Origin of the sequence: Cognatiluteimonas profundi, assembly GCF_009792795.1 — a bacterium.
In the GTDB taxonomy this organism is placed as follows: domain Bacteria; phylum Pseudomonadota; class Gammaproteobacteria; order Xanthomonadales; family Xanthomonadaceae; genus Cognatiluteimonas; species Cognatiluteimonas profundi.
Window position 1 is genome coordinate 1 of the sequence record NZ_VKHQ01000002.1, and the last position, 56,422, is coordinate 56,422.

The 56,422-nt window shown below is 65.5% G+C and carries 55 protein-coding genes and 1 pseudogene (1 of these 56 cut by a window edge); 13 read left to right on the forward strand and 43 right to left on the reverse strand.

The annotated features are described in order from the left end of the window. Positions 1-279 precede the first annotated feature (279 nt). The 15 genes from GST15_RS00800 to putP form a co-directional block, all read right to left on the reverse strand. On the reverse strand, positions 280-1,173 hold the full coding sequence (locus tag GST15_RS00800) for a pseudouridine synthase (protein ID WP_159015358.1): 894 nt from the start codon (positions 1,171-1,173) through the stop codon (positions 280-282). A gap of 4 nt (positions 1,174-1,177) precedes the next feature. After that, positions 1,178-1,735 (reverse strand): NADPH-dependent FMN reductase, encoded by a 558-nt coding sequence (locus GST15_RS00805; RefSeq protein WP_233263005.1) that lies wholly within the window; start codon positions 1,733-1,735, stop codon positions 1,178-1,180. A gap of 55 nt (positions 1,736-1,790) precedes the next feature. Beyond that, positions 1,791-2,681 (reverse strand): pirin family protein, encoded by an 891-nt coding sequence (locus GST15_RS00810; RefSeq protein ID WP_159015359.1) that lies wholly within the window; start codon positions 2,679-2,681, stop codon positions 1,791-1,793. 184 nt (positions 2,682-2,865) lie between these two features. Beyond that, a complete protein-coding gene (locus GST15_RS00815; protein ID WP_159015360.1) occupies positions 2,866-3,186 on the reverse strand; it encodes a hypothetical protein in 321 nt (106 codons plus the stop codon). 78 nt (positions 3,187-3,264) lie between these two features. After that, complete coding sequence (ligD, locus tag GST15_RS00820) at positions 3,265-5,835, reverse strand: DNA ligase D (protein ID WP_159015361.1); 2,571 nt, start codon at positions 5,833-5,835, stop codon at positions 3,265-3,267. 100 nt (positions 5,836-5,935) lie between these two features. Beyond that, positions 5,936-7,318 carry a peptidoglycan-binding domain-containing protein gene (locus GST15_RS00825; protein WP_159015362.1) on the reverse strand — a complete coding sequence of 461 codons (1,383 nt, stop codon included), beginning with the start codon at positions 7,316-7,318 and terminating at the stop codon, positions 5,936-5,938. 50 nt (positions 7,319-7,368) lie between these two features. Continuing rightward, complete coding sequence (locus GST15_RS00830; RefSeq protein WP_159015363.1) at positions 7,369-7,857, reverse strand: lysozyme inhibitor LprI family protein; 489 nt, start codon at positions 7,855-7,857, stop codon at positions 7,369-7,371. A 172-nt stretch (positions 7,858-8,029) separates the two neighbouring features. Continuing rightward, positions 8,030-9,322, reverse strand: coding sequence for an adenylosuccinate synthase (locus GST15_RS00835; RefSeq protein WP_159015364.1), 1,293 nt, complete (start codon positions 9,320-9,322; stop codon positions 8,030-8,032). Positions 9,323-9,626: 304 nt separating this feature from the next. Beyond that, positions 9,627-9,815 carry a DUF2065 domain-containing protein gene (locus GST15_RS00840; protein ID WP_159015365.1) on the reverse strand — a complete coding sequence of 63 codons (189 nt, stop codon included), beginning with the start codon at positions 9,813-9,815 and terminating at the stop codon, positions 9,627-9,629. A 2-nt stretch (positions 9,816-9,817) separates the two neighbouring features. Next, positions 9,818-10,681: a protease modulator HflC gene (gene hflC, locus GST15_RS00845; RefSeq protein ID WP_159015366.1), complete on the reverse strand. Its 864-nt coding sequence runs from the start codon at positions 10,679-10,681 to the stop codon at positions 9,818-9,820. Further along, positions 10,678-11,763, reverse strand: a complete 1,086-nt coding sequence (gene hflK / locus GST15_RS00850; protein ID WP_159015367.1) for an FtsH protease activity modulator HflK — start codon at positions 11,761-11,763, stop codon at positions 10,678-10,680. Before hflK ends, hflC begins: the two co-directional genes overlap by 4 nt. A 99-nt stretch (positions 11,764-11,862) precedes the next feature. Next, a complete protein-coding gene (hflX, locus tag GST15_RS00855; protein WP_159015368.1) occupies positions 11,863-13,179 on the reverse strand; it encodes a ribosome rescue GTPase HflX in 1,317 nt (438 codons plus the stop codon). Between the two features lie 95 nt (positions 13,180-13,274). Then, positions 13,275-13,559, reverse strand: coding sequence for an RNA chaperone Hfq (hfq, locus tag GST15_RS00860; protein WP_159015369.1), 285 nt, complete (start codon positions 13,557-13,559; stop codon positions 13,275-13,277). A gap of 166 nt (positions 13,560-13,725) precedes the next feature. Continuing rightward, the gene (gene miaA / locus GST15_RS00865; RefSeq protein WP_159015370.1) at positions 13,726-14,697 is read right to left on the reverse strand and encodes a tRNA (adenosine(37)-N6)-dimethylallyltransferase MiaA; all 972 of its coding nucleotides are present in this window, start codon (positions 14,695-14,697) and stop codon (positions 13,726-13,728) included. Beyond that, positions 14,697-16,184 carry a sodium/proline symporter PutP gene (gene putP, locus GST15_RS00870; RefSeq protein ID WP_159015371.1) on the reverse strand — a complete coding sequence of 496 codons (1,488 nt, stop codon included), beginning with the start codon at positions 16,182-16,184 and terminating at the stop codon, positions 14,697-14,699. The genes miaA and putP overlap by 1 nt, the downstream gene beginning before the upstream one ends. A 99-nt stretch (positions 16,185-16,283) precedes the next feature. Here putP and GST15_RS00875 point away from each other — a divergent pair, with 99 nt between their 5' ends. Beyond that, positions 16,284-16,727, forward strand: a complete 444-nt coding sequence (locus GST15_RS00875) for a GFA family protein (protein ID WP_159015372.1) — start codon at positions 16,284-16,286, stop codon at positions 16,725-16,727. Position 16,728: 1 nt separating this feature from the next. Here GST15_RS00875 and folP read toward each other — a convergent pair whose 3' ends face one another. The 4 genes from folP to rlmE all read right to left on the reverse strand — a co-directional run bounded on the left by folP (position 16,729) and on the right by rlmE (position 22,036). Beyond that, positions 16,729-17,628, reverse strand: coding sequence for a dihydropteroate synthase (gene folP, locus GST15_RS00880; RefSeq protein ID WP_159015373.1), 900 nt, complete (start codon positions 17,626-17,628; stop codon positions 16,729-16,731). A 101-nt stretch (positions 17,629-17,729) separates the two neighbouring features. Next, entirely contained in the window at positions 17,730-19,313 is a 1,584-nt protein-coding gene (locus GST15_RS00885; RefSeq protein WP_159015374.1) for a TPR end-of-group domain-containing protein, read from the reverse strand. A 156-nt stretch (positions 19,314-19,469) separates the two neighbouring features. Further along, positions 19,470-21,359 carry an ATP-dependent zinc metalloprotease FtsH gene (ftsH, locus tag GST15_RS00890; protein ID WP_159015375.1) on the reverse strand — a complete coding sequence of 630 codons (1,890 nt, stop codon included), beginning with the start codon at positions 21,357-21,359 and terminating at the stop codon, positions 19,470-19,472. Continuing rightward, on the reverse strand, positions 21,356-22,036 hold the full coding sequence (gene rlmE, locus GST15_RS00895) for a 23S rRNA (uridine(2552)-2'-O)-methyltransferase RlmE (RefSeq protein ID WP_159015574.1): 681 nt from the start codon (positions 22,034-22,036) through the stop codon (positions 21,356-21,358). Before rlmE ends, ftsH begins: the two co-directional genes overlap by 4 nt. Positions 22,037-22,101: 65 nt before the next feature. Between rlmE and yhbY the strand changes: the two genes are divergently transcribed. Next, positions 22,102-22,407, forward strand: coding sequence for a ribosome assembly RNA-binding protein YhbY (yhbY, locus tag GST15_RS00900; RefSeq protein ID WP_159015376.1), 306 nt, complete (start codon positions 22,102-22,104; stop codon positions 22,405-22,407). Positions 22,408-22,478: 71 nt separating this feature from the next. Then, on the forward strand, positions 22,479-22,862 hold the full coding sequence (locus GST15_RS00905; protein WP_159015377.1) for an Mth938-like domain-containing protein: 384 nt from the start codon (positions 22,479-22,481) through the stop codon (positions 22,860-22,862). Between the two features lie 104 nt (positions 22,863-22,966). Here the strand turns inward: GST15_RS00905 and GST15_RS00910 are convergent, their stop codons facing one another. Genes GST15_RS00910 through surE form a run of 4 tightly spaced genes read right to left on the reverse strand, consistent with a single transcriptional unit; the run spans position 22,967 to position 25,905 of the window. Beyond that, positions 22,967-23,776 carry a peptidoglycan DD-metalloendopeptidase family protein gene (locus tag GST15_RS00910; RefSeq protein WP_159015575.1) on the reverse strand — a complete coding sequence of 270 codons (810 nt, stop codon included), beginning with the start codon at positions 23,774-23,776 and terminating at the stop codon, positions 22,967-22,969. 23 nt (positions 23,777-23,799) lie between these two features. Then, complete coding sequence (locus GST15_RS00915) at positions 23,800-24,414, reverse strand: YqaA family protein (RefSeq protein ID WP_159015378.1); 615 nt, start codon at positions 24,412-24,414, stop codon at positions 23,800-23,802. A gap of 13 nt (positions 24,415-24,427) precedes the next feature. Continuing rightward, positions 24,428-25,129 carry a protein-L-isoaspartate(D-aspartate) O-methyltransferase gene (locus tag GST15_RS00920; RefSeq protein WP_159015379.1) on the reverse strand — a complete coding sequence of 234 codons (702 nt, stop codon included), beginning with the start codon at positions 25,127-25,129 and terminating at the stop codon, positions 24,428-24,430. Next, entirely contained in the window at positions 25,126-25,905 is a 780-nt protein-coding gene (gene surE, locus GST15_RS00925; RefSeq protein ID WP_159015380.1) for a 5'/3'-nucleotidase SurE, read from the reverse strand. The genes GST15_RS00920 and surE overlap by 4 nt, the downstream gene beginning before the upstream one ends. A 93-nt stretch (positions 25,906-25,998) precedes the next feature. On the opposite strand from surE, the gene GST15_RS00930 reads away from it, so the two are divergent. Then, the gene (locus GST15_RS00930) at positions 25,999-26,568 is read left to right on the forward strand and encodes a Smr/MutS family protein (RefSeq protein ID WP_159015381.1); all 570 of its coding nucleotides are present in this window, start codon (positions 25,999-26,001) and stop codon (positions 26,566-26,568) included. Between the two features lie 3 nt (positions 26,569-26,571). On the opposite strand, the gene GST15_RS00935 is transcribed toward GST15_RS00930, so the two are convergent. The 8 genes from GST15_RS00935 to pyrG all read right to left on the reverse strand — a co-directional run bounded on the left by GST15_RS00935 (position 26,572) and on the right by pyrG (position 33,302). Beyond that, positions 26,572-26,781 (reverse strand): hypothetical protein, encoded by a 210-nt coding sequence (locus GST15_RS00935; RefSeq protein ID WP_159015382.1) that lies wholly within the window; start codon positions 26,779-26,781, stop codon positions 26,572-26,574. An 84-nt stretch (positions 26,782-26,865) separates the two neighbouring features. After that, on the reverse strand, positions 26,866-27,918 hold the full coding sequence (gene truD, locus GST15_RS00940; RefSeq protein ID WP_159015383.1) for a tRNA pseudouridine(13) synthase TruD: 1,053 nt from the start codon (positions 27,916-27,918) through the stop codon (positions 26,866-26,868). Next, positions 27,915-28,397, reverse strand: a complete 483-nt coding sequence (ispF, locus tag GST15_RS00945) for a 2-C-methyl-D-erythritol 2,4-cyclodiphosphate synthase (protein WP_159015384.1) — start codon at positions 28,395-28,397, stop codon at positions 27,915-27,917. The genes truD and ispF overlap by 4 nt, the downstream gene beginning before the upstream one ends. After that, positions 28,394-29,077 carry a 2-C-methyl-D-erythritol 4-phosphate cytidylyltransferase gene (gene ispD / locus GST15_RS00950; protein WP_159015385.1) on the reverse strand — a complete coding sequence of 228 codons (684 nt, stop codon included), beginning with the start codon at positions 29,075-29,077 and terminating at the stop codon, positions 28,394-28,396. The genes ispF and ispD overlap by 4 nt, the downstream gene beginning before the upstream one ends. Beyond that, entirely contained in the window at positions 29,074-29,403 is a 330-nt protein-coding gene (ftsB, locus tag GST15_RS00955; protein WP_159015386.1) for a cell division protein FtsB, read from the reverse strand. Before ftsB ends, ispD begins: the two co-directional genes overlap by 4 nt. Positions 29,404-29,425: 22 nt before the next feature. After that, complete coding sequence (gene eno / locus GST15_RS00960) at positions 29,426-30,712, reverse strand: phosphopyruvate hydratase (protein ID WP_159015387.1); 1,287 nt, start codon at positions 30,710-30,712, stop codon at positions 29,426-29,428. A gap of 77 nt (positions 30,713-30,789) precedes the next feature. Further along, a complete protein-coding gene (kdsA, locus tag GST15_RS00965) occupies positions 30,790-31,620 on the reverse strand; it encodes a 3-deoxy-8-phosphooctulonate synthase (protein ID WP_159015388.1) in 831 nt (276 codons plus the stop codon). Further along, positions 31,617-33,302, reverse strand: coding sequence for a CTP synthase (pyrG, locus tag GST15_RS00970; RefSeq protein WP_159015389.1), 1,686 nt, complete (start codon positions 33,300-33,302; stop codon positions 31,617-31,619). Before pyrG ends, kdsA begins: the two co-directional genes overlap by 4 nt. Before the next feature lie 192 nt (positions 33,303-33,494). Between pyrG and parE the strand changes: the two genes are divergently transcribed. Next, a complete protein-coding gene (parE, locus tag GST15_RS00975) occupies positions 33,495-35,384 on the forward strand; it encodes a DNA topoisomerase IV subunit B (protein ID WP_159015390.1) in 1,890 nt (629 codons plus the stop codon). A gap of 58 nt (positions 35,385-35,442) precedes the next feature. On the opposite strand, the gene hutG is transcribed toward parE, so the two are convergent. From hutG to GST15_RS00990, 3 genes are read right to left on the reverse strand one after another with little or no spacing between them, the layout of a single operon-like run. Further along, on the reverse strand, positions 35,443-36,222 hold the full coding sequence (gene hutG / locus GST15_RS00980; RefSeq protein ID WP_159015391.1) for an N-formylglutamate deformylase: 780 nt from the start codon (positions 36,220-36,222) through the stop codon (positions 35,443-35,445). Then, entirely contained in the window at positions 36,219-37,574 is a 1,356-nt protein-coding gene (gene gorA, locus GST15_RS00985) for a glutathione-disulfide reductase (protein WP_159015392.1), read from the reverse strand. Before gorA ends, hutG begins: the two co-directional genes overlap by 4 nt. Further along, complete coding sequence (locus GST15_RS00990) at positions 37,571-38,824, reverse strand: NAD(P)/FAD-dependent oxidoreductase (RefSeq protein WP_425482173.1); 1,254 nt, start codon at positions 38,822-38,824, stop codon at positions 37,571-37,573. The genes gorA and GST15_RS00990 overlap by 4 nt, the downstream gene beginning before the upstream one ends. A 518-nt stretch (positions 38,825-39,342) precedes the next feature. Between GST15_RS00990 and GST15_RS00995 the strand changes: the two genes are divergently transcribed. Beyond that, a complete protein-coding gene (locus tag GST15_RS00995; RefSeq protein WP_159015576.1) occupies positions 39,343-40,941 on the forward strand; it encodes a M4 family metallopeptidase in 1,599 nt (532 codons plus the stop codon). Between the two features lie 71 nt (positions 40,942-41,012). On the opposite strand, the gene GST15_RS01000 is transcribed toward GST15_RS00995, so the two are convergent. Continuing rightward, on the reverse strand, positions 41,013-41,492 hold the full coding sequence (locus GST15_RS01000) for an FKBP-type peptidyl-prolyl cis-trans isomerase (protein WP_159015394.1): 480 nt from the start codon (positions 41,490-41,492) through the stop codon (positions 41,013-41,015). Positions 41,493-41,711: 219 nt separating this feature from the next. Between GST15_RS01000 and GST15_RS01005 the strand changes: the two genes are divergently transcribed. Then, entirely contained in the window at positions 41,712-42,224 is a 513-nt protein-coding gene (locus GST15_RS01005; protein ID WP_159015395.1) for a C40 family peptidase, read from the forward strand. Positions 42,225-42,384: 160 nt separating this feature from the next. After that, complete coding sequence (locus GST15_RS01010; protein ID WP_425482180.1) at positions 42,385-43,026, forward strand: C40 family peptidase; 642 nt, start codon at positions 42,385-42,387, stop codon at positions 43,024-43,026. Positions 43,027-43,062: 36 nt separating this feature from the next. Here GST15_RS01010 and GST15_RS01015 read toward each other — a convergent pair whose 3' ends face one another. Beyond that, positions 43,063-43,572 carry an acyl-CoA thioesterase gene (locus tag GST15_RS01015; protein WP_159015397.1) on the reverse strand — a complete coding sequence of 170 codons (510 nt, stop codon included), beginning with the start codon at positions 43,570-43,572 and terminating at the stop codon, positions 43,063-43,065. Between the two features lie 17 nt (positions 43,573-43,589). Here GST15_RS01015 and GST15_RS01020 point away from each other — a divergent pair, with 17 nt between their 5' ends. Next, entirely contained in the window at positions 43,590-43,934 is a 345-nt protein-coding gene (locus tag GST15_RS01020) for a hypothetical protein (RefSeq protein ID WP_159015398.1), read from the forward strand. 55 nt (positions 43,935-43,989) lie between these two features. Here the strand turns inward: GST15_RS01020 and GST15_RS01025 are convergent, their stop codons facing one another. The 4 genes from GST15_RS01025 to GST15_RS01040 all read right to left on the reverse strand — a co-directional run bounded on the left by GST15_RS01025 (position 43,990) and on the right by GST15_RS01040 (position 50,604). Continuing rightward, a complete protein-coding gene (locus GST15_RS01025) occupies positions 43,990-44,481 on the reverse strand; it encodes a hypothetical protein (protein ID WP_159015399.1) in 492 nt (163 codons plus the stop codon). Position 44,482: 1 nt separating this feature from the next. Beyond that, positions 44,483-48,832 (reverse strand): DUF6531 domain-containing protein, encoded by a 4,350-nt coding sequence (locus tag GST15_RS01030; protein WP_159015400.1) that lies wholly within the window; start codon positions 48,830-48,832, stop codon positions 44,483-44,485. Between the two features lie 1,016 nt (positions 48,833-49,848). After that, the gene (locus GST15_RS01035; protein WP_159015401.1) at positions 49,849-50,271 is read right to left on the reverse strand and encodes a CopD family protein; all 423 of its coding nucleotides are present in this window, start codon (positions 50,269-50,271) and stop codon (positions 49,849-49,851) included. Between the two features lie 72 nt (positions 50,272-50,343). Further along, positions 50,344-50,604: a hypothetical protein gene (locus tag GST15_RS01040; RefSeq protein ID WP_159015402.1), complete on the reverse strand. Its 261-nt coding sequence runs from the start codon at positions 50,602-50,604 to the stop codon at positions 50,344-50,346. Between the two features lie 73 nt (positions 50,605-50,677). On the opposite strand from GST15_RS01040, the gene GST15_RS01045 reads away from it, so the two are divergent. Both GST15_RS01045 and GST15_RS01050 read left to right on the forward strand, forming a co-directional pair. Beyond that, positions 50,678-51,289, forward strand: a complete 612-nt coding sequence (locus GST15_RS01045; RefSeq protein ID WP_159015403.1) for a class I SAM-dependent DNA methyltransferase — start codon at positions 50,678-50,680, stop codon at positions 51,287-51,289. An 86-nt stretch (positions 51,290-51,375) separates the two neighbouring features. After that, positions 51,376-52,659, forward strand: coding sequence for a polyhydroxyalkanoate depolymerase (locus GST15_RS01050; protein ID WP_159015577.1), 1,284 nt, complete (start codon positions 51,376-51,378; stop codon positions 52,657-52,659). Positions 52,660-52,672: 13 nt separating this feature from the next. On the opposite strand, the gene GST15_RS01055 is transcribed toward GST15_RS01050, so the two are convergent. Next, on the reverse strand, positions 52,673-53,593 hold the full coding sequence (locus tag GST15_RS01055; RefSeq protein ID WP_159015404.1) for a sensor domain-containing protein: 921 nt from the start codon (positions 53,591-53,593) through the stop codon (positions 52,673-52,675). After that, positions 53,590-53,973, reverse strand: a complete 384-nt coding sequence (locus GST15_RS01060) for a PadR family transcriptional regulator (protein WP_425482174.1) — start codon at positions 53,971-53,973, stop codon at positions 53,590-53,592. Before GST15_RS01060 ends, GST15_RS01055 begins: the two co-directional genes overlap by 4 nt. A 161-nt stretch (positions 53,974-54,134) precedes the next feature. Between GST15_RS01060 and GST15_RS01065 the strand changes: the two are divergent. Together GST15_RS01065 and GST15_RS01070 are read left to right on the forward strand one after the other, a co-directional pair. Further along, positions 54,135-54,305, forward strand: a pseudogene (locus GST15_RS01065) (HupB); the annotation flags it as partial. 90 nt (positions 54,306-54,395) lie between these two features. After that, positions 54,396-55,298 carry a peptidylprolyl isomerase gene (locus GST15_RS01070; protein WP_159015406.1) on the forward strand — a complete coding sequence of 301 codons (903 nt, stop codon included), beginning with the start codon at positions 54,396-54,398 and terminating at the stop codon, positions 55,296-55,298. A gap of 63 nt (positions 55,299-55,361) precedes the next feature. On the opposite strand, the gene GST15_RS01075 is transcribed toward GST15_RS01070, so the two are convergent. After that, on the reverse strand, positions 55,362-56,422 hold the end of the coding sequence (locus GST15_RS01075; RefSeq protein WP_159015407.1) for a TonB-dependent receptor. The gene runs 1,369 nt beyond the window's last position; the window shows 1,061 of its 2,430 coding nt (coding positions 1,370-2,430); its start codon lies off the right edge, out of view; its stop codon occupies positions 55,362-55,364.

Consider the following 56,422-nt stretch of genomic DNA (forward strand, 5'->3'; position numbering starts at 1 on the left):
TGGTGGCGACGGACCAGCCCCTCGCCCGCTTGTGTGATGGGGCGGCGACCACCGGGACCTACGCCTGGGTGTACGCTCGTTCCCTACACGACGCACTTGCGATCTGGGCACCTTCTCCCGCAAGCGGGCGAAGGGAAAGGCGGTGCTGCGGTGATTGATTTGGGGGACTGCTGCTGGCCTGCCCTCATCCGCCTTCGGCACGTTCTCCCGCAAGCGGGAGAAGTGAGTTGCCCAGGTGCTAGCGCCGGCATCCGCCGCAAGAGCTGCGTCGGGACAGGGTCAATCGGCTTGCAGGGTGAAGCGGGTTTCGAAGTGGCGTTGGCTGCCCGTCAGCGGATCGATGAAGTCCAGCGATCGCGCGAGCAGCTGCAATGGCCGCGCATGGCCTTCGATCGGCGTGAGGTGCGGATAGCTCGGGTCGTCGTGGATCGGTGCGCCCAGGGCGGCCATGTGCACGCGCAACTGGTGCTTGCGACCGGTGACGGGTTCCAGCGCGTAGCGCCAGAGCGCATCGTCGCGACTGATGACGTCGATGCGGGTTTCGCTGTTGGGGGCGCCCTCGACCTCCTGCATGCGGAAGAAGGGTTCGCCGGGCACGATGCGGGAGGCGCGGGTGATCGGGAATGCCAGTGCGGGAAGCGCGGGTGCGATGGCTTCGTAGCGCTTGCGGATCCGGTGCGCGCGGAACAGCGACTGGTACGCGTCGCGGGTGGCGGGGTTGGCGGAGAACAGCACGACGCCGGCGGTGTCGCGGTCGATGCGGTGCAGCGGGACGAGATCGGGATTGCCGAGTCGGCGGACAAGGCGCGACAGCAGCGTTTCGCGCACGTGGCGGCCCGCGGGCGTAACGGGGAGGAAGTGCGGCTTGTCGGCGACCACGAGGTCGGCGTCGACGTGCAGGACGGATTCCTCGAATGGAATGCGTGGTTCATCGACCACTTCGCGGAAGTAGCGGATCTCCGCGCCGAGTCGGTATGCGGCGTCGACGTGCAAGGCAGTGCCGGTCGCATCCAGCACGCGACCGCGTGCGAAGCGGTCGATCCAGGTGTCGCGCGGGATCGCCGGGAATCGTTCGCACAGGCAATCGAGCACGGTGGTCCACGACCCGGGCGGCAGCTGCAGGCGACTGGCGGCCAGGCCATCGGTCGTGGGGTTCGACGATGTCGTGCGCAAGCGGTCAACGCCCCTTGATGTGGTCGACGAAGCCTTGCAGGAACGTGCGCAGCGCGTCGTTGATGCGCGCGTCGACGATGTGCCCGTCGGCGTCGAAGACCTTGGCGGCGCCCGAGACCATCAAGCGTCCACCGGTCCACAATTCGGCGCCGAGCGTGCGCAGCACCGGCAGCCAGGCGTTCTGCGACAGGATCGTGCCGAATCCGCCCGGCGATGCGCCGATCAGCGCGACCGGCTTGCCACCGAACACGCGTGCGATGTCGGCGGGCGGGCGACTCAGCCAGTCGACGGCGTTCTTGGTGACGCCCGGAATGCTGTGGTTGTACTCCGGCGTCGCGATCAACAAGCCGTCGGCGGCCGCGATCGCATCCTTGAGTGCCGTCACCGCGTCGGGAATGCCGTGCGCGGCCTCGTCATCGGCGTTGTACAGCGGAAACGCCTGGATGGATGCGGAATCGAGTCGGCTGTCATCCGGCATCATGGCCGCCGCTGCGCGCAGCAGGCTGGCGTTGTAGGAGCCCTTGCGCAGGCTTCCGGAAAATCCAGCGATGGTGATGGTCACGGTGGATGCCTCCTTGCAGTCGGCCCGCAATGGCGAGTAGCCCGTGCCGCGTGCATCAGGACATCGGATTCGGCACGGCGGGCTCGGGCGGCAGCGGAATGAACTCGTGATGGTCCAGATCGGGCAGCTTCATGCGGCCGGCGGCCCAGTCGGCCTTGGCCTGCTGGATGCGCTCCTTGCGGGAGGAGACGAAGTTCCACTCGATGTAGCGTTCGCCGATGTGCTCCCCGCCCAGCAGCATCAGCGTGGCCGGGCCCAACGCGACCACGAGGCCGGGACGACCACGGGTGAAGACGATCATCTGCCCCGGGCCGAAGGTCTGGTTGCCGATATCGACGGTGCCGCTGGCAATGTAGACCGCGCGCTCGGGGTAATGCACGGGGATCGGCAGCTTTGCGCCCGCCTGCATCCGGCAATGCGCGTAGACCAGCGGCGAATGGGTCCGCACCGGCGAGCGCAATCCCCAGCATTCGCCGGCGATCAGGCGCATCCACATGCCATCGACGGTGAATTCGGGCAGCGCTTCGGACCCGTGGTGCGCGAACGCGGGCTCGATTTCCTCGTCCTCGACCGGCAATGCGATCCAGGCCTGGATGCCGTCCATGCGTCCGCCAATCGCGCGGGCCTTCTCGAAGCGCTCGGAGTGCGTGATGCCGCGTCCGGCCGTCATCCAGTTGACTTCGCCCGGACGGATCGGCTGCTCGGAGCCCACGCTGTCGCGATGCATGATCTCGCCGTCGAACAGGTAGGTGACGGTCGACAGGCCGATGTGCGGGTGTGGTCGGACGTCGACGCTGCGCGGGATGCCCGGCGCGAATTCGACCGGGCCCATGTGGTCGAAGAAGATGAAGGGCCCGACCATGCGGTGCGGCGCATACGGCAGCACGCGCCCGACCTCGAAGCCGCCGAGATCGCGGCGACGCTGGTCAATGACGAGGTCGATCATGTGGCTCGCTCCTGCCGGTGACACCCCCACAGAATGCGACGATCTGCGCGTAATGCAACCCGCCGTCGCCAGCAGGCCGGGCGGACCAGCCGGGCGGAGCGGTTTCGACAGGGCATGAAGCCGCGCTGCGTGGCTGTTGTTGCTGCAATCCCGCTGCCTGGAAACCTCCCCCGACAGCCGCACCCTACTCTTCCGACTCCGAGGCCAGGCTGTCGAGGATCTCGCTGATCATCCGCACCTGGGCCTCGGTCTGCTCGGCGCGGATCTCCATGGCGGCATCGTCGGGCGGGCGGATCTGGGAGCTGGCGACGATCATCGACGAGATGCGGCGCCATTCCTCGCGCAGCGCCGCCGGATCCGGATGCGTGGCGGCCATGGCGCTGAGCAGCGCGTGGTGCGCATCGGTGATCGCTTCGAGCTGGATGGTCCGGGCGAGTGCGATGTCGATGCGGTCACTGGCGTATTGCAGGGCTTCCTGCAGTGACTCGAAATGCATCTCGGACATGTGCTTCTCCCACTGGAGATCGACCGTATTACGGCGAATGTTCGGGTACCGCGAAACCGGCCGTTCACGCTCCATGGCTCATCCGGACCAGCGCGACAGGTCCTGCGCGACCTTGTCGATTCCGGCCCACGGATCCCTGCGGCGGCGCTTGAGCAGGCCGGGCACGTCCTTCAGGGTGAAGGCATCGCCGCGCTTGAGCGCCTTGAGTTGCGACCAGGCGATCGGCATCGCCACCGGCGCGCGGTCGCGGGCGCGCAGCGAGTACGAGGCCACCGCCGTGGCGCCACGTCCGTTGCGCAGGTAGTCGACGAAGATCTTGTTGGGTCGCAGCTTGAGCGTCGAGACCGCGAGGAATCGCTGGGGCTCCGATGCGGCCAGCGCGTCGGCGAATCCCTTCGCGAATCGCTTGACGACGTCCCAGCCGCAACCGGGATTGAGCGGCACCACGACATGCAGGCCCTTGCCACCCGTGGTGCGCAGGAACGCCCGCAGCCCCGCCTGCTTGAGCAGGTCGCGCACGTGCAGCGCCGCGGCCTTGACCTCCGACCACGGCACGTTGGGTCCGGGATCGAGGTCGAAGATCACGCGGTCCGCGATATCGGGACTGTCGGCGTGCGATCCCCACGGGTGGAACTCCAGCGCGTTGAGTTGCACCAGCTCCATGATGCCCGCGGCGTCATACGCGACCAGGTAATTGGCGGCGTTGCCGGCTTCTTCCTTCAGCCGCACCAAGCTGACGTGTTCCAGGCCGGGCGTGTGGTGCTTCTGGAAGAAGCAGGGTTTGCCGGCGCCGTCCGGGCAACGGATGATCGATAGCGGACGTCCGGCGATCTCCGGCAGCAGCTGATCCATCACCGCCAGGTAGTAGTCGGCGACATCCTGCTTGGTGATGTGGCTGTCGGGATAGATGAGCTTGGTCGGGCTGGTGAGCCGCATCGGTGCCGGGGACTTCTCCGCGATGCCGTGCTGGCCTGCGCGCGTGGTCTTGGCGGCCTTTGTCGCGGTCTTGCTGCTGCGCTTCGCGGTCTTCAGCGTCGCGGCTGTGGGCTTTGCACGATCCGAATCCGCAAGGTCGGCGATGCCCTTGTCCAGGCGGATCGCCTTCAGCGATGGCTGTCGCAACAGCCCCGATGTGCCGATGCCGCGCACGTAGGCCTCGACCACGAACATCGGCGGAAACCACAGCGCACCCTTGAGGTCCTTGCGCGCGGCATCGCTGACGTGGACGGTCGGCCTGGGCGTGCCGGCGTCGCCGATGCGTCTGGTGAGATCGCGCAACTGGCCGTTGTTGAAACCGGAGCCGACGCGGCCGGCGTATGCCCAGTCGTCGCCGTCCGGCCTCGCGAGCAGCAGCGAGCCGAACCCACTGCGGCTGCCTTTCGGGTGCGTGTAACCGACGACCGCGAACTCATCCGAATCCAGGCACTTGGTCTTGCGCCAGTCGTCGCCGCGACCCGGCCGATAGGGATGATCGGCGCGCTTGGAAATGATGCCCTCGAATCTGCGCTCACTCGCCAGCGCATACGCGGCGTCGCCATCGCCGAGGATGTGCGTGCTCAGCGCGAGATGCGGCGGGGGATCGTCCAGGATCTCCGCGAGCAGGTGCTTGCGCTGGACCAGCGGCGCCGCGTCGATGGCGATGCCGTTGACATGCAGCAGGTCGAACAGCACATAGACCAGCGCACCCGACTGCTCGCCGGACAGGGTCGCCTGCAACAGGTTGAAGTCCTGCTGGGTGCCGCTGCCGGCGATCAGTTCGCCGTCGAGCGCGGCACTCCTCAGGCCGAGCTGTTCGATCGCCGATGCGATCTCCGGCACCTTCGCCGTCCATTCGATGGCATTACGCGACCAGATCCGCACCTTGCCGTCGACGACGGTGGTCACCAGCCGGTAACCATCCCACTTGAGTTCGTGCAGCCACTGCGGGCCTTCGGGCGGCTTGTCACCGAGCTTGGCCAGCTGCGGCGCGAAGGCTTCGTTCTTCAGCGTGGCCTTCCTGGATTTGTCGAGCCTGGCGGCCTTTTTCGCCCAGTCGGTCCTGCGTGGCTTGCGTGTCGCGGTGACGGTCGCCTTGGATTGCTTGTCGGCCTTGCCGCTGCCCGCGCGCTTCGCGTCCGCGGCCGGCGGTGGTGTCACGTCGGCGAGGAGATCATCGGCCTCGACCGCGGCCGCGTATTGGTCAGCCTCCTTGAACAGTAACCATTGCGGCTGCTTTGCCGGCTTGCCGCTGCGCACGAGGTGCCAGCCACCCTTGAGCTTCCTGCCGAAGAGCTCGAATCGCAGGTGGCCCTTGGCCAGTTGCGCCTCGGCGTCATGCGGTGTCGACCAGACACCGGTGTCGAACAGCGCCACGTGTCCGCCGCCGTACTGGCCCCTGGGGATTTCGCCTTCGAACGTCGCGTAGTCGACTGGGTGATCCTCGACCTCCACCGCCATGCGCTTGACCGAGGGATCGTAGCTCGGCCCCTTCGGCACTGCCCATGACTTAAGCGCGTCGCCGACCTGCAGGCGGAAGTCGTAATGGCGGCGCGACGCGTGATGCAGCTGCACGACGAAGATCGCGCGCCTGCCCTCCGGCAGCGACTTGCCGGGCGCAGGTTCCCGCGTCCTGTCGAACTGGCGCTTGCGCTGGTACTGCAGCAGGCTCATGCGATCGATGCGTCGGGCGAGTCGACCTCGCCCAGCCATGCTCGACAGCAGCGCATGAAAGAAGCGCGAACGCCGGCGAAAAGCCGCGTTCGACGCCAGGTCAGGGCATGCCTGGCGTCACGTCGCGATGGGTGATCCCGGCCTGTGCAGCCACGAAGGCATGCGCGCGGGCGGGCTCGGGCGCCATGGCCGGCTTCTGCATCGCGAGCGTGGCGTGCTCGATCGTCTGCGTCACCGCCTGCATGCGATCGACATGCGCGCGGCGATGCGCCGGATCATCCATCCGCCCCTGCACCGCGAACAGCCGCACGGCGTCAGTCCCCAGGACGACGTGGTCGATCCTGTGCAAGCCACTGGCATGCGCGGCAACCGTGAGTGTCGCGGCGGCATTATGTTGCGCCCGCGCGCTGCCGAACATCGCCTCGGGCAACCTGCGCACGCCATGCAGCGCCTGCGCGTACAACGCATGCTGCGGATGCGTCGCTTCGGAGAGCAGCGGCGAATGCCGCGCATGCTCGAGCGCGGCAAGCGTGTGCTTTCCGACAACGCCGTCGACGTGGAGATGGTGGGCTTGTTGGAAAGCCATGACCGCGTGCTTGGTGTTGTGGCCGAAGTGTCCGTCAGCAGCCAGGCGATGGCCGTGGGTTCCGTGATAGCCGAGGTGGTTCAGCTGGCGCTGAAGCCCGGAAGTCGATAGAAGGGGTGCTCTGTCAGCGGCTCGCTCTTGGAAATGAGATTTCCTGAGCGAGCTAAATTCCTTAGGGGTCTCGACTGCGGTTTCGCGATCAGGCAAACGACCGCGAGAAACGAGTGAATCTACGATCGGTCCAGCCTTCGCCAACGACTCGGAATCCGCCAACTTTAATAGCGCCTCTTTTTCCGATTTCGCGCGCTTTGCAAGACCGGGCCACAGGCCGGGTGAGCTCCGAAACAACGTGTCGTTGTGATCTTTTTTATAGTCCTGCACCGCCTCGACTATCTGATGGTCCGTCAAAGAAGGTAGGGCAAAGGCACTGCCGAACTTCTCTTTCAATGCACCAGTAAAGATCGCAGGCGTCAGATCGCGGAACTGGACCGAAGTACTCCATACCGCATCTTGCACTGACCTACCACGGCCAGCCATATGCAATCCGACTTCATTCAATCGAACTATCTGCTCGAGATAGTGGCTACGGCCAATAAAGTCATGCTGGTCTAGACCAAACTCGGGGTCGGACCGTGCAATTTCGCGCCATTTCGCATCGAATTCCGCAGAAGCGGGAATTAACCCCTTAAATCTGACGCCATATGCCGACTGAGCCAAATACTCCTGCAGAGTGCCGGACTTGCTCGATAACTGATAGGCGCCATATGAGACCCCGCCATGGTCATTTTTACCGGTAGAGATTGTTTCCGCCCCCATCCCAGATGACTCGAACCTCTGTGATGTTTGGCCTAGATGCCACTGCGCGACAACCTTGCGAGCTATGTCTTCCTTGTCCATTCTTTCCTCCTTGAGCCGACCTCGCCAAGCGCTTCATGCGCGGCGGAACCTCATTTCACGGCGCCAATTCTTCTTTCGAGCTCATTGGCACGTTTTGCAGTGTTTCGCATATTGCAGTACTCCGCCTCCAGTCGCTGCGCCTGCCCCTCATGCTGTGCATCCCATGCACATTCCTTTTCGGTCCTAGATAGCCAGTTCTGCTGCGACAGTTTAATTGGCTTGCGGCTACTTACATCCTCCGATGCAATCAAAGCCCTGTATGCAGCATGCATGCGGTCGTTGTGGAACTGGTACTCCGCCTCCATGCATGCCTGCATTTCTGCCGTAATCCCTTCGGATTTGTCGACACACTTGCTAAAGCTGTGGCGCAATAAGCCAGCATCATTTTCACCAGCTTCCGCCTTAGCAGTCCTTGCCAACGATTTATCCGGCAATGCAGCATTCGATGACGAAGGAGGCTCTGCCGATAGGGATTGATTGCATGCCCCAATCAAACTGCTACATATCAACACCAGCAGATATGTCTTGCCAGTTTTCATAATTCAAACCTCCATGTTTGCTAATAAATTGAATGGGATCGCGACTACGAGCGCTTCCATGCCCGTGGCGACAGGTTGTCCACTTGCCAACCACTGTGTCGCCAGAGAGTAACCGGGACTAGCTGGCGCGCAAAAAGGCCGCCTCGAGGGCGGCCTTTTCTCTAACGGCCAATCAGGCCCAGGGATCCTGCAACACGATGTTCGCGTCGCGGTCCGGCCCGGTGGAGACCATCGCCAGCGGGCAGCCGGAGAGTTCTTCCAGCGCGCGCAGGTAGGCGCGTGCGGCGGCGGGGAGCTTGTCCCACTCGGTGATGCCGTGGGTGCTTTCCTGCCAGCCGGGGAACTCCAGGTAGACCGGCTCGCACTCGTTCCAGCCTTCGGCGTCGAGCGGCGCGTACTCGGTGCGCTTGCCGCGGTACTGGTAGGCGATGCACATCTTCAGCGTCTGCATGCCGTCGAGGATGTCGAGCTTGGTGATGCACAGTCCGTTGATGCCGTTGATGGCGACGGCGCGCTTGAGTGCGACCAGGTCGATCCAGCCGCAGCGGCGCGGACGGCCGGTGGTGGCGCCGAATTCCTGGCCGCGTGCGCGGATGCCTTCGCCGACGTCATCGTCGAGCTCGGTCGGGAACGGGCCGCCGCCGACGCGGGTCGCGTAGGCCTTGGCGATGCCGAGCACATAGTCGATCGCGTCGGCGCCAACGCCGGTGCCGGCAAGCGCACCGCCGATCGTGGTGTTGCTGGATGTGACGTACGGATAGGTGCCATGGTCGATGTCGAGCAGCGAACCCTGCGCGCCCTCGTACAGCACGCGCTTGCCCTGCTTGCGCAGGTCGTGGAGGATCCCGGCGACGTCGGACTTCATCGGCTCGACATACGCACCGAATTCGAGCGCTTCATCGAGCGTCTTCTGGAAGTCGATCGCATCGACGCCGAGGTATTTGGTCAGCACGAAGTTGTGGTAATCCAGCGCAGTGCGCAGGGTTTCCGCAAGCTGGCGCGGGTAATGCAGGTCGGCGACGCGGATGCCGCGACGCGCGACCTTGTCCTCGTATGCCGGGCCGATGCCGCGACCGGTGGTGCCGATCGCCTTGCCGCCGGCGGCTTTCTCGCGGGCCTGATCCAGGGCGATGTGGTACGGCATGATCAGCGGCGTCGCCGGGCTGATCTTCAGGCGCGAGCGCACGTCGATGCCTTCGGCCTCGAGCTCGCCGATCTCCTTCTTCAGCGCTGCGGGCGACAGCACGACGCCGTTGCCGATCAGGCACAGCACGCCCGGATGCAGGATGCCGGACGGAATCAGGTGCAGGACGGTCTTCTTGCCGCCGATGACCAGCGTGTGGCCGGCATTGTGGCCGCCCTGGAAGCGCGCGACGGCGCCGACCTGTTCGGTCAGCAGGTCGACGATCTTGCCCTTGCCTTCATCGCCCCACTGGGCCCCGAGAACGACGACTGACTGACCCATGTGGAACTCCTCAAGCATGTGTAGGAGCGGCTCAAGCCGCGACCGTGGCCGGCCTGGTCGCGGTAAATCCGCTCGTACAGGGGCATTCACGAAAAAAAGCCGGAGGATCGCCCCCCGGCTTTTGCGCATTATCCGGGTTTTGCCGGGGTGGGGCCAGTGCGGTGCCAAAAGCCGCTTTTGTGGGAGCGACGTCAGTCGCGATAACAGCCCCGGGGCTGGTGGGTTCCAATCGCGACTGACGTCGCTCCCATGGGATCCTCAGGAATTCGAGGCCCGCCCGGCGCCTGTCATGGCCCGAACCGCCTTACAGACCGCGGACGAAATACAGCGACAACAGGCCGAGGATGACCACGATGCCGCCCACGGCGCGCAGGCGCTGGTCGGGCATGGCATGCAGTTGTTCCGCGGCGCGCTTCCAGCCACCTGGCGCCGCGAACAGGAACAGGCCTTCGAGCACCGCGACCAGGCACAGTGCCGACAGGAAATCTTGCATGCCTACTTGTCGCTGCGCAGGAATTGCAGGAACGGATCGTTGCGGTCGAGCACGATCACGGCCTTGCCGTCGGCGAACGACCTGCGATAGGCCTCCAGGCTGCGATGGAATGCGTAGAACGACGGATCGCGGCCGTAGGCGGCGGCATAGATCGCCGCGGCCTGTGCATCGCCCTCGCCGCGCAACTTCTGCGCGTCGCGCTCGGCCTCGGCGACGAGCACCTGCTGCTGGCGATCGGCTTCGGCGCGGATCTTCTGCGCCTGTTCGACGCCCTCGGCGCGCAACTGGCTGGCGACCTGCTGGCGTTGCGAGCGCATCTGGTCGTAGACCGACTTGAGCACGTTGCTGTCCTCGGGCAGGTCGACGCGCTTGATGCGGATGTCGATGATCTGCACGCCCAGCGTCGACGCGCCCTTGTTGATGCTGCTCAGCTGGCGCGCGACGACTTCCTCGCGGTTGCCGGACACGACCTGCTGCAGCGTGCGCGAATTGATTTCGCCGGTGAGGGCATTCTTGATGATCGGTGCGAGGCGCTGCACGGCGACTTCCTCGTCGCCACCGGTGGCGCGATAGAAGGCGCGCACGTCCTGGATCTTGCCGATGGCGAAGAAGTCCAGGCTGATGTCCTGCTTGTCCGAGGTCAGGTAGCGCTCGGGATTGGCATCCAGGACCTGCAGGCGGCGATCGTAGATGCGCGCGCTTTCGACGAACGGGATCTTGAAGTGCAGGCCGGGGCCGACGTCGCTGCGCACGAGCCGTCCCAGGTTGAGCACGATGGCGGTCTGGCCTTCGGACACGACATAGACCGAGCCGAACAGCGCCAGCAACGCGGCGATCGCCAATGGAATCCAGGCGGAGAATTTCATCGCGACGGCTCCTCACGTCCCGTCGGTCGCTGGCTGCGGTCCGGACGGGCCTCGGTGGTGGTGGCATTGACCGTTGGCGATGCGACGTCGGCCGGAATCACGGCGGGAGCCGCGGCTTTGTCGTCGCCTGTCGCCGACATCGGCACGTAGATCAGCTGCCTGCCATCGCCGATGATCTTGCGGTTTTCGGTGAGGACCTGCTGCACGGTTTCCAGCCACAGGCGCTTGCGCGTGACTTCGGGAGCGAGCTTGTACTGGTCGAGCAACAGCGAGAAGCGCGTCGCATCGCCGGTGGCGCGATCGATCGATGCGGTCCTGTAGCCTTCGGCCGTGGTGCGCAGGCGCGCCGACTCGCCGCGCGCCTCGGGCACGACCTTCGCCGCGTAGGCCTTGGCCTGGTTGATCGCGGTGGTCTTGTCCGCGTTGGCGCGCTGCGCCTCGTCGAACGCGTCCTTCACTTCATCGGGAAAGCGCGCGTTCTGCAGGTTGAGTTCCGACACGGTCAAGCCGGTGTGGTAGGCGTCCAGCGACGACTGCAGCTGGCGGTTGACGGTGCCGATCAGGCCGCCGCGGGCACCCAGCACGGTATCCAGGTCCGAGCGGCCGACGGTTTCGCGGACGGTGCTCAACGCGGCCTGCTCGAGCACCTTGTTGGCGTTGCGCGTGCCGAACAGGTACAGCTTCGGATCGCTGATGCGGTATTGCACGTTGAGCTCGACGCTGACCATGTTGCCGTCGCGCGTCAGCACCGGCACGGTGTCGTTGAATGCCTGGCTCTGGGTCGCGTTGACCTTCATCACGCGCTCGATCGGCCACGGCCATTTCAGATGTGGCCCCGGCTGCAGCACGCGCGAGAACTGTCCGAACTGCAGGACGACGCCGCGTTGCTGCTCGGTGACCAGCACGAAGCAGTTGAAGACCAGCCACAGCGCGACGAGGATGCCGACCCACCGGGCCATGCCACCCCTGCCGCCGAACAGGCCGCGCAAGGGTTCAAGCCAGCGATCCAACGGTCCGCCGCTGCGCTGGCGGGTGTTGCGACCGTCCTTGCCGGACCCGCCGCCGGGAATGTTCCAGGCCATGCCTGCTCCAAGATTGAAAACGAATGCGCGCGACGCCGCGCCAGCGATACCAGCGGACGACGATGTGGCCGCCGACCGGTCGAATTCTAACCGGACGGGCTAGGCGGGGCTCACCAATGGCTCGGGCAGCAGGGCCTGCAGCGGGGCGCCGTAGGCCAGCGTGGCCAGCCGCACCGCGTCGGCTTCGGCCAGGTCCAGCCGCAGGTTCCAGCCATTCTCGTCGTGGCTCTCCTCGCGGACGGCGCCCAGTTCGTGCAGGCGCGCGCGCAGGCGGCCCGAGGACGCCGGCAACTGCAACTCGCCATGGATGCGGCGCAGCCCGAGGCGTTCGCCGAGGGCCTGGCGCAGCAGCGGCAGGCCTTCGCCGCTTTGCGCCGACAGCCAGACGCGTTCGCGCGCGCCGCCGGTCACGCCGTTGCCGGGACGGTCGTGGCGGGCGATGGCGCCTTCGACACGGTCGATCTTGTTGAACACCAGCAGCTGCTGGATGTCGCCGGCACCGATCTCCTGCAGCACCGAATCGACCTGCGCGATGCGCTCCTCGCGCAGCGGGTCCGCCGCGTCGATCACATGCAGCAGCAGATCGGCTTCGCGCGCTTCGGACAAGGTCGAGCGGAATGCGGCAACCAGTTCATGCGGCAGGTCGCGCACGAAACCAACGGTGTCGGCCAATACCGCGTGGCCGCCGGACAACGCAACGCGCCGCACCGTCGGATCCAGCGTAGCGAACAGGCGGTCGTCGGCGTAGGCATCGGCGCCGGTGAGGGCATTGAACAACGTCGACTTGCCCGCATTCGTGTAGCCGACCAGCGCCACGCGCGGCAGTTCGCTGCGCACGCGTGCACGGCGCATCTGCGTGTGCTGCACTTCGACCTTGTCCAGTCGCTTCTGCAATTGCTCGACGCGCTTCTGCAGCAGCCGGCGGTCGGTTTCCAGCTGGGTTTCACCCGGGCCGCGCAGGCCGATGGAACCGCCACGCTGGCGCTCAAGGTGGGTCCAGCCACGGATCAGGCGCGTGGCCATGTGCTTGAGCTGGGCGAGCTCGACCTGCAGCTTGCCCTCATGGCTGCGTGCGCGCTGGGCGAAGATGTCCAGGATCAAGCCGGTGCGGTCGACCACGCGCCGCTCGAGGAGTTTTTCCAGGTTGCGTTCCTGCCCCGGCGACAGGGGGTGGTTGACCAGCACCAGGTCGGCGCCGGTGGCCTCGCAGGCGGCCTTCACTTCCTCGAGCTTTCCGCTGCCGATCAGCGTCGCCGGATTGGGCTTGTCGATCCGCGCATTGAGCGTGGCGGCGACGGTTGCGCCCGCCGAGCGGGCCAGGTCGGCGAATTCCTCCAGGGCACCCTCGTCCGGCGGACCGCCGGCGTGGGGCTGGATCAACAGGGCGATCTCACCCTTGCGGGAACGTTCGAACAAGGGCGTGTTACTCCATCAGGCAACGGGCATCGCCGCCTTCCCAACCAGATGCGGCCGCCGCCAGCCCTTATCAAGCGTCGCGCAGGAGCAGGCGCTTATTCGGCCTCGTCGTCATCGGGCTCGTCGCCGTCGCCGTCGGCACCGGATTGCATGTGGCCGCCGCCGGGGCCCACGCGGATGTTGCGCGCCGGCACGACGGTGGAAATCGCGTGCTTGTAGACCATCTGGCTGACGGTATTGCGCAGCAGCACCACGAACTGGTCAAAGGATTCGACCGTGCCCTGCAGCTTGATGCCATTGACGAGGTAGATGGAAACCGGAACGCGCTCGCGACGCAGCGCATTCAGGAAAGGATCCTGCAACGATTGCCCCTTGGACATGGTGTATTCCCCACTCGTTTGTTGGTCCGGCCAGTCTGGAGCTGGTTCCGTATCGCCCGACCCGCTCCCCGCGGCGGCGACCGGCCGATGTTTGCACAACCGCGCGCGCGGCGATAGCGACCGGCGTCGCCGTTCATGATCGTCCGTGGCGGCGGCTGCGGCGCCCTCAGCGCATGAACAGATGCAGCGCCTGCCCTATTGCGACCTGATCGGTTGCCGGGTCCAGCCATCGCGCGTCGACCTCACGCCGCAGCCAGGTGAGCTGGCGCTTCGCCAGCTGGCGGGTGGCGAAGATGGCCCGGTCGCGGAATTCGTCGGCCGACGTCATCCCCTCCAGGTGTTCCCAGGCCTGCCGGTAGCCGACCGCGCGCAGCGAAGGCAGGTCCATTGGCGAGGGCTGCGACCGCAGTTCCGGCAGCGAGCGCAGGGCGCGGACTTCGTCGAGGAAGCCGGCGGCGAGCATCGCGTCGAATCGCGCTTCGATGCGCCGGTGCAAGGTCGCGCGATCGGGCGGTGACAGCACCAGCTTGAGCACGCGCAGCGGCAAACGCTGCTGCGCGCTGTCCTGCTGCCATGCGCTGATCGTGCGGCCGCTGCTGCGCCAGACTTCGAGCGCACGCTGGATGCGTTGGGCATCGGTGGCATGGATGCGCGCACCAGCCAGCGGGTCGACCATGGCCAGCTCTGCGTGCAGGGTCGCCCAGCCGCGCTCGCGTGCTTCATCGGCGATGCGCATCCGCAATGCGGGGTCGTTGCCTGGCATCGGCGCCAGGCCCTGCAGCAGCGCGCGGAAATACAGGCCGGTGCCACCCGCGAGGATGGGGACCTTGCCGCGCGCGACGATGTCCTGCAGCGCGCATCGCGCGTCGTCGGCGAATTCCGCGGCCGAATACGGCTGCCACGGATCGCGCACGTCGATCAGGTGGTGGCGGACGCGGGCACGCTCGTCGGTCGTGGGCTTGGCCGCACCGATGTCCAGGCCGCGATAGACGAGCGCGGAATCGACGCTGACGATTTCCCCGCCGATGCGCTCCGCCCATTCCAGCGCAAGCGCCGACTTGCCCGATGCGGTCGGGCCCATGAGCGCGATCGCGCGCGGGCGCGCATCGCCAGCGGCGTGTGCGGATGCCGCCGTCATCAATACCCGGTCGCGTGCAGCGCTTCGCGAACGGAATCGTGTCGCGACTGCATCGCCGGCGATGGCGCGCGGCCAAGGCGGCTGACAACGATGATCGCGACCGACGCGGCGATCACTCCCGGGATCATCTCGTACAGCGCGCTGCCGGTCTGCTTCCACAGGATCACGGTGAGCGCACCGGCCACCATGCCGGCCAGCGCGCCATTGCGGGTCATCCGCTTCCAGGTGAGCGAAAACAGCACGACCGGGCCGAATGCGGCGCCGAAGCCGGCCCAGGCGTAACTCACCAGGCCGAGCACGCGGCTTTCAGGATCGCGCGCGATGAGGATCGCCAGCAGCGCGACCGACAGCACCATGGCGCGGCCGAACCAGACGAGTTCGCGCTGGCTCGCGCGCGGACGCAGGAAGCCGCGATAGAAATCCTCGGTCAACGCGCTGGAACACACCAGCAGCTGGCACGACAGCGTGCTCATGATGGCGGCGAGGATCGCGGACAGCAGCACGCCGGCAACCCACGGATTGAACAACATCGTCGCCAGCGCGATGAACACACGCTCCGGGTTGTCGCGGACCATCGCGCCCTGCTCCGGATGGGCGGCGAAGTAGGCAATGCCGAACAGTCCGACCGACACGGCGCCCAGCAGGCACAGCACCATCCAGGCCATCCCGATGCGGCGCGCCTTTGGAATCGTCTGCAGCGATTCGGCCGCCATGAAGCGCGCGAGGATGTGTGGCTGGCCGAAATAGCCCAGCCCCCAGGCGACGGCCGACACCACGGCGACCACGCCGCCCTTGCCGATCCATTGCAGCCTGGCCGGATCGACCTGCTCGATCAGCCCCATGCTGGTGGAGACGCCACCCACGCTCAGCAACACGATCACCGGTGTCAGCAGCAGCGCGAAGATCATCAAGGTCGCCTGCACGGTGTCGGTCCAGCTCACGGCAAGGAAGCCGCCGACCAGCGTGTACAGGATGGTGGCGGCGGCACCCCACCAGATCGCCTGCGCGTACGGCAGTCCGAACACGCTTTCGAACAGTCGCGCGCCGGCGACGATGCCGCTGGCGCAATACACGGCGAAGAACACCAGGATCACCAGCGCCGACAGGATCCGCAGCAGCTTGCTGCTGTCCTCGAAACGGTTGGTGAAATAATCCGGCAGCGTCAGGGCATTGCCGCTGCGCTCGGTGTACACCCGCAACGGGCCGGCAACGAACTTCCAGTTGCACCAGGCGCCGGCGATCAGGCCGATCGCGATCCAGGCTTCCGAGACGCCGCTTGCATACAACGCACCCGGCAAGCCCAGCAGCAGCCAGCCGCTCATGTCCGATGCGCCGGCGGACATTGCCGTGACGTAACTACCCAGCGAACGCCCGCCGAGGATGTAGTCGTCGAAGGTATTCGTCGATCGCCACGCCATGAACCCGATGGCGACCATCGCCAGCAGGTACAGCGCGAAGGTGACGAGCAGCGGCGTGCTTGCGGTCATGCGTCTGGCTCCCCCACCCCGGGTGTCGGGGCTGCGGCGCCAAGCTTAGCCCGGGCGTGACCGGCTATGCTGCGCAGGCCTGCACCAGGGTAGGTTTCGATGACCGCAATCCTCCATGCCGGCGGTTGCCACTGCGGCGCGCTGCGACTGGAATTCAGCTCCGCGCGGCCGTTGCGTTCCTTCGTTGCACGCGCCTGCGATTGCGACTTCTGCACCCGCCACCGCGCAGCCTGGGTGTCGGACCCGGCGGGGCAGCTGCGAATCCTCGCCGATACCACGCAACTGCAGCGCTATCGCCAAGGCTCCGCACAGGCGGAATTCCTGCTCTGCCGAGAGTGCGGAGTGCTGGTCGCGGTGATGGCCCGCGCCGTCGATGGACGACTGCTCGGCGCGGCCAATCGCAATGCGATCAATGACCGCATGGACCTCATCGAGGAAACCATCGTGTCGCCCCGATTGCTCGCACCCGACAGCAAGCTTGCGCGATGGAGCGAGGTGTGGATGCCGACCGACCTCGTGACCTGCCAGGCCTCTGCAACGTAACTCAGTCGTCGTCGGGCCATCGCAATCCAGCCGCCGCGGGTTTCGCGCGCGGCATCGGTTGCGCCGCGACCGCATTCCAGACTTTCAATGCGTCCACCGTTGCCGCCACGTCGTGGACGCGCAGCAGGATCGCACCGCGCTGCGCGGCGATCAGCGCGGCGGCGACCGAGCCATGGATGCGCTCATGCGGATCGGCATGGCCGGTCAGCTCACCAATCGTCTTCTTGCGCGACAGGCCCGCAAGCAACGGAACGCCGAGTTCGGTGAAACGCTCCAGCTGGGCCAGCAGCAGCAGGTTATGCGCGGAGGTCTTGCCGAAGCCAAACCCCGGATCGACGACCAGCTTCTTCTTGGCGATGCCCGCCATCTCGGCGGCGAAGATCCGCTCGGCCAGGAAGCGGTGCACCTCGGCGACCACGTCGTCGTAGGCCGGCGCGTCCTGCATCGAGCGTGGCTCGCCCTGCATGTGCATCAGCACGACCGGCACGCCGAGCGCCGCGGCAGCGTCGAGCGCACCCTCGCGACGCAGGGCCTGGACGTCGTTGATCATGCCGGCGCCCGCGGCAACGGCCGCACGCATGACCTCGGCCCGCGAGGTATCGATGCTGATCGGCAACGCGGTGGACGCCGCCAGTTGCTCGATGACGGGAATCACGCGACGCAATTCCTCGTCCAGCGGCACTTCCGCGGCACCCGGCCGCGTCGATTGACCGCCGATGTCCAGCATGTCGGCGCCCTCCCCGGCCAGTCGCAAGGCATGTGCCACGGCAGCGTCGGGCCCGGCGTGCTCGCCGCCGTCGGAAAACGAATCGGGGGTGACATTGACGATGCCCATCACGCGCGGGCGATCCAGCTTGAGGATCCGACCAGCGCAATCGAGTTGTGGCGAGAGGTCGAACATCACTGGCTCCGGTGCGTGCGCGTGCAGACCGTGCGGCGCGAACCTGCCGCCGTTGCCTGCCGCTTGATGCGCCGATTATCCGGCAATCCGCCAGGACCCCGCTAACCGTGCGCTGGTTCGTCCAGCCTCGCGACGATCTCCTTGAACCGGGGCAGATTTCGCACCGTGTCGAAGTCGTGGTCGTGGTCGATCCACTCCCGGAATCCTTGCCCGGTGGAGACGGCACGATCGAGCAGGTCCAGCGCCCGGTCGTACTCGCCGACCTGCGCGTAGACACAGGCGGCGTTGTACAGGGTTCCATAGTCGTCCGGACGCATGCGCAACGCTGCTTCGGCATTGCGCTTGCCTGCTTCGGCATCGCCAAGGCGCACCTGCAGTCCGGCCGCGAGGTAGCGGGCACGACCGTTTTCCGGATCGAGTTCCGCCTCGGCCAGCGCGCGCTCGAGCGCCTGTCGCGACAATGCCATCGCGCGGTCGCCATCGCCCATCGAATCCGCAGCGTTGGCTCCAAGCGTCAGCGCCTGGAATTCATCCGGCCGGGCGCGGTGTGCCTTTTCGAACTCCTCGACGGCACGGGCGTACATGCCGTGCGCAAAGCAATGGCGGGCGAAGTAGTAATGCGCCTCGTACAGCTCGCCATTCAATGCGATCGCCCGCTCGAACGCCGCCGTGGCCGCATCCGTCTCGCCCGCCCAGGACAAGGTGTTCGCATGTGCGACGTGTGCCTCGGCGAGGTCGGGCGCAAGGGCCAGCGCGCGCTTGCCGGCGGCAATCGCTTCATCCAGCACTTCCTCCGGCTTCACCAGGCGCCACAGCAGCAGTCCGACCAGGGCATCGGCGAGGCCCGCGTGTGCCTGGGCGTAATCGGGATCCAGCTCGATCGCGCGCCGGAACATCTCCGGGGCGCTGCGCCAGGTGACGGTGCTCTTCAACGCCTGCATCTGGCGACCGCGCAGGTAGAACTCGTAGGCGCGGACGTCGGCCGGGGCGTTGCGACCCATGTCCAGGACGTCCGGCTTCTGCAGCGTGACTCGCAATGCACGCGCGACGCTGCGCGCGATTTCTTCCTGGATGACGAAGATGTCCTCGAGCTTGCGATCGAAATTCTCCGACCACAGGTGGTAGCCGTTGCCGGCATCGACGAGCTGCGCGGTGACGCGGACGTGGTCGCCGGCCTTGCGCACGCTGCCTTCCATGATTGCCGCGACGTTGAGCGCGCGCCCGATGTCGCGCGCGTCGGTGGCGTTGTCGCGGAAGCGGAAGGACGAGGTGCGCGACGCCACCCGCATGCCGCTGATCGACGCCAGCGCGTTGAGGATTTCCTCGGCCAGGCCTTCGCAGAAATAATCCTGGTCATGGCCCTCGCTGAGGTCCGCGAACGGCAGGATGGCCACCGACGCCTCGGGTGCCGCCGCGTCGGCCACGGCCGCTGGCGGGGTGCGCTCGATGCCGCGCGTGGTGAGGTCGTAGGTCCATGCCAGGGCGCAGGCGAGCACGAAGCTGAGCCCCACCAGCACGATCACCAGCTTCACGGTCCAGTCCGGAAGACCGAGCGGGCCGAATGTCGCGCCGGCAACCTGGATCAGCACCCAGCCGACGACCAGGAACACCACCGCCACGCGAAAGACGCGACGGCGCCGCAACTCATCGACGAACGCCTTGAGAGATCCTTCCCAGTCGCGCATGTGTCGACTCCTCCGCGGCACGCGGCCAGACACGCCACAGGGCGATCCTACTCGCGGCCAGATGCAGGCAGTGACTAAAGAAAAAGCCCCCGGGCTTGCCTCCGGGGGCTTGCATCCAGTGCAACGAATTCGACGGCCGGCAGCGGCCGTGGCCGCTCAGGTCTGCGGTGCCGGGCCGCCGATGGTGAACGGCTTTGGAACCTCACGCGCGGGACCACCCTTGGTCCAGTTACCTGGCGGCGGCGGTTCGCGGTTGGTCATCACCGCCTCGATCTGCGGCGCATCGATGGTTTCGTACTGCAGCAGCAGCTTGGCCATCGTGTGCAGCTTGTCGAGGTTCTCGGTCAGCATGGTGCGGGTGCGCTCGTAGGCGCGGTCGAGGATGCCGCGCACGACTTCATCGATCCGGCGCGCGGTTTCGTCCGACACGTTCTTGTGCTGCGTCACCGAGCGGCCGAGGAAGACCTCGTCCTCCTCCTCGCCGTAGGTGATCGGGCCAAGCTCGGACAAACCCCATTTGGTGACCATGTTGCGCGCCATCTTGGTTGCGCGCTCGATGTCGTTGGAAGCACCGGTGGTGACCTTGTCGTCGCCGAAGACGAGCTCCTCCGCCACGCGTCCGCCGTACAGCGAGCACAGCTGGGATTCGATCGCGGTGCGGTTGTAGCTGTACTTGTCGCCCTCGGGCAGGTACATGGTCACGCCCAGCGCGCGGCCGCGCGGGATGATCGTGACCTTGTAGACCGGGTCGTGCTCGGGCATCAGGCGACCGACGATCGCATGGCCGGCTTCGTGGTAGGCGGTGAGCGTCTTTTCCTGCTCGCTCATGGCCATCGAGCGGTTCTCGGTGCCCATCATGATCTTGTCGCGCGCCTTGTCGAAGTGCTCCATGCGCACTTCCTTGCCGTTCTCGCGAGCGGCGAACAGCGCCGCCTCGTTGACGAGGTTGGCCAGGTCCGCGCCGGAGAAACCGGGCGTGCCGCGCGCGATCACCATCGGCACGACGTCGTCGGCCAGCGGCACCTTGCGCATGTGCACCTTGAGGATCTGCTCGCGGCCGCGCACGTCCGGCAGGCCGACCACGACCTGGCGATCGAAGCGACCCGGGCGCAGCAACGCGGGATCGAGCACGTCGGGACGGTTGGTCGCGGCGACCACGATCACGCCTTCGCCACCCTCGAAGCCGTCCATCTCGACCAGCAACTGGTTGAGGGTCTGCTCGCGCTCGTCGTGACCGCCGCCCAGGCCGGCGCCGCGATGGCGGCCGACGGCGTCGATTTCATCGATGAAGATGATGCACGGCGCCTGCTTCTTGGCCTGCTCGAACATGTCGCGCACGCGGCTGGCACCGACGCCGACGAACATCTCGACGAAGTCCGAACCGGAGATCGAGAAGAACGGCACCTTGGCCTCGCCGGCGATCGCCTTGGCGAGCAGCGTCTTGCCGGTGCCGGGCGGGCCGACCATCAGCACGCCGCGCGGGATCTTGCCGCCGAGCTTCTGGAAGCGGCCCGGATCGCGCAGGAACTCGACGAGTTCCGACACTTCTTCCTTGGCCTCGTCGCAACCGGCGACGTCGCCGAAGGTGACCTTGGTCTGGTCTTCGTTGAGCAGCTTGGCGCGCGAACGCCCGAAGCTCATCGCGCCCTTGCCGCCGCCCTGCTGCATCTGCCGCATGAAATACACCCAGATGCCGATGAACAGCAGCCACGGGGCGACGTTGAGGATGATCGCGACCAGTGAAAGCCCGCTCGACGGCGGCGTCTGCACGGTGGTGACGTCATGGTTGATCAGGTCGTTGACCAGGTCCTTGTCGCCCGGGTTGTAGGTCGTGAACTTGGTGCCGTCCTTGCGCTCGCCGGCAATCGTCGTGCGGTCCTCGGCGATGTTGACCTTGGCCACGCGGTTGCCCTGGACCTCCTGCACGAACTGGTCGTAGGTCAGCGCGTCGGCGCCGGCCGTCTTCGGGCTGAAGCTCTGGAACACCACCATCAGCACGACGGCGACGACCACCCACAGCATCAGATTCTTGGCCAGGTCATTCATGTGTATTCAGGGTCCTGCAGGTGACTTCGTGGGCTTGGGTGGGACAGCTTGCCCTGCGCCAGGGCATAGACTTCGGGAGAGCGCTTGCGTGATGCGTCCGGCTTGCGGATGGCCACTTTGGCATACCGCCGCCGCAGTTCCCGCACGTAGTCGTCGAAACCGACGCCCTGGAACAACTTGATCAGGAACGTCCCGTCGATGCGCAAATGGTGGTCGGCGAAGTCCATCGCCAATTCAGCCAGATGCATCATCCGCGGCTGGTCAACGGCATCCATGCCACTTTTATTGGGGGCCATGTCGGACAGAACAAGGTCGACCGGCTGACTGCCGAGCAAAGACTCAAGCGCAGATAAGACCGCATCGTCCCTGAAATCGCCATGAAGGAACTCCACGCCGGCCAGCGTGGGCATTTCCAGGATGTCCAGGGCGACGATCCGGCCCGGGCTGGACGGATACAGCGTGGACAGCGCCTGGCGCAGCCACTGCGACCAGCCGCCAGGGGCAGCGCCAAGATCCACCACCACCATGCCAGGTCGGAGCAGCCGGTCACGCTCGACCAGTTCCTCGAGCTTGTATGCCGCGCGCGACCGCAATCCCTCTGCCTGCGCCTTTTTCACGTAGGGGTCGGAGAAGTGTTCCTTGAGCCAGCGCTGGCTGGACTTGCTGCGGGTGGCCATGCGGCGCCGGGCGATGCGGGCCGCCATGATACCCTGCGCTCCCGTATTCACTCCTTGCGCAGCACATGCCCATCGCCCTGACCAACGCCCAGACCCGCTTCCTTCGTGGTCAGGCGCACGGCCTCAAGGCGATCCTGCAGGTTGGCGGCAAGGGCATCAGCCAGACGCTGGTTGACGAGGTCATCGGCGCGCTCGAACACCACGAGCTGATCAAGGTGAAGATCGCAACGGACGATCGCGACGTCCGCCAGCAACTGGGCGAGGAACTCGCCACGCGCGCCGATGCGGCAGTGGTCCAACGGATCGGGCACATCGTGATCCTGTACCGCCCCAGCGTCGAGCGACGCCAGATCGTCCTGCCGCGCGCCTGAGCTAGTTGGCTCGCCCGCCGCGCGAGCTTGCGGTTGACGCGGCATCCGACCCACGGCGTTAGCATGTCCCCATGCAATTGAACCTCGAACGCCCCGACTACGCCTGGTACCTGCGTGGCGCCGAAGGCGACCATGCCCTTGTCAACGACAGGATCATGCGCGGCAGCTTCGTCATCGCACCGAACACCCTGGTCGAGAACTGGCCCGTCACCGACGCCGCTACCATGCAACCGGCTGACCTGGATGCCCTGCTGGCCCTGGACCCCGAACTGGTGCTGCTGGGAACCGGAGCGACGCAGGTGTTTCCGCCACCAGCGGTGCTGGCGGCCTGCCTGACGCGCCATCTGGGCATCGAGGTCATGACCAATGCCGCCGCCGCCCGCACCTATAGCGTGCTGGCCGGCGAAGGCCGGCGCGTAGTGGCGGGTTTCGTGATTCCACACGCCCAGGCTTGAGTCGACCGGCCTGGCACGGATCGACGATCCAACATCCCGCAGGCGAATTCCAACCACGCGATGCGACGCGATGGCGTCACTCGCAGCGCCTGTCGCCGCGGCGGCTATTTTTTCGGCAGATACGCCAGCGGATCGACCGGCTTGCCGTTGTAGCGGATCTCGAAATGCAGCACGTCTCGCGCGGCGCCGGTGTGCCCCATCTGCGCGATCTGCTGGCCTGCGGTGACGCGCTGGCCCTCGTTGACCAGGCGCGAACGGTTGTGGCCGTAAGCCGACAACCAGGCGTCATTGTGTTTGACGATCACAAGCTCGCCATACCCGACCAGGCCTGAGCCCGAGTACACCACCACGCCGTCCGCGGCGGCGCGCACGGGCTGGCCTTCCTGGCCCGCGATATCGATGCCCTGCTGGGTGGGCTCGCCCGCCACATATCGGCCCGTGATCGATCCATCCGCCGGCCATGTCCACGTGAAGGGGCTCGCGCCGGGGACGAGGATCGGAGCGGCCGGAGTCGAATCCACCGTGGGCGCGCGCACCGAGCCCGATGGCGGCTGCACTGCGGGCGCCCTGGGACGCGGGGCGGACGCAACGGAACGTGCCGCGGCGCGATCGGACGGATACAGGCGCAGGCGTTGCCCGGGATGGATCGTGTAAGGCGGCGGCACCGCGTTCCACATCGCCAGGTCCAGCGGGCTGATGCCGTTGCCGACGGCGATCCGGTACAGGGTGTCGCCCGGATGCACGGTCGCGGTCGCGCCATAACGCGGGGTGGAAATCCGTGCAGTCGATTGATGCATGGTCGGTCCACGCACGATGCGGGTACTGCCGCAACTGGCCGCGACCAGGCAGGCCAGCACACCGACCAAGGCCAGGAGCGGTCGCGCGTGATTTCCGGATCGTCCACCCACACCCATGCCCGTCGTGATGTGCCAACCCCTCATGCGCCGCGCGACCTCCAGACCATGTAGCCAACCCCGACTGCCAGCAGCGCCATCGCGGCCCAGCCGATCGGTTCGATGTAACGCCGCAGGGCGGCTTCGGCGCGCACCCCGCCCAGCCGGATGGCCGTCGCGATCAGGAACACGCGCTTCCCGCGTCCCACTGCCATGCTGGCCATGAACGGAAACAGCGGCACGCCGACGATTCCCGACGCCCAGGTGAAGAACTTCAGCGGAATCGGCGTAAAACCCGCCAGCACCAGGATCCAGAAAGTCTTCCACGGCGACTGCGCCGCGATGCCGCGCAGGTACGCGACCTGCGCATCGATGCGATCCATCCATCCCAGCGATGCCAGGAGCGGCTTGACCAACTCGAAGGCGTAATGCCCCAGCGCGTAGCCCACGACCGCACCGAGCAGCGAACCCACCAGGCTGTAGCCGGCAAACCAGAAGCTGCGCTTCGGCTGCGACAGGCACATCGGCGCGAGCATGACTTCGGGCGGGACCGGCACGATCACCGCCTCGCCGAAGCTCAGCAGGAACAGCAGCAGCGGAGCGCGCGGATGCCGGGCCCACACCAGGGCGCGCTCATACATCGGTCCGAACAATTTCATGCGCCGCCCGCCTTCATCGATCGATCAGGCCCGACAGCAGCGGGACGAACACCACGGGTGCAAGGTTTGTCTCGGTGACCACGCCGTCGGCATCCTTCTGCAAGCGCAGCAGCGACTGCGACGTGCTGCCGCCGACGGGCGCGATGAGGACGCCGCCGGGCGCCAGTTGCGCCGTCAGCGCATCGACCAGCGCAGGCGCGGCGGCCGTCACGATGATCGCGTCGAACGGCGCGCACTCGGGCCAGCCGATGCGGCCGTCGTCATGTTTGCTGCGCACGTTGAAGCCGAGGGTGCGGAAGCGCTTGCGCGCGGTGCGCAGCAGCTCCCCGATGCGCTCGACGGTGTAGACCTCCATCCCCAGTGCCGCGAGGATCGCGCCCTGGTATCCGGAGCCGGTGCCGATCTCCAGGACACGCGCCGGTTGCCCCTCGCGGTGCGGAAGGCCGTCACGGAGCAGCGATTCGGTCATCTTCGCGACCACCCAGGGCTGCGAGATGGTCTGGCCATGGCCGATCGGCAGGGCCGTGTCCTCGTAGGCGCGTGTTGCCAGGGCCTCATCCACGAACAGGTGCCGCGGCACGGTGCGGATGGCGTTGAGCACGCGCTCGTCGATGATGCCGCCAGCGCGCAGGCGGTCGATCAGGCGGTCGCGCACGCGCTGCGATGTCATGCCCAGGCCGATGGCCTCGGGCTGCAGCCGCATGCGTGCCGTCATCGGGCGGTGTCCAGCGATGCGGCCAGCCCGCCAACCCAGCTCGCCACCTGCTCCAGTGCCTGGAAGCGGGTGAGGTCGACATGGATGGGAGTGATCGAGATGCAGCCGCGACGCAGGGCATCGAAATCGGTGCCCGGGCCCGCATCCTGTGCCGCGCCGGCTGCGCCGATCCACCACCAGGTGCGCCCGCGCGGATCCGCCTGCGCCACGCAGGGCTCGGCACGATGGCGATTGCCCAACCGGGTGACCTCGAATCCCTCCACATCCTCCCAGGCGACGTCGGGGACGTTGACGTTGAGGATGGTGTCGGCCGGCAGTGGGTCCGTCGCCAGCCGCGCGATGATCTCGACCGCCGCGCGGGCGGCCGTTTCGTAGTTGCGACCCTGGTGGTCGGCGCTGGCAAGCGACAAGGCGACTGCCGGCAAGCCGAGGAAGCGACCTTCCATCGCCGCGGCGACGGTGCCTGAATAGATCACGTCGTCGCCAAGGTTGGACGTGTTGTTGATGCCCGAGACAACGAGGTCCGGCTCGACATCGAGCATCCCGGTGATGGCGACATGCACGCAGTCCGTGGGCGTGCCGTAGACGCGCCATGTGGTGGCATCGTGCTGGATGACACGGACCGGCATGTCGAGCGTCAGCGAATTGCTGGCGCCGGAGCGATCGCGGTCCGGGGCAACGATCAGCACCTCATGGCCGGCGTTGCGCAACCCTTCGGCGAGTATCCGGATCCCGGGGGCGTCGACGCCGTCGTCGTTGCTGACCAATACGCGCATGAATGCTGGATTGCCCTGTGCGATTTCCCGACATGATAGCGGATGACCGCATCGGGACTTCGCGCATCGGCATGCGCACGCTAGGCTTGCATCATGAACGCAGGTCGCAAGCCGCCGCCCGACCATGGCGATGAAAGCCCGGAAGACGACGCGGCGCTGTTCCGGGCCGCGATCGGCAACGTGCGCGAACTGCCGGCGGCAACGCCTCCTCCGGGGAAACCCAGGCCGCGCCCACTGCCGCGAATGGCCCGGCGTGACGAGGACGAGGCACTCGACACGTTCCGCCAGGCGCTGCAGGCGGATGTGCTGGAGTCGGGCGACGGACTATCGTTCCGGCGCGACCATGTGCCTGCCCGCGTGCTGCAACGGCTGCGACGGGGACATTACGCCGCGCAGGACGAACTCGACCTCCACCATAGCGATGCCGGCCAGGCGGAACTGCTGCTGCGGCGTTTCATGACCGAATCCCGGCAAGCGGGACTGGGATGCGTCTGCATCGTGCATGGCAAGGGCCTGCACTCGGACAGTGGCGTGCCGGTGATGAAAAACCTGGTCGACCGCCTGCTGCGCCAGCGCTCGGACGTACTGGCGTTCCATTCCGCGCCGCCCGCGCAGGGCGGACACGGCGCGGTGCTGGTGCTGTTGGCGCAAAAACGCCGCTGACGCTTACAGCTGGGTATCGACGCGCTTCTTGGGCGGGTTGACCCAGCGCACCATGACGCCGCGATCCATCGCCACGCGTTCGACGCGCGCGATGTACGCCGCGTCATCCACTTCAACCGACTTGGCCATGGTCGACTTGTCCTGCATGCTCGAACAGCCGCTGATGACCACCAGCGACAGGGCGGCGAGGCCCATTGCGATCGTGTGTTTCATGACGTCCTCCTGGGGACGGATCTGGATTGCGACCAGCCATTTCAGGCCGTCATCCAACGCTTATACGCCGCCGTATTGCCCGGGCTAGTGCCGGTCGCCGGTTTCCGACGAGCGGTCTGAAACGGCACCCAACTCGGCCAGCAGGGTGGTCGCGTAGGTGCCCGGCGGCAACACGAACGCCAGCATCAGGGCGCTGCCGTCCAGCCATTCCCACTGCAGTTGTCCCGCCCGCAAACGCGTGGCCCGACGCTCCTGCGCCAGTCCAGCCATCTCCAGTCCGGCACGCAGCGCCAGCGACCGCGGGTCGGCGAGCACGGACGCTTCCAGCGCGAGGGCATCGTCGGCCGAACGCAGGCTTCCGCGCCCCCACAGCGGCGCTGTCGGATGGATGTCGAAGGCCGCCAGTCGCGCCGCCAGTTCATCCGTCCAGGGTTCCGGGCCGAACACGCTGCGCGTGCCGTCCAGCATCCACACCTCTCCCGCCAGGCCGCGATTCCATGAACCGTCGGATACGCGGGCGCCCAGCACCTGGTTGAACAGTTCAGACCGTGCCGCCGACAACAGCAGCGTGCGCTGGTCGCGGCCGAACCGGCGGCCGGCGAACATCGCCAGCGCATTGGCGACGTTGTCGCCGGAACGCCCGAATCGCTGTTCACCGAAATAGTTCGGGACACCCTGCCCGGCGATCGTGGCCAGGCGGGCGTCGATGGCGGATGGCTCGCCCTGGACGGCGCGCAGGACGATTTCGAAACGATTGCCCGCCAGCGCACCACGCGGCAATTTCCGCGAATGCCATTCGCTCTTGAGCACGCGCAGGCCGGGAACCTGGAGGTCCGCCAGGTCGGGTGCGACCCGCTTGGGAAGGTGCACGCTGAAGCGCTGGCGCGTCACCGCGTGGCGATCCTTCAGGCCGGCATAGCTGACGCCCATTGCCGGTATGCCTGCCCAGCGCGCGATTTCCGCCGCGGCGAACGCCGTGTTGGTCCCGCGCTTTTCGACCGTCAGCAGCAGGTGCTCGCCACTGCCTGTCGCCTCGAACCCGTCCAGTTCCTCGACCAGGAAATCCTCCGGCGTGGCGCGTATCCGCGCCGACAGCACGGGCTCGCCGTGCGCACGCGCCAGCGTGGCGTCGTTCATGCGCGTTCGAGCAGGCACACGGCGTGGGCGGCAATGCCCTCGCCGCGACCGGTGAAGCCCAGCCGCTCGGTCGTCGTGGCCTTGATGCTCATCGCATCGATGTCGATCCCGAGGTCGGCGGCGAGCAATGCACGCATGGCTTGGGCATGTGGCCCGATCTTGGGCTGCTCGCAGATCACGGTGATGTCGGCATTGCCCAGCGTCCAGCCGCGATCGCGCAGCAGGCAGCTGCAATGACGCAGGAATGCGCGACTGTCGGCATCCTTCCATTGTGGATCGGACGGCGGGAAGTGCTGGCCGATGTCACCCAGCGCCAGCGCGCCGAGCATCGCGTCGCACAGTGCATGGATCACGACGTCGCCATCGCTGTGGGCGACGACCCCCCTGGCCGACGCGATGCGCACGCCGCCCAGCATGACGTGATCGCCATCGCCGAATGCATGGACGTCGAACCCGTGTCCGATGCGGACGCCGCTCATCGATGCGCGACGATGTAGGCGAACCGATCCACGTCCGCGCCGGTGGTGACCTTGAAGTTGTCCTCGCGACCTTCCACCAGCAGTGGACGCAGCCCTTGCCGCTCCATCGCCATCGACTCGTCGGTGACGGTCTCGCCGGCGTCACGGGCGGATTCCAGCCCGCGGGTCAGCTGCATGCGGCGAAACAGTTGCGGTGTCAGCGCGCGCCACAGGCGCTCGCGCGACTCGGTGCCGTCGATGCCGCCATCGCTTCCGGCGCGCTTGAGCGTGTCGCGGACGGGCGCCGCGAGCACGGCGCCGACCGGATCGTTGCGGCCGCGTTCGAGCAGCTGATCCAGATCGTCGAGCGCGAGGTTGGGGCGTGCGGCGTCATGGACCAGCACGAAATCGTCCGGCCGCACGCTCTCCGGCAGCGCGCCAAGGCCGGCGAGTACCGATTCGGCGCGCGACTCGCCGCCAACGCAGGTCAGCACCGGCTTGCCAGCGATGGTGGTCCAGCCCGGCCATGACGTGTCATCGGGCGCCAGCACCACAACCACCCCTTCCAGCGAGGGATGCACCAGCAGGGCCTGCAGCGTGTAGGCGATCAACGGCGAGCCGCCGATATCCAGGTACTGCTTCGGAACGGTGCCGCCAACGCGCAGTCCACGACCGGCCGCCGGGACGATGGCCCAGGTCATGGCGCGTGATCCGCTGTCGTCGTGTCGGCATCGGCCCCGGCCGCAGGCTGCGTGTCCGGATCGACCACCCGGTAGAAGGTTTCGCCGGGCTTGATCATGCCCAGCTCGCTGCGTGCGCGCTCCTCGGCGGCGGCTTCGCCGGACTTGAGGTCCTCGACTTCGGCGGCGAGTGCTTCGTTGCGCTGCTTGAGGCCGGCGTTGTCTCGCGCCTGCTGCTGCACCTGTGCCTGCAACGCGGCGACCTCACGCTCGCCACCCTCGCCGAACCAGAGCCGGTATTGCAGCCACGCCAGCAGCGCGAGCAGCAGCACCAGCATGATGGCCATGGCGCGCAAGGGTGTGGGTTCGTCAGCGCTTGAGCGAAACGAAGGCATCGCGGCCGGCGTAGCGGGCATCGACGCCCAGCTGCTCTTCGATGCGCAGCAGCTGGTTGTACTTGGCGACGCGATCGCTGCGGCACAACGAGCCGGTCTTGATCTGGGTCGCGGTGGTGGCGACCGCGATGTCGGCGATCGTCGTGTCCTCGGTCTCGCCGGAGCGGTGCGAGATGACCGCCGCGTAATGCGCCGCGTCGGCCATCGCAATGGTTTCCAGGGTCTCGGTGAGCGTCCCGATCTGGTTGACCTTGATCAGGATGGCATTGGCGATGTGCTGGTCGATGCCCTGCCGGAAGATCTTCGGATTGGTGACGAAATTGTCGTCCCCGACCAGCTGCACTTTTGCGCCAAGGCGTTCGGTCAGCAACTTCCAGCCATTGCCGTCGCCTTCGTCCATGCCGTCCTCGATGCTGATGATCGGGTACTGCGCGGCCCAGCTGGCGAGGAAGTCGACGAACTGCTCGCTGGTCAGCCGCTTGCCCTCGCCGACCAGGTGGTACTTGCCGTTGTCGTAGAACTCGCTCGATGCAACGTCGAGCCCGAGCATCACGTCTTCGCCGGCCTTGTAGCCGGCCTTGCCGATCGCTTCGAGGATCGTGTCCAGCGCTTCGGAATTGCTGCGCAGGTCCGGTGCGAAGCCGCCCTCGTCACCAACGGAAGTGCTCAGCCCACGCCCCTTCAGCACCGACTTCAGCGCGTGGAAGATCTCGGTGCCGCAACGCAGGGCTTCGGAGAACGAATCGAAGCCGACCGGCAGCACCATGAATTCCTGCAGGTCGACGTTGTTGTCGGCGTGCGCGCCGCCGTTGATGATGTTCATCATCGGCACCGGCAGCATCGGCGCGCGACCATTCGCCAGGTACTGCCATAGCGGCATGCGCCGCGATGCGGCCGCCGCGTGCACGTTGGCCAGGGAAACACCGAGCAATGCGTTGGCGCCCAGGCGACCCTTGTTCTCGGTGCCGTCCAGGTCGATCAGGCGCCGGTCCAGCGCGGCCTGGTCGGCCGCGTCCATGCCCTGCACCGCCTGCGCGATCGGCCCGTTGACGTTGGCGACCGCCTTGAGCACGCCCTTGCCGCCGTAGCGCGTCTTGTCGCCATCGCGCAGTTCAACTGCCTCACGCGATCCGGTGGATGCGCCGGACGGCACCACCGCGCGGCCGAAACTGCCGTCGGCGAGCGTGACTTCCGCTTCCAGCGTGGGATTGCCACGGCTGTCGAGCACTTCGCGGGCGTGGATCTTGGTGATGGCGGTCATGGCTTCTTTGCTTGGTGTAGGGCGGGTTTCAACCCGCCGTCATTGGCGAACGAAAAAGCGGCGGGTTGAAACCCGCCCTACATGGCTTCCAGGAAACCGTTTTTCTTGGTGATGCGGTCGATCTTCAGCAGCGTTTCCAGCAGGGCACGCATCTTGTCCAGCGGCCAGGCATTCGGGCCGTCGCTGAGCGCCTTGTCCGGATCCGGGTGCGTTTCCATGAAGATGCCGCTGATGCCGACTGCCATCGCGGCGCGCGACAGCACCGGCACGAACTCGCGCTGGCCGCCGGACTTGCCGTCCATGCCGCCGGGCAGTTGCACCGAGTGCGTGGCGTCGAACACGACCGGGCAACCAGTGTCGCGCATCACGCTCAGCGAGCGCATGTCGCTCACCAGGTTGTTGTAGCCGAAGCTCGCGCCGCGCTCGCACACCATGATCTGCGTATTGCCGGTCGCCAAGGCCTTGTCCGCGACGTGTTTCATTTCCCACGGCGACAGGAACTGGCCCTTCTTGATGTTCACCGGCCGCCCTGCGCTGGCCACTTTCTGGATGAAGTCGGTCTGCCGGCACAGGAACGCCGGCGTCTGCAGCACATCGACCACCGCGGCGACTTCGTCCATGGGCGTGTATTCGTGGACGTCGGTCAGCACCGGCACGCCAAGCTGGCGCTTGACCTCGGACAGGACCTTCAGCCCCTCCTCCAGGCCGGGGCCGCGGAAACTGGCGCCCGAGGTGCGATTGGCCTTGTCGAAACTCGACTTGAAGATGAAGGGAATCCCGAGCGACGCGGTGATCTCCTGCAATGCGCCCGCGGTGTCGAGCTGCAGCTGCATCGACTCGATGACGCAGGGCCCGGCGATGAGGAAGAACGGTTTGTCGAGGCCAACCTCGAAACCGCAGAGGTTCATGCGCTGGCTTCCTTGAGCAGGCGCCCGCTGGCGTGGGCCTTGTGCTCGCGCGCGGCGCGGATGAAGCCGACGAACAAGGGATGGCCGTCGCGCGGGGTCGAGAGGAATTCCGGATGCGCCTGGCACGCCAGGAACCACGGGTGCTGCGACTGCGGCAACTCGATCATCTCCACCAGCAGGTCGTCCATCGACTTGGCGCTGATGACGAGACCGGCGTCCTCGAGCTGGCTGCGGTAGCGGTTGTTGAACTCGTAGCGGTGGCGATGACGCTCACCGACGATGTCCTTGCCATACAGCTGGTGTGCCAGCGTGCCGGGCTTGATGCGCTGGTCCTGCAGGCCCAGGCGCATGGTGCCGCCCATGTCGCTGGCCTCGGTGCGCCGCTCCACGTCGCCGGACGCCGTGCGCCACTCGGTGATCAGGCCGATGACCGGGTTGGGCGACTGACGGTCGTTCTCGGTGCTGTTGGCATCTTCCAGGCCAGCCACGTGGCGGGCGAAGTCGACGACGGCCGCCTGCATGCCGTAGCAGATACCGAAATACGGCACGCCCTGCTCGCGCGCGTACTGCGCGGCCAGCACCTTGCCCTCGAATCCGCGATCGCCGAAGCCGCCTGGGACGAGGATGCCGTCGACGCCATCCAGTGCACCCTGGCCTTCGCGGCGGATTTCCTGCGACTCCAGCCACTTCAACCTGACCCGTGTGCGCTGGCGCAAGCCGCCGTGCTTCAGGGCTTCGGCGAGCGACTTGTAGGCATCCTGGTGATCGACATACTTGCCGACCACCGCGATCGTCACCTCGTCGATCGGGTGCTCGCAGGCATCGACGACCGCTTCCCAGCCCGACAGGTCGGCCTCGGGCGCCGCGGCGAGCTGCAGTTGGCCGACGACGATCTCATCCAGGCCCTGCTGGTGGAACCACATCGGGATCTTGTAGATGTTGTCGAGATCGACGGCGGATATCACCGCCTTCTCCGGCACGTTGGTGAACAGCGCGATCTTGCGCCGGTCGCTGTCGGGCAACAGCTGCTCGCTGCGGCACAGCAGGATGTCGGGCTGGATGCCGATCGAGCGCAGCTCCTTGACCGAGTGCTGCGTCGGCTTGGTCTTCAGCTCGCCCGCCGCGGCGATGAACGGCACCAGCGTCAGGTGCATGAACAGCGCCTTGTGCGGGCCGCGTTCGGTGCGGATCTGGCGGATCGCTTCAAGGAACGGCAATGACTCGATGTCGCCGACGGTGCCGCCGATCTCCACCAGGCCGACGTCGAAGCCATTGGTGGCGTCGTCGATGCAGCGCTTGATCTCGTCGGTGACGTGCGGGATGACCTGTACGGTGCCGCCGAGGTAATCGCCGCGACGCTCCTTGCGGATCACCGATTCATAGATCTTGCCGGTGGTGATGGAATTCTTGCCGGACAGGCGGGTGCGCAGGAAACGCTCGTAATGCCCAAGGTCCAGGTCGGTCTCGGCGCCGTCGTCGGTGACGTACACCTCGCCGTGCTGGAAGGGGCTCATGGTGCCCGGATCGACGTTGATGTACGGGTCGAGCTTCATCATCGTCACGCGCAGGCCGCGCGATTCGAGGATGGCCGCGAGCGATGCGGCCGCGATGCCCTTGCCGAGCGAGGACACCACGCCGCCGGTGACGAAAACAAGCGGAGTGGCGGAACCTGAAGATGTCATGGGCGCGGCGTGACTGGAAACCCGCATTCTAGCGGCTGCGGACTGCCGCGGCGACCGCGGGGGCGAAAACCGCTGGAATGCGCGCTTGGCCGCGGCGGCCGGCCCCGGAATCGGGCGCCCGGCCGCATGGCGTCTTACCGCCAGCGACGGCGATACGCGACAATCGCGATCCGCCTTTCCCTGCGACCGCGAATGAGCTCCCGCTACAACGCCGCCGATATCGAAGTCCTCTCCGGCCTGGACCCGGTCAAGCGCCGCCCGGGCATGTATACCGACACCACGCGCCCCAACCACCTTGCGCAGGAGGTGGTGGACAACGCGGTCGACGAGGCCCTGGCTGGCCATGCGAAGACCATCGAGGTGACCTTGCACGCCGACGGCAGTTGCGAGGTCAGCGACGACGGCCGCGGCATGCCGGTGGACATCCATCCGGAAGAAGGCATCCCCGGCCTCGAACTGATCATGACCCGGCTGCATGCGGGCGGTAAGTTCAACAACAGGAATTACACGTTTTCCGGCGGCCTGCATGGCGTCGGCGTCAGCGTGGTGAATGCGCTGTCGTCGCGCGTGGACGTGCATGTCCGCCGCGATGGCAACGAATACCGGATGACGTTCGCGCATGGGGCGCCCACGTCGGCGCTGGACATCGTCGGCACGGTGGGCAGGAAGAACACCGGCACGCGGCTGCGCTTCTGGCCCGACGCCAGTTATTTCGATACCCCGAAGTTCGCCCTGCGCGCCCTGCGCCACCTGCTGCGCGCCAAGGCGGTGCTGTGCCCGGGCCTGACCGTGCGCCTGTTCGACGAAGCCAGCGGCGAGCGCAACGAATGGCATTACGAGGACGGACTGCGCGATTACCTCAAGGGCGAACTGTCGGGCATCGAACTGCTGCCCGCCGATCTATTCGTCGGAAAGCTCGCCAGGGACACGGAAATCGCCGAATGGGCGGTCGCCTGGGTGCCCGATGGCGACCTGGTGCAGGAAAGCTACGTCAACCTGATCCCGACCGCGCAGCACGGCACCCACGTCAACGGCTTGCGCACCGGCTTCACCGACGCGCTGCGCGAGTTCTGCGATTTCCGCAACCTGCTGCCGCGCGGCATCAAGCTGGCGCCGGAAGACGTCTGGGATCGCGTGGCCTTCGTCCTGTCGGTGAAGATGACCGACCCACAGTTCAGCGGACAGACCAAGGAGCGCCTGTCGTCGCGGCAGGCGGCGGGTTTCGTGGAAGGCGCCGCGCACGATGCGTTTTCGCTGTGGCTGAACCATCACACCGACATCGGCGAAAAAATCGCCCAGCTCGCCATCGACCGCGCCAGTGCGCGGCTGAAGACCGAAAAACAGATCACGCGCAAGAAGGTCACCCAGGGCCCCGCCCTGCCCGGCAAACTCGCCGATTGCATCTCGCAGGACCTGTCGCGCACCGAGTTGTTCCTGGTGGAAGGCGACTCGGCCGGCGGCAGCGCGCGCCAGGCACGCGACAAGGATTTCCAGGCGATCCTGCCGCTGCGCGGCAAGATCCTCAACACCTGGGAAGTCGCGTCAGGCAGCGTCCTGGCATCGACCGAAGTGCACGACCTGGCCGTCGCCATCGGCTGCGATCCCGGCAAGGACGACATCAGCGGATTGCGTTACGGCAAGATCATCATCCTCGCGGACGCCGACTCGGACGGACTGCATATCGCGACGCTGCTGGCCGCGCTGTTCCTGAAGCATTTCCCGGCCCTGGTCGGCGCCGGCAACATCTTCGTCGCCATGCCGCCGTTGTTTCGCGTGGACGTGGGCAAGCAGGTGTTCTACGCGCTCGACGAGGAAGAAAAGCGCCTGCTGCTGGACCGGATCGAGCGCGAGAAGATCAGGGGATCGGTCAACGTCATGCGCTTCAAGGGCCTGGGCGAGATGAACCCGCAGCAATTGCGCGAATCGACTGTCCATCCCGATACCCGCCGGCTGGTGCAGCTGACCATCGAGGACGACAGCGGCACGCGCTCGTTGATGGACATGTTGCTGGCGAAGAAGCGCGCGGGAGACCGTCGCGCCTGGCTCGAGGAAAAAGGCGACCTGGCGACGCTCGAGGTGTAGGACATGCGCCGTTGGCGCCCGCTGCACGCAGCTGGCAGGACGCCGCCACCCTGCTGGTTCACGCCACGGCTTGCAGCAACTGGCGCAGGACGGCTTGCGTATCGCGCGCGCGTTCCTCGTCCCAGGCGTACGTCTCCTCGTCCATGTAGATCCGCTGGCTGATTTCCATCTGCACGGCCTCGATGCCCCGATCCGGGTCGCCATGGTGACGGGTGATGTACCCGCCCTTGAAGCGGCCATTGACGACGAAATCATGCTCGTGCTGCGCCGCCAGCACCGACTCCAGCCGGGCCTGCAGCGCAGGCGAACAACTGGTCCCGCCGCTGGTGCCCAGGTTGAAGTCCGGCAGTCGGCCCTCGAACAGGAACGGGCACTCGCCGCGGATCGAATGGCCTTCCCACAGCACGACACGGCCGTGGACGTCGCGAAGCCGGCGCAGTTCGCCCGCAAGCGAGCGGTGATACGGCCGCCAATAGGTATCGACGCGGTCGGGGACTTCTTCGACCGACGGCTCCTGGCCTTCGCGATAGATGGCGGCGCCGCTGAACTGCACGATCGGGCACAGGCCGGTGGTGTTCTGCCCCGGATACAGCGACGTGTCGTCGGGTGGACGATTCAGGTCGACCACATAGCGCGAATAAACCGGGACCAGCATCGACGCACCCATCTCGCGCGCGAATGCGTACAGGCGCGCGACGTGCCAGTCGGTGTCGGGGGCCTTGCGCGCGGAGGCAGTCATCCGCGCAGCGATCGCATCGGGGATGGCGCTGCCGTCGTGCGGCAGGCTGACCAGCAACGGCGCGGTGCCGCGATGCAGGGTGAAGGTGGCGTCGTTCATCGCATCAGCACCAGTTCTTCCGCGGACGTGGGGTGGATCGCGATCGTGTCGTCCAGGTCGCGCTTGCGCAGCCCGCGCTTCAGGGCGACGGCGAATCCCTGCAGGATTTCGTCCGCACCGTCACCCAGCAGGTGGATGCCGACGACACGCTCTTCCTCGCCGACGCAGACCAGCTTGAACAGGCTGCGCTGCGGCGAATCGGCAAGCGCGTGCAGCATGGGGCGGAACCCGGCGCGATACACACGCACCGCATCGCCGAACCGCAGCCGCGCCTGTGCCTCGGTGAGTCCGACCTTGCCGATCGGGGGATGCGAGAAGACGACGGTCGCGACCTGCGAATAATCGAGCGCCGCGTCCGGCTGGCCCCCGAACAGGCGGTCCATGAGGCGTCGGCCTGCGGCGATCGCCACCGGCGTCAGCGCGATATCCGAAGATACGTCGCCGATTGCGTAGACCCCGGCGACAGACGTCGCCTGCCGCGCGTCGACCAGCACGTGGCCCCTTGGGCCCAACGCCACGCCGGCGACATCCAGGCCGATGTCGTCGCTGTTGGGTCGCCGCCCGGTCGCCAGGATGACGACGTCGAACGGCACGGTGTCGACGCCTGCGGCATCCCGCAGGATGACGCGGTCGCCGTCGGCCTTGCGCAGCGAACCGAGCGTCTGGTCGAAGTGGCAATGGATCCCGTGCTGGCGCTGGTCCTCGACCAGTTGCCGCACGATGTCCTCGTCGAATCCGTCCAGCAACATGGGCTTGCGCACGAACATGTCGACCTGGCTTCCCAGCGCCTGCAGGACGCCGGCCAGCTCGACGGCGACATAGCCGCCGCCGATGATCGCTACCCGCTCCGGCGCAGCACATAAATGGAAGAAGCCGTCGGAATCGATTCCAAGCTCGGCGCCGGGCACCGACGGGCGTTGCGGCCGGCCTCCGGTGGCGATGAGGACATGCGGCGCGCGCAGGCGCACGCCGTCGCTGCACTGGACCGTGTCGGGTGACAGCAACCGGCCGCGCACCGGCAACAAGGCGATGCCGGCGGCATCGAGCCGCTGCTGGTAGCTGGCATGGATGTTGGCGATATACCGCTGGCGATGTGCAATGAGCACCGGCCAGTCCAGCGCGGGCGTCTGCGGCACGTCGAAACCCAGGGCGCGCGCCAGGGCCATGCGGTGCGCGAGATCCGCGGCCAGCCACATGGCTTTCTTCGGCACGCAGCCGACGTTGACGCAGGTGCCGCCGAGCGGCCCTTCGCTGACCAGCGCGACGCGGGCGCCATGCGTTGCCGCGCGGAAGGCCGCAGCCAGTCCGCCGGAGCCGCCGCCGAGGATCACGAGGTCGAAATCCCGGCTCATGCGAATCGCTCCAGTCGATACGGCGCCGGATCGATGCCGGGCGGGCGACCCGTGACGAGGTCGGCGATCAGGTCCGCGGTGGCTGCGCTCATGCTGACCCCGAGCATGCCATGCCCCGTCGCGAGCCATAGCCGCGGTTGCCCGGGCACCGGCCCGATGATCGGGAGGTCGTCGAAGGTCATCGGTCGCCAACCGAACCATTCCTCGGTGACCGCCGGACCCACCGGATCGCGCAGGTATTCCCGCGCGCCACGTTCCAGGGCACCGAGACGGCGCCGGTTGAGCGAGGCGTCGTAGCCCGAAAATTCCATCGTGCTGCCGAGACGGAAGCCGCGCTCCCATGTGGTGACGCAGACACGGCGCTCGTGCAACACCAGCGGCCGATACGGGACCACGGCCGGGTGAGCGTAGGTGATCGAATATCCCTTGCCCGGCTGCATCGCCTTGCCAAGCTTGCCCAGCGCCGGCCCAAGCGTCCGCCCAAGGCCAGGCGACCAGGCGCCGGCGGCAAGGACGACGTCACGGGCGCGGAACGCCGCGTTCGCTGCGGTGACAGTCCAGAGACCGTCCGCCGCTGTCACCGCGTGCACCGGGCTGCGCTCGACGATGGTTCCTCCCGCTGCCCGCAGCGCGCGTGCCAGCTCGGCGACGTAGCGATCCGGGCGCAGGCTGGCATCGCCCGGGAAACGGACGGCGCCCACCACGCCATCCAGCAATGCGGGTTCCTGGCGCAGGTAGGCCGGTCCATCGATGGTTTCGCTGGCGATGCCGAATCCGGACAGCGCCCGCAACTCATGGCGGAAGGCGACCAGGGCCGCTTCGTCGCGAAAGACGTGATCGGTGCCTGAGGCGGTGAATTCGCAATCCAGCCCATGCCTGGCGATCCAGTCCGGGAGCGCCTGGCGCGAGGCCAGCAGGATCGCTGCCTTGGCGGCGGCGGCCCGCATCCAGTCCTCCTGGTTGCAGCGCGCGCCGACGCGCGCCAGCCATCGCCACAAGTCCGGATCCCAGCGCGGCTTGATGTACAGCGGCGCCTCCGGTGATGCCATCCACGCCAGCGCCCGGCCGATCGAGCCAGGCGCAGCCAGCGGCATGGCGTGGCTCGGGGTGATGGTCCCGCAGTTGCCATGCGAACTGCCGCAACCCGCGACGCCGGCCTCGAGCACACGGACGCTGCGGCCAGCGCGCTGCAGCGCGAGTCCGCACGCCAGGCCGATCACCCCTCCGCCGACGATGATGACGTCTTCCAATGCCTGCCTCCGAATCTTTCGCAACCGATGCCCAGCCCGCCTCCAGGCGCAGTGGGCCGCCGTACCCGCCAATAGTGACCGCTCGACTGCCACGGGCCGCCGGATTTTGCACTGCAACATGAGCACGGGGCGCGCGCGGCCAGGGAATCCCCTGCCTGAAGGGTCTGCGCGACGGGAATTCACTGCCCGCCATGCAGGACGCTCGGCTTGTTCGACGTTGGTGCGCCCATCGCCGACCACTGTTGTGCAGCGCAGCATCCATGTGAACGGCTCGCCCTTGCAAGTGAGGTGGCCGTCACATTTCTGAGGGGCTTTGCACTGCCCGCCTCATTGATGCTGCGACGCAACATGACAAAAGTCATGGGCACTGCCCTACTGCCGCCAGCCCCGCCGCGTCACATTCAGTCGCGCAGCGTTGGCCATATCCGGGGCATTCGTCGAGGGGTTCGAGGATGTCTTCCAACAGCCGGTCGAACCGGCTCAATTTGCCAATTCTCCAGGGGATTCCAGGAATGATCTTGCAGACTCGCCTCCTCAGCGTTGCCGTTGTCGCCGCGCTCGCGTTGCCCGCTTCCGCATTCGCGGCAGCATCCGCGCAGTCCCCGGCCGCCGCACGCGCCATGGGCCTGATCGATACCCACGCCAAGGCGGTGATGCGCGCCGATGCCGACCGTTTTGTCGCCAAGGATGTCATCGTTGGCCGCAACGGAACCGAGCACGTCCGCTTTGACCGTACCTACCGCGGCCTGCCCGTGCTGGGCGGCGACATCGTCATCCATTCGCGCAATGGCCAGATGACCGGCGTCAGCGAGACGCTCAAGACCATCGGCCGCCCGGATATCACCCCAGCCATCAGCGCCAGCCAGGCGATCGTCGAGGCCGGCACGCGCTTCGGCACCGGTTTCAGCGGCGTACCGACCTCGCGCCTGGTCATCGACGCCCGTGGCGCCAAGCCCACGCTCGCGCACGAAGTCGTCTACTCGGGCATCAAGGCCGACCAGACCCCGACCGACATGCATTACATCGTCGATGCGCATAGCGGCCGGATCCTCGGCCAGTGGGATACCGTGGAAACGGCCAAGCCCGGCGGCGGCGGTTCGACCTGCTCCGGCATCACCAGCGCGGCCGGCACCGGCAGGACCCTGTTCTCGGGCAATGTCGGCATCAACACCGAGAAGTGCGGCAGCGGCACCTACCAGATGAAGGACGACACCCGCGGCGGCGGCTACACCACCGACCTGGGCGGCCGTACCAGCGGCTCGGGCACGATGTTCACCGATGCCGACAACACCTGGGGCAACAACCTGACATCCGACCGCGCCACGGTCGGTGCCGATGCCCACTTCGGCGTCGCGGTCACCTGGGACTATTACAAGAACGTGCATGGCCGCAACGGCATCGCCAACGACGGCAAGGGCGCGCTGAGCCGCGTGCATTACGGCCGCAACTACGTCAACGCCTTCTGGTCGGACAGCTGCTTCTGCATGACCTTCGGCGACGGCGACGGCGCGACCTACTATCCGCTGGTTGATCTCGACGTCGCGGGCCATGAAATGTCCCACGGCGTGACGGCACGCACCGCGAACCTCACCTACTCCGGTGAATCCGGCGGCCTGAACGAAGCCAACTCCGACATCTTCGGCACGATGGTCGAGTTCTACGCCAACAACGCCAATGACGCGCCGGACTACCTGATCGGCGAAGAGATCTACATCAACAACCCGGGCAATGCCAAGGCGCTGCGCTACATGTACCACCCGAGCCTGGATGGTGCATCGCCGGACTGCTACCAGAGCAACATCGGCTCGCTGGACGTCCACTACAGCTCCGGCGTCGCCAACCACTTCTTCTACCTGCTTGCCGAAGGCACCGGGGCGAAGACCTTCAGCAACGGTTCGGTCACGTCGCCGACGTGCAATGGATCGTCGCTGGCTGGCATCGGCCGCTCGGCTGCCGAGCAGATCTGGTACACGGCGTTGACGCAGTACATGACGTCCAACACCAACTACGCCGGTGCCCGCGCAGCCACGCTGAGCGCTGCCGCGTCGCTGTACGGTTCGGGCTCGGCGAACTACAACGCCGTCGCCGCCGCGTGGAGCGCCGTCAGCGTCAACTGACCGGCCTGCGTTGAAAAAAGAAACGGCCCGCGCAAGCGGGCCGTTTCCATTTGTGCGGAATGCGGACGTCGTCAGTGGTGATGGCCGCCATCGCCATGCACGTGTCCGTGCGCCAGTTCTTCCTCGGTGGCTGCGCGCACGTCGACGATGGTGATGTCGAAATGCAGGTCCTTGCCCGCCATCGGATGGTTCAGGTCGACGTCGACCACGCTCATGCCCACCTTCTGGATGGTGACGGCGCGTTGTCCGTGGTTGGTGTTGAGGATCACCTGCATGCCCGGTTCCAGGCGCTGGCCTTCGAAATGCTTCTTCGGCACGCGCTGGGTCAGCCCGTCGCGCTTCTCGCCATAGGCATCCACGGCGGCGACGTCGACGACGAAGGTGTCGCCGTCCTCGTGGCCTTCCATCGCCTTCTCCAGGCCCGGGATGATGTTGCCGTGCCCGATCAGGATGGCCAATGGCTCGTTGCCCTGCGAACTCTCCAGCGCCTCCTGGCCCTGTTCGGCAACGGTGTAATGGAAACGGACGACGCGATCTTTCTCGATCTTCATTGCGGCACTCGATGAAGCCGCCACGGCGGCTTGTGGAAGGCGGCTGGCTGCGCGTTGGCAGCGGCCGGCGGGCGCTTGTGATGGCCGCGTGGAGGCGCCAAGCTGTACCACGTGACCAGACCTGACCTGCGTCCGGCCAACGGGGCCGCGCATTATCCCGGCTCCCCCCGCCCCGCGCCAGCGCGCAAGGGGTGGCGAGTCGTCCCCGGCATTGTCGCCATGTTGTTCGTGCTGGCGGGCTGCGGCCACGAGGCGGTCCGGCCGACCCCGGCGCACGCAAGGATCGTCCAGCGTGCGTGGCCACTGTTGCCGCCAGCCGACCCTGCCGCCGCCAACGCGGTGCTCATGCGCGCGATCAGCCTGGTCGGCACGCCGTACCGGTACGGCGGCAACACGCCGGAGGGCGGATTCGACTGCAGCGGCCTGGTCAACTACGTCTATCGCGACATGCTGGATCTGCGACTGCCGCGCCGGTCGCAGGACCTGGCCGCCTGGCAGGGCCCGCGGATCGACGAGGACCACCTGGTCGCCGCCGACCTGGTGTTTTTCGGCAGCCATGGCGATGTCAGCCACGTCGGCATCTATGTCGGCGACGGGCGCTTCGTGCATGCGCCCAGCACCGGCGGCACGGTTCGGCTGGATCGTCTCGACGGCGCCTACTGGCGGGATCATTACAGCGGCGCCAGACGCGTCCTGGTTCAAGATGAACAGGCCCGGCGGCCCGGTTCGTGATCGCTGTCACACGCTAATTCACGGATCTATAACGGAATTTGAACTCCCCGCCGGGCTTGCTGGGGCACCATCACCTCGACCTCACACCAGTGAAGCCTTCGTGACGAAGACCGACCCTGCTTCTGGCCGCGCCGCCGCCACCCTTCTTCCCCTTGTTCGCATCCGCCGTTTCTCGGCGAAATTGCTTGGCTGTGCGCTGCTCTGCGCCGCCGCCATGCCGGCTTTCGCCCAGCAGGCTCCCCAGCTTGCCCAGGCCGCCGAGCTGAGCGCCACCAACGCCGCCAACACGTCCACCAGCGCCTTCGGCGTGTTCACCCCCGCGCAGTCCATGCCGCTGCCCGACCGGGCGCTGATGATGGCCGGCGACCTGAACCGCCTGATGGGCTCCCAGCCCGCAGCCGCGTCCACCCAGCCCGAGCAGGGCAGCCGCATCCAGAGCCTGCTCCAGCACGCGCTCGCGCTGCTCGGCACGCCGTATCGCTGGGGCGGAACCGGCGCTGACGGATTCGACTGCAGCGGACTGGTCGGCTACGTCTTCCACAGCGCACTGGGAATCGAACTGCCACGCGTGTCGCGCGACATGGCGACGACCGGCGAGCTGATCACCGATCGCGCCAAGCTGTCGCCTGGCGACCTGGTGTTCTTCGGGCACCGCGGCCGTGTGAGCCATGTCGGCATCTATGTCGGCGAAGGCCGGTTCCTGCATGCGCCGCGTACCGGGCGTGACGTGACCGTCTCCAGCCTGGACAGCGGCTACTGGAGCAACAAGTACCTGGAAGCCCGCCGCGTCGCCGGGATCTGATCGCGAGCGAGCAATGAGGGTTTGTCGAGAAGGCCGCTACCCAGCGGCCTTTTCCATGTCGGCCTCGCGATAGCGGGCGACGGTCTGCTCGATGCCCTTGCCCAGCGCCATGACCTGGGTGGCGTACTCCGCCAGCCGTCGGTCCTCGTCGGTCGCGGGCATCCACGCCGGCACCCGCGCCGGTTTGCCTTCGATCCCGTCCAGCGCCACGAACACCACGATGCAATGCGTCGCCAGCCACTCGTCGCTTCCATCCTTGCGCGGATCGCGGGCGCTGACGTCCACCGCGAAATGCATGCTGCTGGTGCCGGTGTAGACCAGCTTGGCCGCCACCGTGACCATGTCGCCGATATGGATCGGGGCGACGAAGCGGATGCCGGCCACGGCCACGGTGACGCTGTACTGGCCACTCCAGCCCAGGGCCGCGGCGTAGGCCGTCTGGTCGATCCATTTCATCACCACGCCGCCGTGCACCTTGCCGCCGTAGTTCACATCGGCTGGCTCGGCGAGGAACCGGAACCGGAGATCGCGCTGCTGTCCGCTCATGGCAGGTGGTCCTTGTGTTGATCGAATGGATGATCGGCGACGGGGCGGTGCCGATGCGAGACCCGCATGATGTCGCTTCCGCCCTCGCCGGCATAATCGGCGCTCGCCAGACCGGAATCTCCAATGCCGCAGTCGATATCCCGCGCGCTGTCATTCGCCTGCGCGGTCGCCTTGCTCGCCGGCTGCACCAGTTCGACGACAACGATCGCCAGTCCGCGCAGGCCGTGCTGGAAGGATTAATCCTCAAGCACCAGGCCAAGCAATCCCAGCTGCGCACGCTCGGCCATGAAGCGGCCATCGCTCGCAAGACCAAGAAGCTGCCAGCACAACGCAAGCCGCTAAATGAAAAACCCCGCCGGTGAGGGCGGGGCTTCGGCTTATTGCTCTGTCAACTAATGCTTTAGAAGCATCATCGAACTACTGAGGGTTGATGCGAAACGGCTGCGACAGGTATTGGCACCCGGATACATCTTTCAACGAGACACGGTATTCCCGAGTCTTGCTTCGTTCGCCATCGCTCACTGGGCCGACCATGTCGACAAAAAACATGGCGCCATCGCCAGGTCCTATGAGCAGCCATTTACGCGGCGGAGCAAACTCCTCAAGAACAACCGTATCCAACTGCCATGGCGTATCAGATGCAAGAGCCCGGCTCTGCAATTCAATGTACTGCCCATGCACGATCAATGGGTAGTACGTGCTATCCAGCGGCAGCTTTATTTCTTTGGCAGCCTTGTTCGATACAGCAAAGGATCCAAACGGGTTTTGTTTGCCCCAAGCACTCAAATTTTGCACGCCCTTGTATTCAATCGAGACATGCTTGGCCGTGTCTTCACAGCTTAGGTTTCTAGGAGCCGAAGCACACGCTAGCGGAAGAACGGACAAGATCAGCGGTATGAAAATTTTCATGTCATGGCCCTGGAATGACTTCTGTATGCCGTCCGCTGACATCCCATCGATTGTGCGAGTCGATAGCGGTCTGCCGGGCACCCAACTCTAGCAGCTGCTGCATTGCCTGTCGTGTTTGCATTTCGCAGTCAGCAGTGCTCGAAAAACTTTGCCCTTTCATTGAATCTTCCAAAGCTTGCGCTGCATTTCTAGCGCCGCCGATCCATCCGCCAAAATCGCGAACGTGATCCATTTCAGCTCGGCGAGTGTCGCGTCTTTCGCTAGGGCTGCTATAGCTTTGTCTGAGAAATACGGTGGGAGTAAAGCTCACCGTGTATTCGTTCAGAGAAAAGCCACCGCTGCTACAAGTGCACGCCGGCGAAATTGACCAATCAAGAGTTGTTCTAGCAAGGCTGGACCCAGTAACTGTCGACAAGCCATCTCCAGGGAAAGTCCGAGTCTGAAGCCCAGGTGCGAGTGTTGGGCTCCACTGAACGGGATTCGTAGACCATCTCAGTAGTCCGAACATATCAGTCCACACCAAGGGCGAACCGCCCACATATCCGTAGGTGCTAACCCCCGCCATTAGCCCGAGCGGATCGGATTGCGTATACCGCCCTGTTCCAGCTTCGTAGCCATCGCGCCAGTAGTTGTAGTTGAGCCCGCTCGCCGCATCGTAGCGTTGGCCCGGATAACGCATATTCAACACAAACGCATTCCCATCCAGGTCGGGGTCCTGGCTCGGTGGGCTGTTGCCGAACGCCTCGTCTTTCAGGTCCCAGTTCCATACCGCGACATTGCGCAGCGGGTCGATCACCACGCGCGGCGTGCCCAAGGCGTCGGCTTCGATGTAGTGCAACTTCTGATTCGTTGTTGCACCCACCATCACGCCGACAGGTAAGTCATCCAGCCAGATGGCCTGCTGTAGTGCAGCACCAGTGCTGTCGTAGTCACCGATCCAATGGCCGGCCTCGTCATAAACGGTGTAGGCCTGGTTTGTCCCGGTTGTAGTCAGGAACCGGTGCACCTGCTCACCCTTACCGTTGTAGCGATAATTCATCACTACCGCGCCATTCTGCTTGGCGCTGTCCATTCGGTTGGCGGATGTGTATGTGTATTCACGAGCCGTTCCGCCGATCGAGACTGTATTGCCGGAAGCGTCATACCACCGGTTAATGCTTCCGGCATGGTTCAGCCGATCCGTGCCGGTGTTGTAGACGTACGATTGGCTACCGCTGCTGTTTTGGAAAAGCGTACGGTTACCGGTGGCATCGTAGGCGTAATGCTCGATGGTGGCGCCCGACGGGCCGTCTCGGAAATCGGTCAGCCGGTTGAGCGCGTCATAGCCAAAGGTCACCACAGGCGGGCCGCTTTGGCCGGCGTCGCGCAGCTCGACAAAGTTACCGACCGCGTCGAACGTATATCCAAGCGATAGCCCGCCGCTGCCCGGATCGGCCACCGTCCACGGTCGATAGTCGAGGTCTAGCGTACGCTGCAGCGTACGTCCGTTGCCGAACGTCCACTGCGCAATCGGCCCGAACGGGTAGTAGGTGCCGTTGGTGAGCAGCACCTGACGGGCGCTCCCCGGTGGAGTGATCCCTATCTCAGCAACTTGTCCCATGGCATCGCGGGCATAGTCGACCACGTTACCGTCAGGATATGTAAGGCTGCTCAGCCGCCCTGCCAGGTTGTAGGCGTAACGCAGGGTGAAGGACTTGCCGTTGATGGTCTCGACCTTGCGCACGGGGTTGCCAAACCGGTCGTAGCAATACTGTGTGCTATTGCCGTTACCCATCGTCAGTTTAGTCAACCGGCCGACGGCGAAAGTCTCCCCCGTGCCGCAAACCGCATTGACGGCGTCATAGGTCGAGGTGACGTTAAGGCTGGTTGTACCGTACGTCTGGGTAGCTAGCCGGTTGAGCAAGTCGTAACTGTAGTTAGTGACCTTGTTCCGAGCGTCAGTCTGTGTTTTGCGGTTTCCCGCACCGTCGTAGGTGTAGGTGGCCGTGCCGGTGTCGGGGCTGGTGAGGCTGGTTAGGTTCCCCATGCCGTCATAGCCGTAACCGGTTACCAAGCCGTTTGGATCGATGACTTGAGTCAGGTTATCGCGCGCGTCGTACTGAAACTGCGTGCTGGCTGCGATTCCGCCTGCGTCTTGAAGGGTTCGCGTCAGTCGATGGAGCGGGTCGTGGTCGTTGTCTGTCACATGGGATGCGGCATCCACGACCAGATTGGTATCCCCGCTGGGATCGTAGCTAAAGGTCGTAGCGTGCAAGGCCGCATCTCGCTGGCTCTGTAGTTGCCCCAATGCATTGTAGATTCGTGACAGCGTACGCGTGAGGGTGCCGGAAACATCCTTGGTGTCTTCAACAGTACGATTGCCGGAGTTGTTGAGCGTGTAACGGATGGTGTTGCCGGCGTTATCAGCGATATTGGTAAGCCGATGAGCTGCGTCATAGCTGTACGACACGTAGCTACCGTCTGGCTGAGTGACCTGTTTGACGAGCCCCGTTGGCCAATAATCGATACGCATGATCGCATCGTCAGTCTCGGTCGCGTTGTTGGTGCCACGCACCTTTCGCGCAGCCACCCATCCGCGTGCGGTGTACGCCATGTCAGTGACCACACCGTTGGGATCCTTCACCGACAGCAGCCGACCTGAGCCGTCATAGGCGAGAAATTCAGTAACTTGACCAAGTGCATTAGTGGCCTTCCACAGATCGCCCTTTCGGTGCGGACAAGTTGTGGGAAATGAGGCACAGGTCGGATCGTCTGTCATATAGTAGGAATAGGAAACAATATCGTTGGCATCACTACGTGGGCCGTCGACCTTAATAAGCAGACCCAACAGCGGGCAAACCGACGAGTCAATATCGACTTGGCTGCAATACGTTTTTGCTGTTGTACGCGCCGCGCTGGTCACCGGATCGATGGACGACACGGTTGTTTCCTGCCCTCCCAGGTTGTAGGACCAAGTACGCTGCGACACTAAGGCGCCAGCCGCGTCGAAGACTTTGCGCTCTAAAGGGGAACGCCCAATCGTGCGCCAAGTCGTCTGCGTCGTTCGCTGCTGCAGCGTGTTTTTAGCTTCAACCAGTTGAAGATCACGCCCACAGATGTCTTGATCGTGGTCGGTCACGATCCCATCAATGTCTGTGACGACGTCTAGGTTGCCATTGCTGTCATAAGAATATTGTTCGCCACCACAAGTGGGGCACGCATCGGACGAATGCCCAATCTTGGCGAAGCCATATGCAGTGGCAAAGGAGAGATATTTGGTGCCACCTGAGGGTAGAAGTACGTTGGCACTCCTACTTCCCCCATACGAAACAACGTATTTGTCGACCCCATTCGCGTGCTCTGTAACGGTAGCGCGCCCCTGGCTGTCGTAGGTGAAACTTGCGTAGCGATTTCCCTGCTCGTCTGTTATGCCAGTTAGCAGTAGGCTGAAACTACTATCAGCCACATATCCAGCTTCACCATAGCTATAGAGCGTCGATTGTGTCGCGCCAGGATGGCTGACGCTTGCAAGCCGTCCAGTGCCGTCGTAGCCGTACTCATAGGTCTGTCCCGTCGGATCGGTAACTCCTATTAAACGACTGGATGAATCGTACGTGAGTCGAATAGAGCGGCCGTTTGTCGCTGTCACCTGGATAGGTAGAAACTGAGGGTCGCTTCCCGAAGCGCCGGATCCGTAGAGCAACACGACCCCGCCTAAACCGGATTCAGGTTCGATTGCAATTAGCCGACCTGCAGTATCGTAGAGCTCGCTTTCGTCAGATGCCTCAGCGGAAAAAACCCATCCGTCGTAATTACCGTTCAAGTCTTTCGTTCGACTCAAAGTAGCGTTTGATCCGGGATCCGGAGTCCACAAATTGCCGGCCTGAAGCATGAAAGCGATCTTTCCGCCATCAGGCCGATCGACGAAGGCTACGTCGCCACCGTAAGCTGTTTCTGAAAATTCGATACGCCGTGCGTACGTATGGGTCCACTTCGGGCCTAAGCCGAAATCGGGTTGGTCGCTTTGGCTGTTGTAGCTTCTAGAGAATTGCAAAGGCGATGAGACGGGGGCAATATCGGTCTCGGCTTGAAATTTGTTTCCCGACGCTGCGTTGATGGGGTTGCCGAACCGCGTGCCCCGGGTTTTGCACGTTTCCGGGCCCAAGTTCCGCGTGCGGTCGACATAAGTCCAATGGTAAAGGAATACGTCAATCAGCCTCCAAATCGGGCCGCCCGGGTAGTTTCCATAGTAGAAGTCGGTCTCCCAAGCTCCAACGCCCCGCCATGAGCATTTATAGTCGGTCGGGGTCAGGTCGGTAACATCTGCCGGGGGAGTTCTCTCTTCCTCAAAATGAACCCTCGCGTACGCCATGCAAGCGGCATATGCGGCGGCGGAGTCTGGGTATTGAGTGTCATCCGCGAGTGCAGCCGAAGAGGCTATAGCCGCACTCGCCAACAGCAATACTCGACCTGCGTAGCGGCGAATTAAGCTAACCATGGGGTTACCTTTGTTGTTTCGGGTGGCGGAACAAGCGGCGGCATCTAGACGCAACTTTGTTGCTCAGGAGAGCTTTGTTCTTAACTGGAATAAGACGAATGGCGTGGCCGAACTCCAAGCTTCCAAGGGACTGAATTAATGGCCGCTCTTGCCCACGTGACAGCGTCGCGCAGCGCCAACCCCGATTCGCCCCCAATCTCGCTCTTCCCGCTGATACCAGTCGCGTCAACATTAACCGGCTAACTTCGCTCCGGTGAATGGTCGCGAGGTTACCTTTGGTAATGGATGGGGCCGAGAGTGGTACTACGCTTGCCTGCCCGGTGAATCCGTGACCATAAGCAGACATCTTGGGGTGAATATTACTCTCTTGGTGAATACGACGGTGCGGAGGCGCGAGTGTGGCCCTTGCTAACTCCTTGCGTTGGTCAGCCTTCACGATGTGGCGATCTAGGAGGGGTGAGGTTGACGAGGCGTAGGAATACTCTCGGTGAGTAGGCGTAGGCAGTATGGATTGTGCTCGGTTGCACTTATGTTTCGCGGCCTAAGGCAAGCCCAACCGAACCCTTCTAATACATGGTCGATAACTTGTGACCTACATGCTTCGAGCCGCGTTCTACATCGTGAAGGCGAATAGTGGAACCGCCCAGCCGCGGCGGTCGACAACGCACAGCTTTTCGTGCGATTCCAGACAGTTGGTCTATGGGTGCCGGGCCGGCGCGGAGTACTCAGCGGCTTAAGCAGGCGACGAAGACGAGGCCCGACTGTCGCCTATTCCCTATTCCGCGAGCTCCGTTTTTTGGCGGCGGTTTCATCTGCGATTGCGACGGCGATGGCGTGCCGGTGCGATTGCCCAACCCGGACGACTTCAGCGCCCGCTGATGCCGACAGGCTCAGAACGCCGGCTTTGCGAGCACCAGGTAGACGATCATCACCAGCAGGACGACGGGCAATTCGTTGAACCAGCGAAGCGTCGTGGCGGACGGCAGCGCGCGTCCGGCGTTGGCACCCTTCAGCCAGCGGCCGGCGACGATGAAGTGCCCCAGCAGCAGCACGACGAGCGCGAGCTTGGCGTGCAACCAGGGGCCGGCGATGCCGAAATGCAGCCACAGGACCAGGCCCAGGGCGACGGCGAAACCGAACATGATGTGACCGAACCGGTACAGGCGCCGGCCCATCAGCACCAGGCGCGAGCGCACGGCCGGCTCGTCGCCAGCTTCGGCAAGGTTGACGAGGATCCGCGGCAGGTACAGCACCGTCGCCATCCACGCGATGACGAACACCAGGTGCGCGGTCTTGGTCCAGAGATAAGCCACGGCATGCTCCTCGATCAAAGGCCAAGCATGCCACGCGGCGAAGCGCCCCGAGCCGGCGGCGCGTGCCCCGACTCAGGCGGCGTCGGAATCCGCGGATGCGGGTTCTTCCCCGGCAACCGGATGCTCACTGCTGTCGTGCGAATGATCGCGCGGCGCATCGCCGTGCTTGTACATCTCCCGCGCGCGGCTGTTGGAAGGGTCGGTGTCGCCATCGACCTGCGGCGTCTTCCTGCCAGGCTGCGCCTGCACCGCGTCGTTGGAGCCCGCGTCGTTCTGGTCGCGCTTGTCGTTGGCGACCTTCTTGTCGTGGGCGATGTTGCGTTCGTCGGTCATGCGTCTTTCCGTAGGGGTGGCGGGATGCGACCATGACACTCCGGGCTCTCCTGCAGCGTGAACCGCCTCCACGATGACCACGTCGCCTGCAGCCGGACCCAAGCAATACAATCGCGAATACTTCGACCAGTGGTATCGCCGCGGCGGAATCGGCGATGCGCGACGGCTGGCCCGCAAGGTCGCGCTGGCGGTGGCGACGGCCGAATACCACCTTGAGCGGCCGATCCGCACGGTGCTGGACATCGGTTGCGGCGAAGGCGCCTGGTTCACCGCGCTGCGCAGGTTGCGACCGGTGCGCTACCTGGGATTCGACGGCAGCGACTACGCGATCGCGCGTTATGGACGCTCCCGCAACCTGCGCCATGCGCGTTTCGGCGACTTCGCGCTGCTGCGGCCCTGCCCGCCTGTCGACCTGCTGGTGTGTAGCGACGTCCTCCACTACCTGCCCACCCGCGAACTCGATCGCGGCCTGCCCGGGTTGGCCGAACTGTGCGGCGGCGTGGCGTTCCTGGAGACCTTCGCCCGCGAGGACGCCGCCGAGGGCGACGAGGATGCCTTCCAGTCGCGTCCGGCCCGTTTCTACCGCCGGCGCTTCGAGGCGGTGGGGTTCACGGCGCTGGGATCGCACTGCTGGCTGTCGCCGGCCTTGCGCGATTCCGCCACGGCCCTGGAGATCCCCGGATGAAGTGAGGCCCGCGTCACGCTTGCCTGCATGGCAGACACACAGGCCTGCGCTATGCTGCGTCGCAACACCGGGCGGGATCCTCCATGCTGCTGTATCAGTTCCACGAGCTCTGGCGTGCCGGCATGGCGCCGTTCACCTACTGGGCCGAAGCGGGCTCGAAGATGTTTTCCGCCCCCGGAAGCTGGCTGGCCGGCATGCCCGAGGCGCAGCGTGTCGCGGCCGGTTGCGAGCTGATGTACCGCATCGGCAAGGAATACGAGAAACCCGAATTCGACCTGCATAACGTCGAGATCGACGGCCAGCAGTATCCGGTCGTGCAGCGCGAGGTGATGCGCACGCCGTTCTGCCGGTTGTTGCGCTTCAAGCGTTACAGCGATGACGCCGACAACATCGCGGGGCTCAAGGACGATCCGACGGTGCTCGTGGTCGCGCCACTCTCGGGACACCACTCCACGCTGCTGCGCGACACCGTGCGCACGCTGTTGCAGGACCACAAGGTCTACATCACCGACTGGATCGATGCGCGCATGGTCCCGGAGTCCGAGGGTGCATTCACCCTGGACGATTACGTGCTGACGCTGCAGAAGTTCATGCGCGAGATCGGGACCGACAGCCTGCATGTCATCAGCGTGTGCCAGTCCACCGTGCCGGTGATGGCCGCCGTGTCGCTGATGGCGGCGGCAGGCGAGTCGACGCCGCAATCGCTGGTGATGATGGGCGGGCCGATCGACACGCGCGAGTCGCCGACGGCGGTCAACAACCTGGCCGTGCAGAAGCCGCTGTCGTGGTTCAAGGAAAACGTGATCCACAGCGTGCCGTCGAACTATCCCGGCCGCGGTCGCAGCGTGTATCCCGGCTTCCTGCAGCACGCTGGTTTCATGGCCATGAATCCCGAGCGGCATTTCCAGTCGCACTGGGACTTCTACCAGGACCTGCTCAAGGGCGATCTCGACGACGCCGCCTCGCACCGCCGTTTCTACGACGAGTACAACGCCGTGCTGGACATGCCGTCGGAGTACTACCTCGACACGATCCGGATCGTCTTCCAGGAACACCTGCTGCCCAGGGGCCTGTGGGACGTCGCGGGTGCGCGGGTGACGCCATCGGCCATCGTCGATACGGCCATGCTCACCATCGAAGGCGAGCTCGACGATATTTCCGGACAGGGACAGACCCGCGCCGCGCACGCACTGTGCAGCGGCATCGCCGAAGAAAACCACGCCCACATGACGGTCATGGGCGCCGGCCATTACGGCATCTTCAGCGGCCGCCGCTGGCGCACCGAGGTGTATCCCGCGGTGCGCGACTTCATCGCCGCGCATTCGGCGGCGCCCGCAGTCGCCAGCAAGCGTCCGCGCAAGGCCGCCTGAGCGCGAACCGCGCTTAGCGTTCGGCCTGCACCAGCAGGTGCTTGGCCAACTGTCCGTGCCACTGCCCGATCAGCCGGGCCAGGTGCAGCGTGACGAACAGCAGCACGATGCCGGCCAGCGAAACCAGCGGCCATGTCCAGGGGTCCTGCTGCAGCGACAGTCCGAAGCCATCGACATGCACCCACTGGCTGTTGCCGAACAGCATCAACACGGGCAGCAGCGCGAGCGACAGCGACACGCTCAGTCCGGTCACCACGAGCGTGAAATACAGGATCCCCAGCGGCAGCATCAGCAGGAAGTACAGCTGCGTGGTCCACGTGCGCGGATCGGTGAACAGGTCCTTGATGCGTTCCAGCAGCGGCTTGCCGCGTGAGCTGTACAGCGGACGCCGTGGCATGCGCTCACCGAGCATGACCTCGACGATGCGGCCCTCGACCAGCGACAACACGCGCACGGATCCGAAATACAGGATCACGAATGGCACGCCGATGATCAGCACGGCGAAACCGGCCGACATCGACAGCCCAGCGACGACCCAGGTGAAGTAGAAGATGCCGGTGGCCAGCGCCAGCACCATGTAGAACAGCGCGGCATAGGTGCGCGGCTCGGCGATGACGCCGAAGAAGCGCCCTAACCACGACGCGCGCACTGTCGGCGGAGGCGTGCGCAACGCCGTCTGCACGGTGACCTCGGTGTCGCGATAGATGTCGGCGACTTCATCCGGTGCGCCATAACTGCCGGCGACCGACGCGATGACGTCGGCTTCGGATTTGCCGGGATTCTCGGCCAGCTCCGATCGCAGGTACTCCTCGGCGTCGTACAGCGCGTCCTGCACCAGCGCGGGATCGGCTCCCGCAAGTGCGGCACGCAGCTGCTCCAGGTAGGCGGGAATCGAGGTGGGCAGCAGCACGCGGGCGGATGTGGTGGTGTTCATGGCGCGGGGCCTTCGAGGACGGAGTCGACGGAATTGCGGGTGGCGGTCCAGGCGGCGGTCCATGCCTCCAGGACCTGCCGCCCCGCGGCGGTGATGCGGTAATAACGACGTGGTGGGCCAGCCGTGGACGGCTCGACCGTGCTCTGGAGCAGTCCGGCGCCTTCCAGGTTGCGCAGCACCGGATACAGCGCGCTCTGCTTGCCGGCCAGGACGCCCTGCCCCACATGCTCCAGCGTCTTGGCGATCTGGTAGCCGTACATCGGCGCTGCAGCGGCCGACAGCACCGCCAGCAGTGCCAGCGACACCGTGCCGGCACTCAGTTCCTTCTGGAACTTGCGTAGCTGCTGGTCGATCAGGTCAGGGCCATCGGGGGCGTTCACGAGGAGCTTCCACTCGGCAGGTTGAAGTGAACACTACTGTCTTGTTATGTATAGCGGATGTGCCAGTAGTCACCCTGCACTTCGCGGGCTGCATTTCGCGGGAGATCGACGGCGGCCGCGCTAATTTCCCGCTCGATCCCCTGAGACCCGGAGGACGCGACATGCCGCGTGGAGACAAGTCCAGCTACACCGACAAGCAGAAGCGCCAGGCCGAGCACATCGAGGCCAGCGAGAAGAAGGAAGGCCGGTCGGACAAGGACGCCGAGCGCATCGCCTGGGCGACCGTCAACAAGCAGGACGGCGGCGGCAGGAAATCCGGATCCGCGCGCAAGCCTCACTAGTCCGCGTCGCCACTGTCGACCGGCTCTCCGCTTGCGCGCGCCCGCCACTACACTCCCACGGTCACCACCGGGGAGTTGCCCATGCGCGTTGCCCTGATTCCTGCCTGCCTCCTGCTCGCCTGCATGCCATGCATGGGCGCTGCGCCGGCCAAGCCCCTGTCGACGCAGGAACTGCTCGATTCATCGAAAGCGGGCGACTGGCGAACGCTCGATCCCGCCAACACCCTGTACCTGGACCTTGCCAGCGGACGCGTCGTGATCGAACTGGCGCCCGACTTCGCGCCCGCCCACGTCGCCAACATCCGCACGCTCGCGCACGAGCACTACTGGGACGGCCTGAGCATCAACCGGTCGCAGGACAACTTCGTCGTGCAATGGGGCGATCCCGCCGAGGACGATGCCCAGCGCAAGCCGTTGGGATCCGCAAAGGCGCACCTGCCGGCGGAGTTCACCCGCAGGAGCGCCGGGATCCCGTTCGTGCGCCTGCCTGATCGCGACGGCTGGGCACCGCAGGTCGGATTCAGCGGCGGCTTCCCCGCAGCGCGCGACCCGCGCACCGGCCAGGCATGGCTGGCGCATTGCTACGGCACGGTGGGCGCCGGTCGCGACATGGCCGCCGACTCCAGCAATGGCACCGAACTCTACGTCGTCGACGGCCAGTCGCCACGGCAACTGGATCGCAACATCACCGTCGTCGGCCGCGTCGTGCAGGGCATGGAATGGCTGTCCGTGCTTCCGCGCGGCAGCGGTCCGCTGGGCATGTACGCGAAGGCGGAACAACGCGTGCCGATCAAGTCATTGACCCTCGCCTCGGACCTGCCCGAATCGCAACGAACGCCGCTGCAGGTCCTGCGCACCGACACGCCGCTGTTCACCGCGTTCGTCGAGTCGCGTCGCAACCGCCGGGATGACTGGTACAAGCTGCCGGCCGGCCACATCGACCTGTGCAACGTGCCGCTGCCCGCGCGCAACCCGCCGAAATAGCCGCGCCCCACGCAAAACGCCCGCTGTCAGGCGGGCGTTTTGCGTCCATCGATGAAGCGCGCGCTAGAAATCCTGCGAGAAGCGGATACCGAACGTGCGTGGCTGCGTCGTCACGATATAGGGCTCGTTGCCACAGACGGCTGTTGCGCACTCGGCGAATCGCGCCAGCTCCGTGCGTTTGTCGAAGGCATTCTTCAGGAAGAAGTCCAGCGCCCAGTTGCCCTTCTTGAATCCCGCCGACAGGTCGGCCAGCGTGTAGGCCGGCAGGTTGCCGAGCAGGTTGTTCTCAGCCGTGCGCAGGTCCGTGCGGCGATCGCCCTGGTGGATCACGGCGGCCTGGCCATAGGCTTCGCCACCGAACAGGTCGAAGCTGTAGCGGGCGGTGACGTTGCCCTTGAAGCGCGCCGTCACTGGCAGTCGTGCACCGGCGGGCGCTTCCGGACCGGACACCACGTCGCCATTCGGGTCGAGCGTTCCGGCCGGGCAGACGGTTTCAGGATCTCCGTTGGGCCTGAGCCAACCGCAATAGTTCTCGGTCAACTTGGAGTCGTAGAACGCAGCGGCGCTTGTGATGGCAAGGTTCGTCGTGGCCCTCCATCGGATATCGGTTTCAAGACCACGGATCCGCGCCTGGCCGGCGTTGTGGATTTCCGTCAGCCCGTTCTGGCCGAGGAACGAGAACTGGAAATCCTTCCAGTCCTCCTGGAACACGGCGCCGTTCCACGAAAACTGGTTGTCCGCCCAACTCGTTTTCCAGCCCAGCTCATAGTTGGTCAGGAAGTCGGCCTTGTATGGCGGCAATGTTCCGCGCCGGTTGATTCCACCGGGGCGATAGCCCTGGGACCACGTCCCGTACACCATCCTGTTGTCGTCGATGCGCCAGGTGAGGTTGGCACGCCCCAGGGAGCCGGTCTCGTGCGTCGACTTGTCCAGGTTCACGCAGGGCGCGCCGTGGAACTGCTCGGTGGAGAAACAAGCTGCTTCACCCGTCGAGCTGCTGTATCCGGGCCCGAATCCGAAGAATCCTTCCAGTGAATTCTCCGACTTGAAGAACCGCATGCCGCCGGTCGCGGTCAACCGCGGCGTCAGGTCGAACGAGACTTCGCCGAACGCGGCTTCATCGC

Bases quoted from the DNA above. Each gene is read 5' to 3' on its own strand.
- GST15_RS00810 (WP_159015359.1), bottom strand. From the start codon at position 2,681: ATGATCGACCTCGTCATTGACCAGCGTCGCCGCGATCTCGGCGGCTTC.
- GST15_RS00815 (WP_159015360.1), bottom strand. From the start codon at position 3,186: ATGTCCGAGATGCATTTCGAGTCACTGCAGGAAGCCCTGCAATACGCC.
- ligD (WP_159015361.1), bottom strand. From the start codon at position 5,835: ATGAGCCTGCTGCAGTACCAGCGCAAGCGCCAGTTCGACAGGACGCGG.
- GST15_RS00825 (WP_159015362.1), bottom strand. From the start codon at position 7,318: ATGGACAAGGAAGACATAGCTCGCAAGGTTGTCGCGCAGTGGCATCTA.
- GST15_RS00830 (WP_159015363.1), bottom strand. From the start codon at position 7,857: ATGAAAACTGGCAAGACATATCTGCTGGTGTTGATATGTAGCAGTTTG.
- GST15_RS00835 (WP_159015364.1), bottom strand. From the start codon at position 9,322: ATGGGTCAGTCAGTCGTCGTTCTCGGGGCCCAGTGGGGCGATGAAGGC.
- GST15_RS00840 (WP_159015365.1), bottom strand. From the start codon at position 9,815: ATGCAAGATTTCCTGTCGGCACTGTGCCTGGTCGCGGTGCTCGAAGGC.
- hflC (WP_159015366.1), bottom strand. From the start codon at position 10,681: ATGAAATTCTCCGCCTGGATTCCATTGGCGATCGCCGCGTTGCTGGCG.
- hflK (WP_159015367.1), bottom strand. From the start codon at position 11,763: ATGGCCTGGAACATTCCCGGCGGCGGGTCCGGCAAGGACGGTCGCAAC.
- hfq (WP_159015369.1), bottom strand. From the start codon at position 13,559: ATGTCCAAGGGGCAATCGTTGCAGGATCCTTTCCTGAATGCGCTGCGT.
- miaA (WP_159015370.1), bottom strand. From the start codon at position 14,697: ATGACGGCGGCATCCGCACACGCCGCTGGCGATGCGCGCCCGCGCGCG.
- putP (WP_159015371.1), bottom strand. From the start codon at position 16,184: ATGACCGCAAGCACGCCGCTGCTCGTCACCTTCGCGCTGTACCTGCTG.
- GST15_RS00875 (WP_159015372.1), top strand. From the start codon at position 16,284: ATGACCGCAATCCTCCATGCCGGCGGTTGCCACTGCGGCGCGCTGCGA.
- folP (WP_159015373.1), bottom strand. From the start codon at position 17,628: ATGTTCGACCTCTCGCCACAACTCGATTGCGCTGGTCGGATCCTCAAG.
- GST15_RS00885 (WP_159015374.1), bottom strand. From the start codon at position 19,313: ATGCGCGACTGGGAAGGATCTCTCAAGGCGTTCGTCGATGAGTTGCGG.
- ftsH (WP_159015375.1), bottom strand. From the start codon at position 21,359: ATGAATGACCTGGCCAAGAATCTGATGCTGTGGGTGGTCGTCGCCGTC.
- rlmE (WP_159015574.1), bottom strand. From the start codon at position 22,036: ATGGCCACCCGCAGCAAGTCCAGCCAGCGCTGGCTCAAGGAACACTTC.
- yhbY (WP_159015376.1), top strand. From the start codon at position 22,102: ATGCCCATCGCCCTGACCAACGCCCAGACCCGCTTCCTTCGTGGTCAG.
- GST15_RS00905 (WP_159015377.1), top strand. From the start codon at position 22,479: ATGCAATTGAACCTCGAACGCCCCGACTACGCCTGGTACCTGCGTGGC.
- GST15_RS00910 (WP_159015575.1), bottom strand. From the start codon at position 23,776: ATGGGTGTGGGTGGACGATCCGGAAATCACGCGCGACCGCTCCTGGCC.
- GST15_RS00915 (WP_159015378.1), bottom strand. From the start codon at position 24,414: ATGAAATTGTTCGGACCGATGTATGAGCGCGCCCTGGTGTGGGCCCGG.
- GST15_RS00920 (WP_159015379.1), bottom strand. From the start codon at position 25,129: ATGACGGCACGCATGCGGCTGCAGCCCGAGGCCATCGGCCTGGGCATG.
- surE (WP_159015380.1), bottom strand. From the start codon at position 25,905: ATGCGCGTATTGGTCAGCAACGACGACGGCGTCGACGCCCCCGGGATC.
- GST15_RS00930 (WP_159015381.1), top strand. From the start codon at position 25,999: ATGAACGCAGGTCGCAAGCCGCCGCCCGACCATGGCGATGAAAGCCCG.
- GST15_RS00935 (WP_159015382.1), bottom strand. From the start codon at position 26,781: ATGAAACACACGATCGCAATGGGCCTCGCCGCCCTGTCGCTGGTGGTC.
- truD (WP_159015383.1), bottom strand. From the start codon at position 27,918: ATGAACGACGCCACGCTGGCGCGTGCGCACGGCGAGCCCGTGCTGTCG.
- ispF (WP_159015384.1), bottom strand. From the start codon at position 28,397: ATGAGCGGCGTCCGCATCGGACACGGGTTCGACGTCCATGCATTCGGC.
- ispD (WP_159015385.1), bottom strand. From the start codon at position 29,077: ATGACCTGGGCCATCGTCCCGGCGGCCGGTCGTGGACTGCGCGTTGGC.
- ftsB (WP_159015386.1), bottom strand. From the start codon at position 29,403: ATGGCCATCATGCTGGTGCTGCTGCTCGCGCTGCTGGCGTGGCTGCAA.
- eno (WP_159015387.1), bottom strand. From the start codon at position 30,712: ATGACCGCCATCACCAAGATCCACGCCCGCGAAGTGCTCGACAGCCGT.
- kdsA (WP_159015388.1), bottom strand. From the start codon at position 31,620: ATGAACCTCTGCGGTTTCGAGGTTGGCCTCGACAAACCGTTCTTCCTC.
- pyrG (WP_159015389.1), bottom strand. From the start codon at position 33,302: ATGACATCTTCAGGTTCCGCCACTCCGCTTGTTTTCGTCACCGGCGGC.
- parE (WP_159015390.1), top strand. From the start codon at position 33,495: ATGAGCTCCCGCTACAACGCCGCCGATATCGAAGTCCTCTCCGGCCTG.
- hutG (WP_159015391.1), bottom strand. From the start codon at position 36,222: ATGAACGACGCCACCTTCACCCTGCATCGCGGCACCGCGCCGTTGCTG.
- gorA (WP_159015392.1), bottom strand. From the start codon at position 37,574: ATGAGCCGGGATTTCGACCTCGTGATCCTCGGCGGCGGCTCCGGCGGA.
- GST15_RS01000 (WP_159015394.1), bottom strand. From the start codon at position 41,492: ATGAAGATCGAGAAAGATCGCGTCGTCCGTTTCCATTACACCGTTGCC.
- GST15_RS01005 (WP_159015395.1), top strand. From the start codon at position 41,712: ATGTTGTTCGTGCTGGCGGGCTGCGGCCACGAGGCGGTCCGGCCGACC.
- GST15_RS01015 (WP_159015397.1), bottom strand. From the start codon at position 43,572: ATGAGCGGACAGCAGCGCGATCTCCGGTTCCGGTTCCTCGCCGAGCCA.
- GST15_RS01025 (WP_159015399.1), bottom strand. From the start codon at position 44,481: ATGAAAATTTTCATACCGCTGATCTTGTCCGTTCTTCCGCTAGCGTGT.
- GST15_RS01030 (WP_159015400.1), bottom strand. From the start codon at position 48,832: ATGGCGTACGCGAGGGTTCATTTTGAGGAAGAGAGAACTCCCCCGGCA.
- GST15_RS01040 (WP_159015402.1), bottom strand. From the start codon at position 50,604: ATGACCGACGAACGCAACATCGCCCACGACAAGAAGGTCGCCAACGAC.
- GST15_RS01045 (WP_159015403.1), top strand. From the start codon at position 50,678: ATGACCACGTCGCCTGCAGCCGGACCCAAGCAATACAATCGCGAATAC.
- GST15_RS01055 (WP_159015404.1), bottom strand. From the start codon at position 53,593: ATGAACACCACCACATCCGCCCGCGTGCTGCTGCCCACCTCGATTCCC.
- GST15_RS01070 (WP_159015406.1), top strand. From the start codon at position 54,396: ATGCGCGTTGCCCTGATTCCTGCCTGCCTCCTGCTCGCCTGCATGCCA.